The 56,960-nt window shown below is 64.6% G+C and carries 53 protein-coding genes (2 of these 53 running past the window's edge); 14 read left to right on the top strand and 39 right to left on the bottom strand.

The features are described from left to right. The 6 genes from NX780_RS08085 to NX780_RS08060 all read right to left on the bottom strand — a co-directional run. Positions 1–532, bottom strand: the beginning of a protein-coding gene (locus tag NX780_RS08085) for a YgiQ family radical SAM protein (RefSeq protein ID WP_258827353.1). 1,736 nt of this gene lie to the left of the window's left edge; 532 of the gene's 2,268 nt are visible here — the first part of the coding sequence; the start codon lies at positions 530–532; the stop codon falls past the left edge of the window. Positions 533–622: 90 nt separating this feature from the next. Beyond that, complete coding sequence (locus tag NX780_RS08080; protein ID WP_258827352.1) at positions 623–907, bottom strand: DUF4404 family protein; 285 nt, start codon at positions 905–907, stop codon at positions 623–625. A 10-nt stretch (positions 908–917) separates the two neighbouring features. Continuing rightward, positions 918–1,130: a VF530 family protein gene (locus tag NX780_RS08075; RefSeq protein WP_258827351.1), complete on the bottom strand. Its 213-nt coding sequence runs from the start codon at positions 1,128–1,130 to the stop codon at positions 918–920. A gap of 81 nt (positions 1,131–1,211) precedes the next feature. Next, positions 1,212–3,338 carry a M3 family metallopeptidase gene (locus NX780_RS08070; protein WP_258827350.1) on the bottom strand — a complete coding sequence of 709 codons (2,127 nt, stop codon included), beginning with the start codon at positions 3,336–3,338 and terminating at the stop codon, positions 1,212–1,214. Between the two features lie 64 nt (positions 3,339–3,402). Beyond that, positions 3,403–5,523 carry a M3 family metallopeptidase gene (locus NX780_RS08065; protein ID WP_258827349.1) on the bottom strand — a complete coding sequence of 707 codons (2,121 nt, stop codon included), beginning with the start codon at positions 5,521–5,523 and terminating at the stop codon, positions 3,403–3,405. A 106-nt stretch (positions 5,524–5,629) separates the two neighbouring features. Next, a complete protein-coding gene (locus NX780_RS08060; RefSeq protein WP_258827348.1) occupies positions 5,630–7,750 on the bottom strand; it encodes a M3 family metallopeptidase in 2,121 nt (706 codons plus the stop codon). 194 nt (positions 7,751–7,944) lie between these two features. On the opposite strand from NX780_RS08060, the gene NX780_RS08055 reads away from it, so the two are divergent. After that, entirely contained in the window at positions 7,945–9,243 is a 1,299-nt protein-coding gene (locus NX780_RS08055; protein WP_258827347.1) for an FAD-dependent oxidoreductase, read from the top strand. On the opposite strand, the gene NX780_RS08050 is transcribed toward NX780_RS08055, so the two are convergent. From NX780_RS08050 to NX780_RS08040, 3 genes are all read right to left on the bottom strand, one after another. Further along, entirely contained in the window at positions 9,218–9,433 is a 216-nt protein-coding gene (locus NX780_RS08050) for a SlyX family protein (protein ID WP_258827346.1), read from the bottom strand. The genes NX780_RS08055 and NX780_RS08050 overlap by 26 nt on opposite strands. Positions 9,434–9,482: 49 nt before the next feature. Next, positions 9,483–11,633, bottom strand: coding sequence for a DUF4214 domain-containing protein (locus tag NX780_RS08045; RefSeq protein ID WP_258827345.1), 2,151 nt, complete (start codon positions 11,631–11,633; stop codon positions 9,483–9,485). 155 nt (positions 11,634–11,788) lie between these two features. Further along, positions 11,789–13,849, bottom strand: a complete 2,061-nt coding sequence (locus tag NX780_RS08040) for a UvrD-helicase domain-containing protein (RefSeq protein WP_258827344.1) — start codon at positions 13,847–13,849, stop codon at positions 11,789–11,791. Between the two features lie 175 nt (positions 13,850–14,024). On the opposite strand from NX780_RS08040, the gene NX780_RS08035 reads away from it, so the two are divergent. Then, positions 14,025–14,510, top strand: coding sequence for an SRPBCC family protein (locus NX780_RS08035; protein WP_258827343.1), 486 nt, complete (start codon positions 14,025–14,027; stop codon positions 14,508–14,510). 136 nt (positions 14,511–14,646) lie between these two features. Here the strand turns inward: NX780_RS08035 and NX780_RS08030 are convergent, their stop codons facing one another. Next, positions 14,647–16,086: a dihydrolipoyl dehydrogenase gene (locus NX780_RS08030; RefSeq protein WP_258827342.1), complete on the bottom strand. Its 1,440-nt coding sequence runs from the start codon at positions 16,084–16,086 to the stop codon at positions 14,647–14,649. A gap of 125 nt (positions 16,087–16,211) precedes the next feature. On the opposite strand from NX780_RS08030, the gene NX780_RS08025 reads away from it, so the two are divergent. Then, on the top strand, positions 16,212–17,072 hold the full coding sequence (locus NX780_RS08025) for an oxygenase MpaB family protein (protein ID WP_258827341.1): 861 nt from the start codon (positions 16,212–16,214) through the stop codon (positions 17,070–17,072). Between the two features lie 12 nt (positions 17,073–17,084). On the opposite strand, the gene NX780_RS08020 is transcribed toward NX780_RS08025, so the two are convergent. Both NX780_RS08020 and hemE read right to left on the bottom strand, forming a co-directional pair. Beyond that, positions 17,085–19,091: a primosomal protein N' gene (locus tag NX780_RS08020; protein WP_258827340.1), complete on the bottom strand. Its 2,007-nt coding sequence runs from the start codon at positions 19,089–19,091 to the stop codon at positions 17,085–17,087. Positions 19,092–19,656: 565 nt separating this feature from the next. After that, complete coding sequence (hemE, locus tag NX780_RS08015) at positions 19,657–20,739, bottom strand: uroporphyrinogen decarboxylase (RefSeq protein ID WP_258827339.1); 1,083 nt, start codon at positions 20,737–20,739, stop codon at positions 19,657–19,659. 89 nt (positions 20,740–20,828) lie between these two features. Between hemE and NX780_RS08010 the strand changes: the two genes are divergently transcribed. From NX780_RS08010 to rffA, 9 genes are all read left to right on the top strand, one after another. After that, entirely contained in the window at positions 20,829–22,739 is a 1,911-nt protein-coding gene (locus NX780_RS08010) for a S9 family peptidase (RefSeq protein WP_258827338.1), read from the top strand. Beyond that, positions 22,736–26,842 (top strand): DEAD/DEAH box helicase, encoded by a 4,107-nt coding sequence (locus NX780_RS08005; RefSeq protein ID WP_258827337.1) that lies wholly within the window; start codon positions 22,736–22,738, stop codon positions 26,840–26,842. The genes NX780_RS08010 and NX780_RS08005 overlap by 4 nt, the downstream gene beginning before the upstream one ends. 58 nt (positions 26,843–26,900) lie before the next feature. Next, entirely contained in the window at positions 26,901–27,383 is a 483-nt protein-coding gene (locus NX780_RS08000) for a hypothetical protein (RefSeq protein WP_258827336.1), read from the top strand. Positions 27,384–27,524: 141 nt separating this feature from the next. Continuing rightward, the gene (locus NX780_RS07995) at positions 27,525–29,420 is read left to right on the top strand and encodes a DUF885 domain-containing protein (protein ID WP_258827335.1); all 1,896 of its coding nucleotides are present in this window, start codon (positions 27,525–27,527) and stop codon (positions 29,418–29,420) included. Between the two features lie 279 nt (positions 29,421–29,699). Then, positions 29,700–30,713 (top strand): glycosyltransferase family 2 protein, encoded by a 1,014-nt coding sequence (locus NX780_RS07990; protein ID WP_258827334.1) that lies wholly within the window; start codon positions 29,700–29,702, stop codon positions 30,711–30,713. Continuing rightward, the gene (locus NX780_RS07985; protein ID WP_258827333.1) at positions 30,701–31,267 is read left to right on the top strand and encodes a PglD-related sugar-binding protein; all 567 of its coding nucleotides are present in this window, start codon (positions 30,701–30,703) and stop codon (positions 31,265–31,267) included. Before NX780_RS07990 ends, NX780_RS07985 begins: the two co-directional genes overlap by 13 nt. Then, the gene (locus NX780_RS07980) at positions 31,264–31,965 is read left to right on the top strand and encodes a WbqC family protein (protein WP_258827332.1); all 702 of its coding nucleotides are present in this window, start codon (positions 31,264–31,266) and stop codon (positions 31,963–31,965) included. Before NX780_RS07985 ends, NX780_RS07980 begins: the two co-directional genes overlap by 4 nt. Next, positions 31,962–32,372, top strand: a complete 411-nt coding sequence (locus NX780_RS07975) for a GtrA family protein (protein WP_258827331.1) — start codon at positions 31,962–31,964, stop codon at positions 32,370–32,372. Before NX780_RS07980 ends, NX780_RS07975 begins: the two co-directional genes overlap by 4 nt. Further along, positions 32,369–33,505 (top strand): dTDP-4-amino-4,6-dideoxygalactose transaminase, encoded by a 1,137-nt coding sequence (rffA, locus tag NX780_RS07970; protein ID WP_258827330.1) that lies wholly within the window; start codon positions 32,369–32,371, stop codon positions 33,503–33,505. Before NX780_RS07975 ends, rffA begins: the two co-directional genes overlap by 4 nt. Before the next feature lie 9 nt (positions 33,506–33,514). On the opposite strand, the gene NX780_RS07965 is transcribed toward rffA, so the two are convergent. Further along, the gene (locus NX780_RS07965; protein WP_258827329.1) at positions 33,515–35,311 is read right to left on the bottom strand and encodes a hypothetical protein; all 1,797 of its coding nucleotides are present in this window, start codon (positions 35,309–35,311) and stop codon (positions 33,515–33,517) included. Between the two features lie 275 nt (positions 35,312–35,586). Between NX780_RS07965 and rfbB the strand changes: the two genes are divergently transcribed. Together rfbB and rfbA are read left to right on the top strand one after the other, a co-directional pair. Beyond that, complete coding sequence (rfbB, locus tag NX780_RS07960; RefSeq protein WP_258827328.1) at positions 35,587–36,663, top strand: dTDP-glucose 4,6-dehydratase; 1,077 nt, start codon at positions 35,587–35,589, stop codon at positions 36,661–36,663. Beyond that, a complete protein-coding gene (gene rfbA, locus NX780_RS07955; RefSeq protein WP_258827327.1) occupies positions 36,660–37,547 on the top strand; it encodes a glucose-1-phosphate thymidylyltransferase RfbA in 888 nt (295 codons plus the stop codon). Before rfbB ends, rfbA begins: the two co-directional genes overlap by 4 nt. A gap of 37 nt (positions 37,548–37,584) precedes the next feature. Here rfbA and tatC read toward each other — a convergent pair whose 3' ends face one another. From tatC to NX780_RS07825, 26 genes are all read right to left on the bottom strand, one after another. Continuing rightward, positions 37,585–38,340: a twin-arginine translocase subunit TatC gene (tatC, locus tag NX780_RS07950; RefSeq protein WP_258827326.1), complete on the bottom strand. Its 756-nt coding sequence runs from the start codon at positions 38,338–38,340 to the stop codon at positions 37,585–37,587. Beyond that, complete coding sequence (gene tatB / locus NX780_RS07945) at positions 38,341–38,850, bottom strand: Sec-independent protein translocase protein TatB (protein WP_258827325.1); 510 nt, start codon at positions 38,848–38,850, stop codon at positions 38,341–38,343. Positions 38,851–38,859: 9 nt separating this feature from the next. Beyond that, complete coding sequence (gene tatA / locus NX780_RS07940) at positions 38,860–39,102, bottom strand: Sec-independent protein translocase subunit TatA (protein ID WP_258827324.1); 243 nt, start codon at positions 39,100–39,102, stop codon at positions 38,860–38,862. Between the two features lie 94 nt (positions 39,103–39,196). Next, a complete protein-coding gene (locus NX780_RS07935) occupies positions 39,197–39,571 on the bottom strand; it encodes a histidine triad nucleotide-binding protein (RefSeq protein ID WP_258827323.1) in 375 nt (124 codons plus the stop codon). A 145-nt stretch (positions 39,572–39,716) separates the two neighbouring features. Then, the gene (locus tag NX780_RS07930; RefSeq protein WP_258827322.1) at positions 39,717–40,058 is read right to left on the bottom strand and encodes a phosphoribosyl-ATP diphosphatase; all 342 of its coding nucleotides are present in this window, start codon (positions 40,056–40,058) and stop codon (positions 39,717–39,719) included. Beyond that, positions 40,051–40,470, bottom strand: coding sequence for a phosphoribosyl-AMP cyclohydrolase (gene hisI, locus NX780_RS07925; protein ID WP_258827321.1), 420 nt, complete (start codon positions 40,468–40,470; stop codon positions 40,051–40,053). The genes NX780_RS07930 and hisI overlap by 8 nt, the downstream gene beginning before the upstream one ends. Before the next feature lie 2 nt (positions 40,471–40,472). Further along, positions 40,473–41,234, bottom strand: a complete 762-nt coding sequence (hisF, locus tag NX780_RS07920) for an imidazole glycerol phosphate synthase subunit HisF (protein ID WP_258827320.1) — start codon at positions 41,232–41,234, stop codon at positions 40,473–40,475. Between the two features lie 4 nt (positions 41,235–41,238). After that, positions 41,239–42,015, bottom strand: a complete 777-nt coding sequence (gene hisA, locus NX780_RS07915) for a 1-(5-phosphoribosyl)-5-[(5-phosphoribosylamino)methylideneamino]imidazole-4-carboxamide isomerase (RefSeq protein ID WP_258827319.1) — start codon at positions 42,013–42,015, stop codon at positions 41,239–41,241. A gap of 40 nt (positions 42,016–42,055) precedes the next feature. Continuing rightward, on the bottom strand, positions 42,056–42,697 hold the full coding sequence (hisH, locus tag NX780_RS07910; RefSeq protein WP_258827318.1) for an imidazole glycerol phosphate synthase subunit HisH: 642 nt from the start codon (positions 42,695–42,697) through the stop codon (positions 42,056–42,058). A gap of 5 nt (positions 42,698–42,702) precedes the next feature. Continuing rightward, complete coding sequence (hisB, locus tag NX780_RS07905; protein WP_036253395.1) at positions 42,703–43,293, bottom strand: imidazoleglycerol-phosphate dehydratase HisB; 591 nt, start codon at positions 43,291–43,293, stop codon at positions 42,703–42,705. A 43-nt stretch (positions 43,294–43,336) separates the two neighbouring features. After that, positions 43,337–44,440: a histidinol-phosphate transaminase gene (gene hisC, locus NX780_RS07900; protein ID WP_258827317.1), complete on the bottom strand. Its 1,104-nt coding sequence runs from the start codon at positions 44,438–44,440 to the stop codon at positions 43,337–43,339. Continuing rightward, positions 44,437–45,261 (bottom strand): DNA-methyltransferase, encoded by an 825-nt coding sequence (locus NX780_RS07895; protein WP_258827316.1) that lies wholly within the window; start codon positions 45,259–45,261, stop codon positions 44,437–44,439. The genes hisC and NX780_RS07895 overlap by 4 nt, the downstream gene beginning before the upstream one ends. Continuing rightward, a complete protein-coding gene (gene hisD / locus NX780_RS07890) occupies positions 45,258–46,577 on the bottom strand; it encodes a histidinol dehydrogenase (protein ID WP_258827315.1) in 1,320 nt (439 codons plus the stop codon). Before hisD ends, NX780_RS07895 begins: the two co-directional genes overlap by 4 nt. 8 nt (positions 46,578–46,585) lie before the next feature. Beyond that, the gene (gene hisG, locus NX780_RS07885) at positions 46,586–47,251 is read right to left on the bottom strand and encodes an ATP phosphoribosyltransferase (RefSeq protein WP_258827314.1); all 666 of its coding nucleotides are present in this window, start codon (positions 47,249–47,251) and stop codon (positions 46,586–46,588) included. Between the two features lie 9 nt (positions 47,252–47,260). Next, complete coding sequence (gene murA, locus NX780_RS07880) at positions 47,261–48,511, bottom strand: UDP-N-acetylglucosamine 1-carboxyvinyltransferase (RefSeq protein ID WP_258827313.1); 1,251 nt, start codon at positions 48,509–48,511, stop codon at positions 47,261–47,263. A gap of 2 nt (positions 48,512–48,513) precedes the next feature. Further along, positions 48,514–48,750, bottom strand: a complete 237-nt coding sequence (locus tag NX780_RS07875) for a BolA family protein (RefSeq protein WP_258827312.1) — start codon at positions 48,748–48,750, stop codon at positions 48,514–48,516. A gap of 21 nt (positions 48,751–48,771) precedes the next feature. Then, on the bottom strand, positions 48,772–49,539 hold the full coding sequence (locus tag NX780_RS07870) for an ABC transporter permease (RefSeq protein WP_258827311.1): 768 nt from the start codon (positions 49,537–49,539) through the stop codon (positions 48,772–48,774). Next, a complete protein-coding gene (locus NX780_RS07865) occupies positions 49,536–50,468 on the bottom strand; it encodes an ABC transporter ATP-binding protein (RefSeq protein WP_258827310.1) in 933 nt (310 codons plus the stop codon). The genes NX780_RS07870 and NX780_RS07865 overlap by 4 nt, the downstream gene beginning before the upstream one ends. Positions 50,469–50,623: 155 nt before the next feature. Next, positions 50,624–50,881, bottom strand: coding sequence for an STAS domain-containing protein (locus tag NX780_RS07860; RefSeq protein ID WP_258827309.1), 258 nt, complete (start codon positions 50,879–50,881; stop codon positions 50,624–50,626). A 17-nt stretch (positions 50,882–50,898) separates the two neighbouring features. After that, the gene (locus NX780_RS07855) at positions 50,899–51,531 is read right to left on the bottom strand and encodes an MlaC/ttg2D family ABC transporter substrate-binding protein (protein ID WP_258827308.1); all 633 of its coding nucleotides are present in this window, start codon (positions 51,529–51,531) and stop codon (positions 50,899–50,901) included. 108 nt (positions 51,532–51,639) lie between these two features. Beyond that, entirely contained in the window at positions 51,640–52,425 is a 786-nt protein-coding gene (locus NX780_RS07850) for an MlaA family lipoprotein (protein WP_258827307.1), read from the bottom strand. Between the two features lie 5 nt (positions 52,426–52,430). Then, complete coding sequence (gene mlaD / locus NX780_RS07845) at positions 52,431–52,904, bottom strand: outer membrane lipid asymmetry maintenance protein MlaD (RefSeq protein ID WP_258827306.1); 474 nt, start codon at positions 52,902–52,904, stop codon at positions 52,431–52,433. A gap of 71 nt (positions 52,905–52,975) precedes the next feature. Then, positions 52,976–53,755: a lipid asymmetry maintenance ABC transporter permease subunit MlaE gene (mlaE, locus tag NX780_RS07840; RefSeq protein WP_258827305.1), complete on the bottom strand. Its 780-nt coding sequence runs from the start codon at positions 53,753–53,755 to the stop codon at positions 52,976–52,978. Beyond that, entirely contained in the window at positions 53,752–54,555 is an 804-nt protein-coding gene (locus tag NX780_RS07835; RefSeq protein WP_258827304.1) for an ABC transporter ATP-binding protein, read from the bottom strand. The genes mlaE and NX780_RS07835 overlap by 4 nt, the downstream gene beginning before the upstream one ends. Before the next feature lie 424 nt (positions 54,556–54,979). Further along, the gene (locus tag NX780_RS07830; RefSeq protein ID WP_258827303.1) at positions 54,980–56,443 is read right to left on the bottom strand and encodes a glutamate synthase subunit beta; all 1,464 of its coding nucleotides are present in this window, start codon (positions 56,441–56,443) and stop codon (positions 54,980–54,982) included. Between the two features lie 28 nt (positions 56,444–56,471). Further along, positions 56,472–56,960, bottom strand: the 3' end of a protein-coding gene (locus NX780_RS07825; protein WP_258827302.1) for a glutamate synthase-related protein. The gene runs 4,227 nt beyond the window's last position; only the last 489 of its 4,716 coding nucleotides appear in the window; its start codon lies off the right edge, out of view; it ends in the stop codon at positions 56,472–56,474.

The raw sequence follows: 56,960 nt of genomic DNA, 5'->3' as shown, positions 1-56,960 counted from the left end.
GCACCGAGCGGCGCACCTTGTCCGACCAGTAGTCGTAGTGGGCGATGCGGCGCAGCGAGGCCTCGATGCTGCCGGCGATCACCGGCACGCCCGGGAAGGCTTCGCGGGCACGCTGGCAATAGACCGTCACGGCGCGGTCGGGACGCTTGTTCGGCTCGGCGTTCGGGGTGTAGGCGTCGTCGGAACGGATCTTGCGGTCGGCCGTGTAGCGGTTGACCATCGAGTCCATATTGCCGGCGGTAATGCCCCAGTACAGGTTCGGCTTGCCGAGCGCGCGGAAGGGCTCGACCGAGGTCCAGTCCGGCTGGCTGATGATGCCGACGCGGTAGCCCTGCGCTTCCAGCAGGCGGCCGACCAGCGCCATCCCGAAGCTCGGGTGGTCGATGTAGGCGTCGCCGGTGATCAGGATGATGTCGCACGAATCCCACCCGAGCTTGTCCATTTCGGCACGGGACATCGGGAGGAAGGGCGCGGCTGGAGCGCGGCTGGAGCGCTTCGGCACGCTCGCGAAAAGGTTCTGGGGGGCGTTCATTGGCCGGTATTGTACCGGAAAACCGTTTTCCGGTCGTCCTGGCGACCGAAAAATGGCTTAGTTATCAATGACTTGGGGCACTAACGTCGCTTAAATACCCATATTCGACAAGATATTGCCGAGCTCGCGCAGGCCGGTCGAGACGGTCGGGTGGCGCGTATTGAAGCGCGCGGCCAGTTCCTGGGTGCGGGAACCGAGGCCATAGGTGTTGTCGTCGAGCTGCTGCTCGGCGCGGCGCTCGAGCGCCCGGTCGATGTCGCCGTCGAGCTGGCGCAGCAGGGTTTCCAGCTCCGGATCGACGTCGTTGGTTTCCTGCAGCTGGCGGTGCAGGGCTTTCAGGCGCGCTTTCAGGTCGGCATCGTTCTCATTCAGCATGTCGTTCTCGCTAGTTGGTGAAGCGGGTCTCGAGGTACAGCTTCTCGACCTGCTCGCGCGCCCATGGCGTGCGGCGCAAGAATTTCAGGCTCGACTTGATGCTCGGGTCTTTCTGGAAGCAATTGATATCGATCCTGCGGCCGAGTCCCTCCCAGCCGTAGTGCTCGACGAGGCGGGTTAACAGGGATTCTAAGGTAATACCGTGCAAGGATTGAACACTCATCGCTGGGGGGTGGTTGTGATGCTTGGGGGGAGTGTAGCAAACAACGCCGGCCGCATTGCACGGCCGGCGTCTCAGGCCGGCTTACTCGCCGGTCAGGCCACGGCGCTCCAGCAACGGCTCCACCCGCGCATCACGGCCGCTGAAGTTGCGGTACATCTGCATCGCATCCAGCGTGCCGCCGCGCGACAGCAGGGTCTTGCGGAAGTGGTCGCCGTTCTTGCGGGTCAGGCCACCATTCTCCTTGAACCAGTTGACGGTGTCCGCGTCCAGCTTCTCCGCCCACAGGTAGCCGTAGTAGCCGGCCGAGTAGCCGCCCGAGAAGGTGTGCGAGAAGTAAGTGGTGCGGTAGCGCGGCGGGACCAGCTCGAAGTCGACGCCGGCCTTCTTCAAGGCGGCGGCTTCAAACGCCAGCACGTCGGTCGGGATCTGGCTCGGCGACAGCTGGTGCCAGGCCTGGTCCAGCAGCGAAGCGGCCAGGTACTCGGTGGTGCGGAAGCCTTCGTTGAACTGCTGCGAGGCCTGCACCTTGTCGAGCAGCTCCTTCGGCATCGCCGCGCCGGTCTGGTAGTGCTTCGCATAGTTGGCGAGGACTTCCGGCCAGGCCATCCACATCTCGTTCACCTGCGAGGGGAACTCGACGTAGTCGCGCGGCACGCGCGAGCCCGCGAAGCGCGGATATTTCACATCCGAGAACATGCCGTGCAGGGCGTGGCCGAACTCGTGGAAGGTGGTGCGCACTTCGTCGTAGGTAAGCAGGGTTGGCTCGCCCGCGGCCGGCTTGGCGATGTTCAGGTTGTTGGCGATGACCGGCTTGGTACCCATCAGCTTCGATTGCGGGACCCAGGCATTGGCCCAGGCGCCGCCGCGCTTGTTCGGGCGCGCATACGGGTCGAAGGTGAAGATGGCGAGCTGCTTGCCGTCGACGTCGAACACGTCGAACACGCGCACGTCCTCGACATAGGTCGGCAGGTCCTTGCGCTCCTTGAAGGTGATGCCGAATTCCTTGTTGGCGGCGAAGAAGACGCCGTCCTGCAGGACGCGGTTCAGCTCGAAGTAGGGACGCAGCTGGCTGGCGTCAAAAGCGTACTTCGCGGCGCGCACCTTGTCGCTGTAGAAGCCCCAGTCGTGGGCCGCGGCCTTGAAGCCACCGCCTTCGGCATCGATGGCCTTCTGGATTTCAGCAGCTTCCTTGCGCGCGTTGTTCACGGCCGGCTTGGCGAATTCCGCCAGCAGCCCGTTCACGGCGCCGGTGGTCTTGGCGGTCTGGTCTTCCAGGTTGTAGGCCGCATGGTTCGGGTAGCCCAGCAGCACGGCGCGTTCGGCGCGCAGCTTGGCCAGCTTGAGCACGACCTCGCGGTTGTCGAACTGGCCGCCACGCGAACCGCGCGCCAGCGAGGCCGCCAGCAGCTTCTCGCGGGTGGCGCGGTTGGTCAGCACGGACAAGCCGGCCTGCTGGGTGGTGTTCACGACCGGGACCACGAATTTGCCGTCCAGGCCGCGCTTTTTACCTTCCGCGGCGGCGGCGTCGATCTGCTTGTCCGTCATGCCGGCCAGTTCCGCACGGGTGTCGACCACCAGGGCCGAGGCATTGGCTTCGTGCAGCACGTTCTGGGCGAACTGGGTCGACAGCGCGGCCAGCTCGCCGTTCATGGCTTTCAGCTTGGCCTTGTCGGCGTCGGACAGCTTGGCGCCGGCGCGCACGAAGTCGGTGTGGTAGCGCTCGACCAGGTAGAGCGATTCCGGGTCCAGGCCCAGCTTGCTGCGCTTGTCGTAGATCGCCTTGATGCGCGCGTACAGTTTCGGGTTCAGGCGGATGGCATCGTTGTGGGCCGACAGCTTCGGCGCCAGTTCCTTGTCCAGGGCCTGCAGGGTCGGGTTGGTGTAGGAACCTTTCAGGGTGCCGAAGGCTGTGCTGACGCGGTTCATCAGCTGGCCGGAGCGCTCCATCGCGACGACGGTGTTCTCGAAGGTGGCCGGGGCCTTGTTGTTGGCGATCTGCTCGATCTCGAGCGCTTCCTGGCGCATCGCCTCCTCGAACGCCGGCGCGAAGTGCTCGTTGCGGATCTTGTCCCAGGCCGGGTACTGGAACGGCAGGGTGCTCGGCTTGGCGAAGGGGTTCGAGGCTTCCAGCATGGAGGCCGGGGCCGCATGGGCCAGGGTGGAGGCGACGCTGGCGGCGGCGACCAGCAGGATGTGTGGACGGATCATGGTGTCCTCGTTGCGTTTGTCATGAAAAGAGTTCGGGAGCCGCCTGGGCGGCTCCGGGTACCGCTTAGTTCAGGCCGCGGCGTTCCAGCAGCGGCTCGATGACCGGGTCGCGGCCGCGGAAGGTGCGATACATCTGCACCGCGTCCATGGTGCCGCCCTTCGAAAGCACCATCTGGCGGAAGCGCTCGCCGTTCTTGCGCAGCAGGCCGCCGTTCTCCTTGAACCATTCGCCGGCATCGGCGTCCAGGCGCTCGGCCCACAGGTAGCTGTAGTAGCCGGCCGAGTAGCCGCCCGAGAAGGCGTGCGAGAAGTAGGTCGAGCTATAGCGCGGCGGGACCGGTGCGAAGTCGAGGCCCGCATCACGCAGTGCCTGCTCCTCGAAGGATTTCACGTCCGAGGGAATGGCCTTGGAGCCCAGCTGGTGCCAGCGCTGGTCGATCACGGCCGCCGCCAGGTACTCGGTGGTGCGGTAACCCTCGTTGAACTTCTGCGAGGCGCGCAGCTTGTCCAGCAGTTCTTTCGGCATCGCTTCGCCGGTCTGGTAATGCTTCGCGTAGTTGGCCAGCACTTCCGGCCAGGCCATCCACATCTCGTAGACCTGCGAGGGCAGCTCGACGTAGTCGCGCGGCACGCTGGTGCCCGAGAAGCGCGGATATTTCACCTTCGAGAACCAGCCGTGGGTGCCGTGGCCGAACTCGTGGAAGGTGGTGCGCACCTCGTCCCAGGTGAGCAGGGTCGGCTCGCCCGGCGCCGGCTTGGCCAGGTTCAGGTTGTTGGTGATGACCGGCTTGTTGCCCAGCAGGGTGCTCTGGTTGACCAGCGCATTCATCCAGGCGCCGCCGCGCTTGTTCGGACGGGCGTAGGGGTCGAGCACGAAGATCGCCAGGTGCGCGCCGTTCTCTTCGAACACGTCATACACGCGCACGTCGGGGTCGTACACCGGCAGGTCCTTGCGCTGCTTGAAGGTGATGCCCCACAGCTTGTTGGCGGCGAAGAAGGCGCCGTCGTTGAGCACGCGGTCGAGTTCGAAGTAGGGCTTGAGCTGGTTCGCGTCGAACGCGTACTTGGCGGCGCGCACCTTGTCGCTGTAGAAGTTCCAGTCATGGGCGGCGACCTTGAAGCCGCCCTTGCCGGCGTCGATCGCTTCCTGGATCTCCTGCGCTTCCTTCTTTGCATTGCGCACCGCCGGCACGGACAGGTCGGACAGCAGCTTGTTGACCGCGGAGGTCGTCTTGGCGGTCTGGTCTTCCAGCGAATAGGCGGCGTGGCTGGCGTAGCCCAGCAGCTCGGCGCGCTCCGCGCGCAGCCTGGCCAGCTGCAGCACGATGTCGCGGTTGTCGAACTCGCCGCCGCGCGAGCCGCGCACGGTCGAAATCGACAGCAGCTTCTCGCGGGTACCGCGGTTGCTGAGCAGCGACAGCGGGCCCTGCTGGGTGGTGTTCACGACCGGGATCACGAACTTGCCGTCCAGGCCGCGCTTCTTCGCCTCGAGGGCGGCGGCGGCGATGGCCTTCTCCGGCAGGCCGGCCAGTTCCTCGCGGGTGTCGACCACGAAGGCCGAATCGTTCACTTCCTTCAGCACGTTCTGGCTGAACTGGGTCTGCAGCGCGGCCAGCTTGCCGTTGTACTCGCGCAGCTTCTGCTTGTCGGCTTCCGAAAGCTTGGCGCCGGCGCGCACGAAGTCCTTGTGGTAGCGCTCGATCAGGAAGACCGATTCCGCGTCCAGGCCCAGCTTGTCGCGCTTAGCGTACAGGGTCTCGATACGCTTGAACAGCGTCGGGTTCAGGCGGATCGCATCGCCGTGGGCAGCCAGCTTCGGCGCCAGTTCCTTGTCGAGGGCTTGCAGGGTATCGTTGGTGTAGGAGCTCACCAGGGTCGAGAACACCGGGGACACGCGGCTCAGGAGCTGGCCCGAACGCTCCATCGCGACGATGGTGTTCTCGAACGTCGGCGCCGCCTTGTTATTGGCGATGGCGGCGATCTCCTGCGCCTGCTGGCGCATGGCCTCGGCATAGGCCGGGGCGAAATGCTCGTTCCTGATCTTGTCGAAGGCCGGGTAGCCGTATTGCAGGGTGCTCGGTTTGGCGAAGGGATTCGCGGCGTCGAGCTGCGAGGCGGGTGCGGCGTAGGCCAGGTTGGCCATGGCGACGCTGGCGGCGATCAGGAGCATGCGGGGATGATTCATGGTGTCGGATGTTGTCGATGGGAGTTCACGCGCCCGCCCCCGCGCCGCTCGTGGCGGCGCGCGACAGGCGCTCGGAGAGTGCCCTCATGCGGGCACGGTTGCAGGATCAGTTACCGGTAAGTCCACGGCGTTCCAGCAGCGGTTCGATGACGGGGTCACGGCCGCGGAAGTTGCGGAACAGGTCCATCGCATCGGCGCTGCCGCCGCGCGAGAGCAGGGTCTTGCGGAAGTGGTCGCCGTTCTTGCGCGACAGGCCGCCGCTGGTCGTGAACCACTGGACCGTGTCGGCGTCCAGCTTCTCGCTCCACAGGTAGGCGTAGTAGCCGGCCGAATAGCCGCCGTTCATCGAGTGCGAGAAGTAGGTGGTGCGGTAGCGCGGCGGCACCGGCGCGTAGTCCACCCCCGCGTCCTTGAGCGCCCTGGCTTCGAAGGCCAGCACGTCCGTCGGGATCTCGGAGGGTTTCAGCTGGTGCCAGCGCTGGTCGAGCAGCGAAGCGGCCAGGTACTCGGTCGTCATGTAGCCCTGGTTGAATTTTTTCGACGCGACCACCTTGTCCAGCAGCGCTTTCGGCATCGGCGCGCCGGTCTGGTGGTGCTTGGCGTAGTTGGCCAGCACTTCAGGCCAGATCGCCCACATCTCGTTGACCTGCGAGGGGTACTCGACGAAGTCGCGCGGCACATTGGTGCCCGAGAAGTGCGGGTACTTCACGTTCGAGAACATGCCGTGCAGGGCGTGGCCGAACTCGTGGAAGGCGGTGCGCACCTCGTCGTAGGTGAGCAGGGTCGGCTCGCCCTTCGGCGGCTTCGGGATGTTCAGGTGGTTGCCGACCACCGGGCGCTTGCCCAGCAGGGTAGATTGCGACACGTACTCGTTCATCCAGGCGCCGCCCTGCTTGTTGCCGCGCGCGTAGGGGTCGAAGATGAAGATGGCCAGCTGCTTGCCATCGTGGTCGAACACGTCGAAGGTGCGCACGTCCGGGTCATACACCGGCAGGTCCTTGCGCTCCTTGAAGGTGATGCCGTATTCCTTGGTGGCGGCGAAGAAGACGCCGTCCACCAGGACGCGGTTCAGTTCGAAATAGGGGCGCAGCTGGTTCTCGTCGAAGTTGTACTTCGCGGCGCGCACCTTGTCCTGGTAGATCGGCCAGTCATAGCTGGCAACCTGGAAGCCACCCTTCTCTTGATCGATCACTTTCTGGATCTCGGCCGCTTCCTTGCGCGCGTTGTTCACGGCGGGTTTCGCCAGTTCCGCCAGCAGCTTGTTGACGGCGGCCGGGTTCTTGGCGGTTTCGAGTTCCTGCGAATAGGCCGCGTAGTTCGGGTAACCCAGCAGGGCGGCGCGTTCCGCGCGCAGCTTGGCGAGCTTGAGCACCAGGTCGCGCGAATCATACTCGCCGCCGCGGCTGCCGCGATTGAGCGAGGCGGCCATCAGGCGCTCGCGCGTCTTGCGGTTGGTGAGGCTGGACAGCGCCGGCTGGCTGCTGGTGTTGACGATGGCGATCGCGAACTTGCCCTTTTGCCCCCGCTTTTCCGCTTCCGCCGCGGCGGCATTGATTTCGGCGTCCGAGAAGCCGGCCAGTTCCGCGCGGGTGTCGACGATCAGGGCCGAGGCATTGGCCTCCTTCAGCACGCGTTGCGAGAACTCCGACTGCAGCGACGCGATCTCGGCGTTGTACTTCTTGAGCTTGTCCTTGTCGGCGGCGGACAGATTCGCTCCGGCGCGCACGAATTCCTTGTACACGCGTTCGAGCAGGTGATTCGATTCCGCATCCAGCTTCAGGGTGGCGCGCTTGGCGTGCAGGGTCTTGATGCGCTGGAACAGCGCCGGGTTCAGGTAGATCGCATCGTTGTGCGCGGCCAGCTTGGGCGACATCTCGCGGTCGACCGCGTCCAGTGTGTCGTTGGTGTTGGCGGTCTGCAGGTTCGAGAACACGGCCGACACCCGCGACAGCATCTCGCCGGCGCGCTCCATCGCCACGATGGTGTTGTCAAACGTAGGCGCCGCCTTGTTCCCGGCGATCGCGTCGATCTCGCGCAGGTGCTCGGCCATGCCCGCCGCGTATGCGGGCAGGAAGTGTTCGTTCTTGATCTTGTCGAAAGCCGGATAGTTCAGCGGCAGGCTGCTGGGCTTGGCGAAGGGGTTCGAGGCGTCCAGAGCTGGTGCGGCGATCGCGGTGTGCGCGAGCGCGAGGCTGGCGGCAACGATGAGCAGGTGTGGTCGGTTCATGGGATCTTTCACGGACTCTTGGGAGGGAGCTGCCGGGCGTAGAGGGCAGCCGTTGCGCGACGATCATAGCAGGCTGTACGCATGTCGTCACAACAAAAACCGTATGTATGCCGCATAGGCGAGCCAATGTTTCGGCCATGTTTCAGGCATGTAGCGGCATGTATCAAAACCGGCCGTGATAGCATCCGCCTCCAATGGATCCGCTTACCTCCACCCATGACGCCATCGTCGTCGGCACCGGCCCCGGCGGCGCGGCCACGGCGCGCGAACTGGCGCGTTCGGGCAAGCGCGTGCTGGTGCTCGAACAGGGCAGCGCGGCGCCGCTCAAGGGCACCCTGGGCCAGATGGCGACCATGGCCCTGCCTGGCCGCGGCGCCTGGCTGCACCGCGACGCCTCGCTGCTGGTGTCCGGCACCGCGCTGGGCGGCAGCTCGGCGCTGAACTTCGCCACCGCCGCACCGCCGCCCCTGGCGATGTTCGCGGCGCACGGCATCGACCTGGCGCCGTTTCTATCTGCACTGCGCGCCGAACTGCCGCTGGCGCCCCTGCCCGACCGCCTGGTCGGCCCGATGGCGGCGCGCCTGATGGCCGCGGCCCGCGCAGCCGGCTTCGACTGGAAGAAACTGGACAAGATGATCCGCCCGCAGGCTTGCCGCAGCGGCTGCTGGCGCTGTGTCTACGGCTGCCCCTACGGCGCCAAGTGGAGCGCGCGCGACTTCGTCGATGAGGCTTGCCGCCATGGCGCCGTGCTGCTCGATCGCAGCCGGGTGCTGCGGGTGCTGATGGAGGACGGCCGTGCAAAGGGTGTCGAGGTGCTGCGCGACGGCGCCCGGCGCCACGTCAGGGCGCCGCTGGTGGTGCTGGCGGCCGGCGGCATCCAGAGCCCGCGCCTGCTGCACCGAAGCGGCCTGCGGCCGCGCCATGCGTCCTTCTTCAGCGATCCGGTGGTGGCGGTGATGGGGACCGTCGACGATATCGACGGCGGCGCGGAAGTGCCGATGGCGGCCGGCGCCGGCTTCCCGACCGAGGGCATCAGCCTGGCCGACCTGACACTGCCGCGCCCCATGTACCAGGCGTTCGCGCTGCAGGCCGGCCGCGTCGATCGGCTCGGCGCGCATGCACGTACGCTCAGCGTGATGGTGAAGATCCGCGACGATGTCGGCGGCGGCATCGGGCCGCGCTGGGTCGACAAGCGCTTGACGGAGGGCGACCGCGCGCGTTTCACACAAGGCGTCGCGATGGCGCGCCAGATCCTCGAACAGGCCGGCGCGCACCACGTCTTCGCGACCCGCCATTTCGCCGCCCACCCGGGCGGCAGCGTGCCGATCGGCGCTCCACATGGCGTGGACAACGCCTTGCGCGTCGCACCGGGCCTGCATGTCTGCGACGCCTCGGTGATTCCGGGAGCATGGGGATTGCCGCCGACCCTGACCCTGCTCTGCCTGGGCAAGCGGCTGGGAGAATTGCTTAGTAGTGAGGCGGCTTCTCGTTGATCGGACCCTGGCGGCTGGACTGCAGGGTGCGCACGTGGTCGACGAGGGAGGCGACCATGGCTTCGAGCTGGTCGATGCGGCGCCCCTGGCGGTAGATGGTGTCGTTAAGCGTCTCGACCAGGTCTTCCTGGTGCGCGAGCTTGATTTCGATATCGACAAAACGGTCGGTGATGGGGTCTTCCTGGCTCATGGCATCCTCGTGCGCCGCGACGCAAAGCCGGCATTATGCCAGCCTGCGCTCAAGGATTCACATACGGGATGTATTCCATGCCGTTCTGGATGGTGCCAATGACCTGGGCTTTGTTCTCGACGCTTTCGCTGAACTCGACCATGATTTGCTCGCGGCTGCTGTCGTCGATGCGGCCGACCCAATATGCATAGCCGTCGGGATCCGGTTCGCGATCGAGGATGTTCAGGTAGAGCTGGCGCAGGAAGTCCGCGTCGTTGGGATTGCTGCCGTATTTTTCCTTGAACTCCGGCGCCCAGGTAAACTCGTGGGCGATCTCGACCAGCGACGCGCCTTTTTCCATGCGCTGCATCCAGTAGCCCAGTCCCGTCGGTTCCGCCGGACGGCCAAGCGCAGCTTCATACAGGCGGAAGATCTGGCCCGTGAGGCCGTCGACGTCAAGCGCCTTGTAGCCGTCGCTGAACTGGATGCGCTCGACGTTGATGAGAGCGTCCGTGCCCTCGCTGGGCGACTTGGTCGTGACGTTGAAGCCCCATACGCTGCGTTTGATCGTGTAATCGGCCATGCTGCCGGCGTAGACCACGGTATCCCGGCCGGCGCCGCCGTCAATGGCATTGTCGCCCGCGCCGACGATAAAGGTGTCATTGCCATCGCCGCCGGTCTGGTTGTCTGTGCTGGCAATGACGAATTCCATGCGCGTGCTCGCGCTGGTTGCATTGCCGGCCTTGTCGACCGAGGCAGCTGCGGCGACGTAACTGCCGTCAGGCAGCGGCGTGGAGGCAATAGTCCATTTACCATCCGGGCCGACCGAGGTCGCGCTGATCGGGATATTCTCGCCGATGCGAACCAGGAGGATCTCGGTACCCGCCTCACCAATGCCGCTGAAGACCGGCTTGTTGCTGCCTGGCGCCAGGCTGAAAGTATTGGTTGGTACGTGTGGCGCTGTGCCGTCCACGTGAAAGACGTCGGAGGTACTGCGGGCGGAGACGTTGCCGGCAGCATCAGTAGCGGTGGCATGGACGCGGTAATTCATGGCATCCGGCAGGGTCGGGGCCGCACTCCACACTCCCCTGGCATCCGCCTTAACGGTGGCAATCAGGTTTTGGCCGTTATATATGCTCACCGTCGCATTCGCCTCGGCCATGCCGGTAATGAGGGGCGTATTGCCAGTGGTGAAGCCGTTCGCGTTCTTCGTTACTGCGAACACCGGCGCCGCCGGCGCGATCGTGTCGGAGCCCACACTCGCGCGTTCCACGCGAACGTCGGCAAACTGCAGCAGTTCGACGCCGGTCAAGGTGTCTATGCCTTCAAGCCCGCTGGCGACCTGCAGGCTACCGTCGACGTTGTTGGTCAGGGTGTAGTTGCTGCGCACGCCGGTGAAGACCGCAGTGTCGATTCCATTGCCGCCGTTGATCATGTCATTTCCTCCATTGCCTTGCAGAGTATCGTTATGTGCGGTCCCGTTCAGGGTGTCAGCGGCGCTGGTGCCAGTCGTGTAGCGGGCTCCGCTTTCGGAATTGATGCCCAGAGCACCGCCCAGTCCGTCGCCGCCATACAGCCAGTTCAGCGCCGCGATGTCATAGGGGCTGAAGGTCGAATACGGGCCGCCCTTGTCGGTGTACGACATGATGGTGTTGGCGGTGTTGTCCTGCGCCGTCGACAGGTGGATGTGCTGTTCTTCGTCCGCCTCGTGGAAGGGGTGCGACAAACCCAGCGCATGACCCAGCTCGTGCAGCAGGGTCTGGTAGCCGACGCCGCCGGGGGACAGGTCGCGGTTGTAGCCATACCATTCATTATTGTCGAGATAGATATAGGCATTGGCCCCGTAGCTGACCAGGTTGCCGCCGGCGCCCTGGTAGTACGTGCTCGACCAACTGCACAGGCCGGTAGTCGTGCTCCCCGAGATATCGATGTTCGCCAGGTGGAGCTGGGCAGATGTGCCGGAACTCGTCTCGACGAACTTGATGCCTGTGAGCTGCTGCAGGTAGTTGAAGGCATAGCGCGCCGCCGACTGCTGCGACAGCGTGAAGGCCTCCTGGCCAGTCCTGGTGCTTTCGATACCGGAAGAGACCGAGAAGGTGTAATAGATCGTGTTTGCCGTGTTGGACGTCAGGAAATTCCAATCCGGCCCCTTGTCCAGCAGAGCATCGATATGGTTGAGCCCGGACAAAGGAGTGGTATTGATGTCTGAAACGTTTGCCATTATGAAATTGACTAGAAATGTTGCGGATGAACTCGCTTAGCGGAAAGTATTTCCTGCGGCACAGTTGAAGTCAAATAAGAGTTTCAATCGTGCGCAGCTCTTGCCACCTGCTCAAGGCATATCTACAACATATCAATCAATTCCTTATGGCAACATCATGGTTTTGGCAGGGATAGCAAGGCTTTCAGGTTGGCCAGCCGTTCCTTCGGACTGAGGATCTCGGTTTCCTTGGGCGGAGCGTCGCCAACGTCGAGCGCCATTTCTTTAATGAAACGCGACGGCTCGCAGTGCACCAGTTCGCCGGCGCGCTTGCGCTTCTTGCACCACGTCAGGCGCAGGGTGCGCTGGGCGCGCGTGATGCCCACGTACATCAGGCGGCGTTCTTCCTGGATGCGGGCCGCCATGATCTCCACCGGCGCGTCCGGGTCGCCCTTGTGCGGCAGGATCCCCTCTTCCACGCCGACCAGGAAGACGTGTGGGTATTCCAGGCCCTTGGAGGCGTGCAGGGTCGACATGCGCACGGCATCCTGTTCCTCGTCCGAGCCTTCCAGCATCGACATCAGGGCCACCATCTGGGTCAGTTCCAGCAGATTCTTTTCCTCGCCGTCGCGATCGCGCCCGCCTCGTCCCCGCTCCTTGAGCCAGTTGGTGAACTCGAGCACGTTCTGCCACTTGGCCTGGGCCGCGCGGTCGTCGAAGTTCTCGTACAGGTAGTGCTCGTAGTTCATCTCCTTCATCATGTCATCGAGCACCTCGGCGGCGTTGTCGCCGCTGCCCGACGGCCCCGGACGGGTGGCGCGGTCTTCCAGCTCGAGCATGAAGTGGCAGAAGTCGCGCAGCGGCGCCAACTGGCGCTCGGCGAGTTTCGCTTCGATGCCGCCCTTGAGCGCGGCCTCGAACAGCGAGCAGTTCCACTGTTTCGAGAATTCGCCGAGCGCCTCCAGCGTCGCCATGCCGACCCCGCGCTTCGGCGTCGTGACGGCCCGGATGAAAGCCGGGTCGTCGTCCTGGTTCGCGATCAGGCGCAGGTAGGCGATGATGTCCTTGATCTCGGCCTTGTCGAAGAAGCTCTGGCCGCCCGACATGGTGTAGGGGATGCGCTCCTTGCGCAGGGCCTGCTCGATCACGCGCGCCTGGTGGTTGCCGCGATAGAGGATGGCGTAATCGGTCCACTTGTTCTTGCGCTGGAAATGGTCGGCCGAAATCATGATGGCGACCTGCTCGGCCTCCTGCTCGTCGCTCTGCATGCCCAGCACCTCGATCGGCTCGCCCAGGCCGTGCTCGGACCACAGCGACTTCTCGAACAGTTTGGGGTTGTTGCCGATGACGGCGTTGGCCGCCTGCAGGATGCGGGTGGTCGAGCGGTAGTTCTGTTCCAGCTTGATGACGCGCAGGTCGGGGAAGTCGGTCTGCAGGGTCTTGAGGTTTTCCACCGAGGCGCCGCGCCAGGCGTAGATGGCCTGGTCGTCGTCGCCCACGGCGGTGAACATCGGCTTTTTGCCAAGGCCGGTCACCAGCAGCTTCACCAGCTCGTACTGGCAGGTGTTGGTGTCCTGGTACTCGTCCATGAGCAGGTAGCGCAGGCGGCGCTGCCAGCGGTCGCGGATCGATTCGTTGTTACGGAACAGCTCCACCGGCAGGCGGATCAGGTCGTCGAAATCGACCGCCTGGTAGGCCTGCAGGGTGGCGAGGTAACTGCGGTAGACGCGCCCGGACATCGCCTCGTCCTCGTCCTTGGCATTGCGGATCGCGTCTTCCGGGTCGACCAGGCCGTTCTTCCACAGCGAGATGGCGTTCTGGATGCGGCGGATTTCCTGTTTGTCCGTGGTCAGGGCCAGGTCCGAGACCACGGTGTAGCAGTCGTCGCTGTCCATGATGGAAAACTTGTCCTTCAGGCCGACACCGGCCGCTTCCTGGCGCAGGATTTTCACGCCCAGGGAATGGAAGGTGGAGACGGTGAGCTGCTTGGCCTGCTTGGGCTGCTTGAGCAGCTTGCCGATCCGCTCCTGCATCTCGAGGGCCGCCTTGTTGGTGAAGGTGAGCGCCGCGATGGTGCGCGGATCGTAGCCGCAATGCTCGATCATGTAGGCGATCTTCTGCGTGATCACGCGCGTCTTGCCCGAGCCGGCGCCGGCCAGCACCAGGCAAGGGCCGTCGAGATAGAGCACGGCTTCGCTTTGCGGCCCGTTGAGGCCGAATTTGGGTGCGTTGGACATGGGAAAGATTTCTGCAGGATGGCCGGGTATTGTAACGATGAGTTCGACAACGCGCAGGCAAAAGATGGCGTGTGAACGTGTTTGCAACACCGTCCCGGCGCGGCAGGAAGCGCCGCAATCGGGTACCATTTCACCCTTGCGGCGCCACGCGCCGAGGCTTTTTGGACACCCGCACATGAAATTCGAACATCTCATCCAGATCAACGATCCGATGAACCCGCTGATCGACACCATCTCGATTGAACAGCTGTGGCGCGGATTGGTCCTGCGCGCCGAATCGCCGACCCTGTTCGTGCCGCATCTGGACGAGTGCACCATTAGCGAGCGCAGCAGCGGGAGTTTCGCGCGCCGCCTGCGCTACGGCGACCTGGTGATCGACGACGTCGTTTACCTGACGCCGCTGAAGGAAGTGCGCTACGAGGTGCCGGCCCAGGGCGAGATCGCCGCCTCCAGCCTGGTCATGAAGATCGAGGCGCCGACCAGCGCGGTACTGCTGGTGCGCTTCTGCTACGACGACGGCCAGGGCGAGCACACCGACCCGGCCAACGAAATGTACGACGACTTCAAGCGCTCGGCCTATCAGGAAGCCGACATCGACACCGTGCGCATCCTGCGCCAGCTGGCCGGCGAGGGCAAGCTGGATGCCAGCTACCTGAACTGATTCTCGCCGGCTGCTCGACCCGTAGGGTGGGCCTGGGCGGCCCCGCGGTCCTCCGCCCACGCGTCCAACCGGCAAAGGAATGACCGCGCGGGCAGCAGTACCTGTGTTTGAACGCGTGGGCGCGGGAGCGCCCACCCTACGTACCAGGCTCGGTATCGGCCGCGTCGACGTCGCTCTCGCCTTTCGTGAGGCACTGCGCCAGGTCGCGCAGCGCCGTGCGCACGCCCTCCTCGATCACCGGGTGGTAGAAGGGCATCTCCAGCATCTGGTCCACCGTCATGCGCATCTGGCAGGCCCAGGACAGGGTATGGGCCAGGTGCTCGGCGCGCGGCGCGATCATCTCGGCGCCCAGGAAGCGGCGCGAGCCGAATTCGGCGTACACCCGCAGCATCCCCTTGTTCTGCAACATCACCCGGCTGCGGCCCTGGTTCGCAAAAGAAACCGAGCCCACCGCGAACTTGCGCTTGCCGCCTTCGACCAGGCTCTTGTAGCTGGCGCCGAGGGTCGCGATATTCGGCTCGGTGAAGGCCACCGCGATCGGCGTGCGGCGCAGGCCGGGACGCACGTCCGGGTAGCGGCCCGCATTGTCGCCGGCGATCTTGCCGTGGTCGGCCGCGTCGTGCAGCAGCGGACGCTCGTTGTTGGCGTCGCCGGCGATGAAGATGTGGCTGTTCCCGCATTGCATGGTGCGCGCGTCAAACAGGGGGATGCCGTCCTCGCTCCGTTCCAGTCCGGTGTGCTCCAGCCCGATGTCGTGCACGTTCGGCGTGCGCCCCGCCGCCATCAGCACGTACTGGAAGCGCTCGGTCTGCTCCTTGCCAAGGGCGTCGGCAACCGTCAACGCCACCTCCTCCCCTTCCTGCACGGCGCCAATGTCCTTGGACTGGAACTGGATGTCGAGCTCCTCGTTCAGCACACGGCCGGCGGCGCGCAGCACTTCGGGGTCGCTGATGTGGGCGATGCTGCCGCCGCGCGCGAACAGTTTTACCCGCACACCGAGGCGATGCAGGGCCTGGCCCAGCTCCAGCCCGATCACGCCGGTGCCGATCACGGCGACCGACTTCGGCAGGTCGTCCCAATAGAACACGTCGTCGGAGGTAGCGATGCCGGGGCCGACGTTCTCCAGCGCCGGCAGGCGCAGCGGCGTGGAGCCGGTGGCGATCACGATGCGTGCGGCGGTGACTTCGGTATGGTCGTCCACGAGGAGGGTGTGCGGGCTCGTAAAGCGCGCGTGGCCGCGCAGCTTGTCCGCTTCGTCGAAGGACTCGACGCTCTCCAGCACGAAGCCGACAAAACGGTCGCGCTCGCGCCGCACCCGCTCCATCACGGCGGGACCATCGATGCGGACCTCGCCCGCGTGCACGCCGAAGGGCGCCGAATGCTGCATCGCATGCGCGCTTTCCGCGGCCGCGATCAGGAGCTTGCTGGGCATGCAGCCGACCCGCGCGCAGGTGGTGCCATACACCCCGCTCTCGATCACCACGGTGCGCGCACCCTGCGCCTTGGCCGCGCGGTAGGCCGTCATGCCGGCGGTGCCGGTACCGATGATGGCGACGTCAACATCCAGTTTCTTCATGGTCTTCTCCGCATGTTCATGCCGAAACGATACGCCATTTCCGGCCCGGCTGCTGACAGTGCCAGCTTGATCGGCGCACAATCGTCCCGATGTAGCAGGTGGAGCAATCGATCGAAAGGACGCCGATGCTGGAAACGATACGCGAGCTGGTGCGCCCGCCCCCGGGCATGGCATTCGACTTCAGCCAGCCGGCCGGCGAGCCGGCCCTGGCGCCAAGCGATGGCGTCGCCTGGCGCGTGTTCGCCAACCCCGTCTCCCTCTTCATCGGCGGGGTGGCCGCCGTGCTGCTGGAACTCGCCGAACCCTCGGTGCGCTCCGGCGTGTGGGACCACAGTAATTTCAAGCGCGATCCCGGCACCCGCCTGCGGCGCACCGGTTTCACGGCCATGATGACGGTCTACGGGCCGCGCTCGGCGGCGGAAAAGGTGATCGCGCGCGTGGTGCGCATGCATGGCCGGGTCGAGGGCCATACCCCGGACGGCCTGCCTTACCACGCCAACGATCCGCGCCTGCTCGACTGGGTGCAGGCCACCGCCGCCTTCGGCTTCACCGAGGCCTATCACGCCTATGTGCAGCCCCTGTCCGCCCGCGAGAAGGATGCGGCGTTCGCCGAGGGGGAGCTGGCTGCCGGCCTGTATGGCGCGACCGGGGCGCCGCGTTCCTGGGACGAGTGGGAGGCGCTGCTCGGCAGGACCGCACCTGGCCTGGAAGGGTCGGATATCCTCGCCGACTTCATGCGCATCATGCGGGAAGCGCCGATCCTGCCGGCGCCGCTGCGCGGCCTGCAGCGCCTGCTGGTGCGCGCCGCCGTGCAGATCGTGCCCGAGCCGGTGCGCTCGCTCCCTCAGCTGCGTGCAGGCGCCCTGCGTCCGGGGGAAGCCCTGCTGGTGCGGGGGCTCGCACGTGCGAGCAGCCTGCTGCCGCTGGACGAGATGCCGCCGGCGCAGGCCGCGCGGCGCCTGGCGGCGCCCCGCAACCCCGACTGAATCGCCAAGCCCTCAGATATCGATCGGGTCGACCTCGAGCGACCAGCGCACGCGCGACTTCATGGCGCGCAGGCTCTCGACCCACTCGCGCAGGAAATGCTGCAGCGCCGGGCGCGAAGAAGACTCCACCAGCAGCTGGGCGCGGTCGACGTTGTGCACGCGCGTCATCGTCATCGGGATCGGGTCGTTGATCATCACCGTGTCAAGAACGAGGCTATCGCGCGCCGCCTCCAGGAAGGCGATCGCAGTGGCCAGTTCCGGCGCCTCGGCGCGCAGCAGGGCCTGGTACATGAAGGGCGGCAGGCCGGCCTGGCGGCGTTCCTCGAGCAGGCTGCCGGCGAAACGGTCGTAGTCGTGGCGCATCACGGCGCCGTACAGCGGATGGCTGGCATAGCGGGTCTGCACCAGCACTTCGGAAGCGGCCCCCGCCCGCCCGGCGCGGCCCGCCACCTGCATCAGCTGGGCGAACAGGCGCTCGCTGGCGCGGTAGTCCTGCGAGAACAGGGCGGTATCCGGGTTCAGGATGCCGACCAGGGTGAGTTTCTTGAAGTCGTGGCCCTTGGCGACCATCTGCGTGCCCACCAAAATGTCGACCTCGCCCCGGTGCACGGTGTCGAAGGCCGCCTGGGCGCTGCCCTTCAGGCGCGTGGAGTCGGCGTCGATGCGCAGGATGCGCGCTTCCGGGAACATCGCCGCCAGGCCTTCCTCGACGCGCTGGGTGCCGCGCCCCAGAGGCTGCAGGTCGACGTTGCCGCAGGTGGGGCAATGGCGCGGGATGCGCAGCTCCAGGCTGCAGTGGTGGCAGCGCAGGCGGTGTTCCGGCTTGTGCAGCACCATGAAGGCGGTGCAGCGGGTGCAGTTGCTGATCCAGCCGCAGGCGTCGCAGGAGATCACCGGGGCGTAGCCGCGCCGGTTCAGGAACAACAGCGACTGTTCGCCGCGGTCCAGGCGCTGGCGCAGGGCCGCGATCACGGCGCCGGTGAGGCCATCCTTCGGACGGTCGCGCTCGGTGTCGACCAGCTTCACGGTGGGCAGCACGGCGTCGCGCACGGCGCGCTCGCGCAGTTCCAGCCTGCGGTAGCGGCCGCTGTTCGCGTGGTGCCAGGTCTCGAGCGAGGGCGTGGCCGAACCGAGGACGATCGGGATGCCCAGCTGGTGGGCGCGCCACACGGCCAGGTCGCGCGCGGAGTAGCGCAGGCCTTCCTGCTGCTTGTACGAGGGGTCGTGCTCCTCGTCGATGACGATCAGTTTCAGGTTGGGCAGCGAGGCCAGGATCGCCAGGCGGGTGCCCAGCACGATGCGGGCCCGGCCCTCATGGGCGGCCAGCCAGTGCAGCATGCGCTCGCCCTCGGACAGCCCGCTGTGCAAAGTAGCCAGCATCACGCCGGGGAAGCGCGCCTGGATATTCCCTTCCAGCTGGGGTGTCAGGTTGATCTCGGGGACCAGCACCAGGATCTGGGCGCCTGGTTCGCGCGCCAGCACCTGGGCGCAGGCCTGCAGATACACCTCGGTCTTGCCGCTGCCGGTCACGCCGTACAGCAGCATGGGCGCGAAGCCCTCGGCGCTGCCGATGGCGTTGGCGGCTTCCTGCTGCGCCGGGTTCAGCACGGGCATGCCGGAGGGTGTCGCGTCGTGCGCGGCCTCTACCTTTGCCAGTTTTTTCAGCGCGCGGTCCAGGGCCACGGTCTTGGGCACCCGCAGGTTCTTCGGCAGGCCAGGCAAGGCCACCTCGCCCAGCGGACGCTGGTAGTAGTCGGCGGCGAAGCGCGCCAGCGCGATCCAGCGCTCCGGCAGCGGCGACAGCTGGCTGCGCACGGCGATCGCGTCCTTCAGCTTGTCCACAGGGACATCCGTCTCCCCTTTCACCGCCACGATCAGGCCGACCACCTCGCGCCGCGCGAAGGGCACCAGCACCAGCTGGCCGACTTGCGGCTCCTCGCCGGGTAGACAGGGCCAGCGGTAATCGAAACAGCTGTTGAGCGGCGTATCGAGCGCGACTTGTAGGAAGCAGTGTGCCAAATCCGACCTTCTTGGTAAGTGGAAAGCGCTGGAAAGCTGTGGAAAACTTTGTGAATAGCGCGGTACTTGACCGGGTACGAGGTTTACGTTAGATCAACTCGAATCCGGGGATTCGCGGGTGCAACAATAAATTTTCTATAAAAATCAATAGCTTGCGAAACATGAGTTATCCCTGTTAACAAGTCAGGCTGGATTCGGCTTGCTGTGCATAACTGCACATGTGGCGTGGGAAAACTCGCTGCGGCGCACCACGAACTTCATACCTTACTTGAAGAGTTGAGCTAAGTCCGCGTAAACCAAGCACTTTTCCCGACTCAGCAGCCATCCTGTTGATAACTTTGTGAACAAGGAAGGGGAAGTGGGGACATTTTACGGCTAACTAGCGAACTCTACTGTGTAAATCCACAGTTCATCATGAAAAAATCGCTTAAGAATCATTGGTTTGCGTATTTTTCGATGAGGCAGAGATGTCCACAGGAATAATTTTGATGTTTTACGAACTTGTGAACAAGTGTGATTTTGCTGCGGCAACCTCCTGCCGCAGCGAAACCCGTTCGCAAACGCTTCAGGCGGCGCGCTGGCGGCGGCTGAAGTTGTGGACAGCTTCCACCATGGCCGTCACCGATTCCGGCGGCGTGAACTGCGAGATGCCGTGGCCCAGGTTGAACACGTGGCCGTGGCCGGCCGAGGGGGTGCCGTAGGCGGTGAGCGAGCGCTCTACCTCGCGCTGGATTCTCTCCGGCGCGGCGAACAGGATGGCCGGATCGAGGTTGCCCTGCAGGGCGACACGGTCGCCGACCAGCGCGCGTGCCTTGCCCAGGTTGACGGTCCAGTCCAGGCCCAGGGCGTCAGCGCCGATGTCGGCCATCTCGTCCAGCCACAGGCCGCCGCCCTTGGTGAACACGATGGCCGGGATGCGCACGCCGTCCTTCTCACGCTGCAGCTGGCTCACGATCTGCTGCATGTACTTCAGCGAGAACTCCTGGTACGCGCCGTCGGCCAGCGCCCCGCCCCAGGAGTCGAAGATCATCACGGCCTGGGCGCCGGCATCGATCTGGGCGTTCAGGTACTGCGCCACCGCGCGCGCATTGGTGTCCAGGATGTGGTGCATCAGGTCCGGACGCTGGTACATCATCTTCTTGATGGTGTGGAATTCACGCGAGCCGCCGCCTTCGACCATATAGCAGGCCAGTGTCCAGGGGCTGCCCGAGAAGCCGATCAGCGGCACGCGGCCGTTGATGGCGGTGCGGATCTGGGTCACCGCCTTGAAGACGTAGTCGAGCGACGCCATATCCGGCACTTGCAGCGCACGCACCGCCTCTTCCGTGCGCAGCGGGCGCTCGAACTTCGGGCCCTCGCCGTCGGCGAAGTAGAGGCCCAGGCCCATCGCATCCGGCACCGTGAGGATGTCCGAGAACAGGATCGAGGCGTCCAGCGGATAGCGGTCGAGCGGCTGCAGCGTGACTTCGGTGGCGAAATCCGGGTTCTTCGCCAGGCCCAGGAACGAACCGGCGCGTTCGCGCGTGGCGCGGTATTCCGGCAGGTAGCGGCCCGCCTGGCGCATCAGCCACACCGGGGTGTAGTCGGTCGGCTGGCGCAGCAGCGCACGCAGGAAGGTGTCGTTCTGGAGCGGGGCGAATTGTGGCATGGCTGACAATGAAAGCGCAGGGAAAACCTCTATTATCGCATCTCCGGGCACCCACTTATAATGCGTTTCCGTATTTGAAAGAAGCAGCCATGACCAGACAACAAGCCCCCTGCGGCGCATGGGCCTCCCCGATCACCGCCGCCGTCGTCGCGGCCGGCGCCACGCCGCTGGCCTCCCTGGTGCTGGACGGCGCCGCCTTGTATTGGCTCGAGGGCCGCGCCAGCGAGGCGGGGCGCTCGACCCTGGTCGGCACGGCGGGCGAACTGACGCCGGCGCCCTTCAATGTGCGCAGCAAGGTGCATGAGTACGGCGGCGGCGCCTTCACGGTGGCCGATGGGGTTGCGTGGTTCTCGAACCAGCCTGATGGCCGCCTCTACCGCGTGGAAGCGGGTAGCGAACCGAAGCCCGTCACGGCCGAAGACAACAAGCAGCGCTACGCCGACTTCGTCGTCGACGCGCCGCGTCGGCGCCTGCTCACGGTGCGCGAGAACCATTCCAAAGGCAGCCACTACCCGGAGAACACCATCGCCGCCATCGCTTTCGACGGCAGCGAGACCGTGCTCGTGGACGGCAACGACTTCTACGCGGCGCCGCGCCTGTCCCCGGATGGACGCCAGCTGGCCTGGCTGTGCTGGGACCACCCGCGCATGCCCTGGGAAGGCAGCGAGCTGTGGCTGGCCGACGTGCTGGAGGACGGCAGCCTGGTGAATGGCCGCCTCGTGGCCGGCGGGCCGAACGAGTCGATCTGCCAGCCTGAATGGTCGCCCGGCGGCGTGCTGCACTTCGTGTCGGACCGCAGCGGCTGGTGGAACCTCTACCGCTATGACCATGGCGTCGTGCATCCGCTGTGTCCGAAGGAGGCCGAGTTCGGCGGTCCGCAGTGGAATTTCGGCGGTTCGCTGTACGGTTTCCGTTCAGAGGACGACATCATCTGCGCCTATGTCGAGGGCGGTGTCAGCAAGCTGGCGCGCCTGCGCGGCGGTGTGCTCACCGATATTCCGACGCCCTATGAAGAAATCCGCGAGCTGCGCGTGAATGCGCATACGGTCGCGCTGCTGGGCGGGGCGCCGACGCTCGCGCTGGAACTGGCCCGCATCGATCTCGATGGCGGCGCGCACGAGGTGCTGGCGCGCTCGATTTCCCAGTTGCCCCCAGGCGGCTACTTGTCGGTCCCGCAGTCGATCAGCTATCCGAGCGCGAATGGCCGCACCGCCTACGCCTTCCACTATCCGCCGACCAATGCCGATTTCGCCCCGCAGGATGGCGAGCTGCCGCCCCTGATCGTCATCGGCCACGGCGGCCCGACCGGCATGGCGGCCAGCACGCTGAAACTGTCGACCCAGTTCTGGACCAGCCGGGGCTTCGCCGTGCTGGACGTGAACTATGGCGGCAGCACCGGCTTCGGGAGGGCCTACCGCGACCTGCTCAAGGGCCAGTGGGGCGTGGTCGACGTCGAGGATTGCGTGGCGGGCGCGCGTCACCTGGCCGAACAGGGCCTGGTGGACCCCGAACGCCTGCTGGTGCGCGGCAGCAGTGCCGGCGGCCTGACGACCTTGTGCGCCCTCGCCTTCCACGATGTGTTCAAGGCCGGCGCCTGCTACTACGGCGTGTCGGATCTCGCCGGGCTGGATGCGGATTCGCACAAGTTCGAGTCGCACTACAACCAGTACCTGATCGCCCCGCCCGAACGCGCCGAGCAGGTCTACCGCGAGCGCTCGCCGATCCACCACACCGACAAGCTGAAGCGCCCGATGATCTTCTTCCAGGGCCTCGACGACATGGTGGTGCCGCCCTCGCAGTCCGAAGCGATGGTGGAGGCGCTGCGCGGGCGCAAGCTGCCGGTTGCCTACATCACCCTGGAGGGCGAAGGCCATGGCTTCAGGAAGGCCGAGAGCGTGGTGCGCACGCTGGAGGCAGAACTGGTGTTCTACCTGCGCGTGTTCGGCATTCCGGTGCCGGCTGACCTGCCGCAACCAGCGATCGAGAACCTGCCCGCATGACGGTCCGCGATCTCGATAACGGCGAACTGGCGATCGTCGCGCTGCTGGCCATGGCCGGCGAGCCGATGGGCCGCCAGCGCATCCTCGAACACCTGATGGCGGCCGGCCTGCCGCTTCCTGAAGGGCAGTGGGTTGCCGAACTGGAAAGCCTGCGCACCAAGGGCCTGGTGCAGGACGTGGTCGGTCGCGGCTTCGCGGTTGCGCAGGAGGCGAGCTGGCCCGCCCTCGAACGGGCACTGGACGACGGCCTGTTCTTCGCCCTGCAATCCGCCTATGCGCAGGTGACGCCCCTGCGGCGCGACTGGCAGGGCACGCCGGTGCTGCGCAGCTACCGCCAGGGCCTGGCGCTGCTGCGCATCGCCTTGATCACCGGCGAGAGACCGGCCGTCGTCACGCCCCTGCTGGCGGCCTGCCTGCGCTGCCACGAGGCGGCCTACCTGCATCCGCTGGTCGAAGTGTGCGCACGGCCCTTCGATCCGGCGATCCTGACGTACATCTACCCTTCCCTGGTCGACGGCGTGCTGGCGACGCTGGTGCAGCACGCCCAGCGCGAGCCGGCGCTCGCGCCTGGCATCCGGGCGGCGGCCGAGGCCCGGACCGATCCTTCGATCGAATTGCGTATCGCCCTGGCCGAACACCTGATCCTGTGCGGCCGGCTCGACGGCGCCCTCGCCCTGCTGCAGGAAGTGGACGATGCGGCCGGCCTGTTCCTGCGCAGCGTGGTGGCCCTGCTGCGCGAGGACTTCGACGCCGGCCTGCCCGGCGTGGAAGCGGCCCTGAAACAGCTGCGCCGCGAGACCGGCAAGCGCAAGGCCATTTTCGAAGGCATCGGCGCCCACGTCTACCTGACCGCCCTCCTGCGCAGCAACCGGCCGGCGCACCTGAAGCTGTCCGACGCCTGGCTCGACATCGCCACCCGCGCCGTGCAGCGCGCCGAGACGGCCGTGGTGTTCCAGCTCAGCATGCTGCAGGAGATCCGCCGCGGCACTGTCGACGCCGAGGTGCTGGCCTCGCGCAGCTGGGAGATGGCGATCGAGCCCTTCACCTTCCGCGCGCTGATGCACCACTGGCTCGGCCTGCCGCAATTGCCGGGCAAGCGCAAGGACATCGAGGACATGCTGGCGCAGTCCGAACGCGCCGGCTTCGACCTGCTCTCAAGCCAGCTGGCTGGCCTGCTGGGCCACGTCGGCGGGCCCGGCGCCGTCCAGTTCGAAGCGCGCGCGAGCGAGCTTCGCAGCGCCCACCGCTTCGCCGACCTGACGCACTGGTTCGAGCGCGAGGAACCCTGGGAACGCCAGCTCAACGCCCTGATCAACCTGCAGCCGGCCGTGAACGCCGAAGTGGTGCGCGAGTCGCGCCTGGTCTGGATGATCCGCTACGACGACCAGATGGGCGTGCAGGAGCTGGAGCCGCGCGAGCAGAAACGCGACGCCCAGGGCGGCTGGAGCCGTGGCCGGGCCATGGGCCTGAAACGCCTGTCGGAAGAGGCATCGACGCTCGATTTCCTCACCGCCCAGGACGTGCAGGCGGTATCGACCATCGCCGGCCGCCGCTACTACGGCAGCACCGGCATCCGCTTCGAATTCGAGCGCGACAAGGCGCTGGCCTGCCTGGTCGGCCACCCGCTGCTGTTCTGGATGGACTCGCCGGGCACGCGCGTCGAACTGCTGCCGGGCGAGCCCGAACTGCTGGTGAAGGCCCGCGGCGGCAAGGTCACGATCTCGCTGCATCCGCCGCTGAAAGGGGAGGACGGCGACGTCATCATCACGCGCGAGACCCCGACCCGCCTGCGCCTGGTGAACATCAAGGAAGAGCACCGCCGCATCGCCGCCATCGTCGGCGAGGGCCTGGAAGTGCCGGTGGAGGCCGAGCGCCGCGTGCTGCGTGCGATCAGCGCGATTTCCTCGATCGTCACCGTGCAGTCGGACATCGGCGCGAGTCCCGGCGACATCGAGCAGGTGGCGGCCGATCCGCGCCTGCACCTGCACCTGCGCCCCTACCAGCAGGGCCTGCGCATGCAGATCCTGGTGCGCCCGCTTGACGGGGGCGCGTATTATTCACCGGGCACCGGCGCGGAAAGCGTGATCGCCGATGTGAACGGCGTGCGCACCGAAGCGAAGCGCAACCTGAATGCGGAGCGCGAGGCCGAGCGCCAGCTGGTCGGCGCCTGCCATGCCCTCGAACACGGTGAACTGGACCACGGCGAGTGGCTGCTCGGCGCGCCCCTGCAATGCCTGGAACTGGTGGACGAGCTGCGCGGGCTCGACCCAAACAAGGTGGTGGTGGCCTGGCCCGAAGGCGAGAAGTTCCGGGTGTCCAAGCGCGCCAGTTCGAAATCGGTGCGCGTGCAGATCCGGCGCGACAAGGATTGGTTCGCGGCCAGCGGCGACGTGGTCATCGACGAGGACCGCGTGATGAGCCTGCAGTCGCTGCTGGCCAGGCTGCGCGAGGAAAAGAGCCGCTTCGTGGCCCTGGGCGACAACGAATACCTGGCCCTCAGCGACGAGCTGCATCGGCGCCTGATGGAATTGGCCGACTACGGAACCTTCCATGATGAGGAGCTGCGCATGCATCCGCTGGCCAGCTTCTCGCTCGCCGAGCTGGCGCGCGACGCGGGCAGCGTCACGGCCGACGACGCCTGGCGCAAGCATCTGCAGCGCATCGCCGACAGCGAGGCCTTCACGCCAGGCTTGCCTTCTACCCTGCAGGCCGAGCTGCGCGACTACCAGGTCGAGGGCTTCGAGTGGCTGGGCCGCCTGGCCCACTGGGGCGTGGGCGCCTGCCTGGCCGACGACATGGGGCTCGGCAAGACCTTGCAGGCCCTGGCCCTGCTGCTCACCCGGGCGCCCGAAGGTCCGGCGCTGGTGGTGGCGCCGACCTCGGTGTGCCTGAACTGGATCGCCGAGGCCCAGCGCTTCGCGCCTACCTTGAACCTCAAACTGTTCGGCCCGGGCGAGCGCAAGACGCTTGTCGAGGAAGCCGGCCCCTTCGACGTGGTGGTGGCGAGCTACGGCCTGCTGCAGCTGGAAGCGCCGCTGTTCGCGAAAAAACAGTGGCGCAGCATCGTGCTGGACGAGGCCCAGGCCATCAAGAACATGCACACCAAGCGCTCCCAGGCCGTGATGGCCCTGAAGGGCGACTTCCGCATGGCGGCCACCGGCACGCCGCTGGAGAACCACCTGGGCGAGTTGTGGAACCTGTTCAGGTTCATCAACCCGGGCCTGCTGGGCACGGCCGACCAGTTCCAGCTGCGCTTCGCCGGCCCCATCGAGAAAGCTCAGGACAAGCGCGCCGAAGCGGGCGCCCGCATGCGCCTGCGCCGCCTGACACAGCCCTTCATCCTGCGCCGCACCAAGGCGCAGGTGCTGACCGAGCTGCCGCCGCGCACCGAGATCGTGGTGCCGGTCGAACTGACCGCCGATGAGACGGCGCTCTACGAGTCGCTGCGCCGCCAGGCCCTCGACAAGCTGGCCGCGCTCGAGGCGCCGGAAAATCAAAAGTCGATCGAGATCCTGGCCGAGATGATGCGGCTGCGCCGCGCCGTCTGCAATCCGGAACTGGTGGCGCCGGGCTCGGGGCTGGTGAGCAGCAAGCTGGTCGCCTTTGCGCGCCTGGTCGACGGCCTGCTGGAGAACAGGCACAAGGTGCTGGTGTTCAGCCAGTTCGTCGACCACCTGAGCCTGATCCGCAAGTACCTGGACGGCAAGCACATCCCCTACCAGTACCTCGACGGCGCTACGCCCATGCAGGAGCGCAAGCGCCGCGTGGACGCCTTCCAGGCCGGCGAAGGAGAACTCTTCCTCATCAGCCTGAAGGCGGGCGGGGTCGGCATCAACCTCACGGCGGCCGACTACGTGATCCACATGGACCCGTGGTGGAACCCGGCGGTCGAAGACCAGGCCTCGGACCGCGCCCACCGCATGGGCCAGCAGCGCCCGGTGACGATCTACCGCCTGGTGGCGCGTGGCACCATCGAGGAAGGCATCGTCGAACTGCACCACCGCAAGCGCGACCTGGCCGACAGCCTGCTGGAAGGCACGGAAATGGCGGCGCGCATGTCGCCGGGCGAGATGCTGGCGATGCTCCGGCAAGGCCTGTCGTAAACTGGCGCGGCTGCCGATTCCATGTGATCATGCCGCTTTTACGGAAGAGCAGGGACACATGGAACTGGACAAAGCGGCAATGACGGCGCAAGCCCATGTCATCGGCGTCAAATCCTGGCTGGCCTATGCGGGCGTGCTCGCCTTGGCCGTGGTGCTGTTCTTCGTGGCGCTGCCGCTGGCCTTCCTGTGGAACGAGATCGCCGCGGCCAGCGTGCTGCTCGCCTCGGCGCTGATCGTCGCCTACCGCTTTCTCTCGGTGCGCAGCGTGCAGCTGTACTACGACGACGTGGGCGTGTGGGTGGTATCCGGCGTGCTGCCCTGGAAGAAGGGCGTCGCGGGCGTGAAATGGCGTGACATGGACGACGCCACCTTTGTGAACGGCTTCGTCAGCTGGGTCACGCGTTCCTACACGGTGCGTATCGGCCACCGCTTCACGAAGGGCAGCGAGATCGTGCTGCATCACATCGCGCGTGGCCGCCAGGCCGTCGACACGGTCAATGCCCTGCACCAGCAGAAGATCCGCCAGGGCGAGATTGACTGAATAGCTACCCGGCGCGCGACCGCGTGTCGGAATGTTTCAGCCGCCCGCAAGCGGCCTGAATGGTGCTACTCTTCCGTGGCTCCGCCATGCGCTGGAAGCGCAGGGGAGCGCCGACCTTTTAATCCACAGGGTTCGAACAGGATGATGAAAACGAAGATCGCGCTGGCAGTCCTGCTGGCGAGTTTCGCGCTGGCCCCCGCCAGCGCCAAGACCACCAAGCCCGCCAAGGGCAAGGCGAAAGCCGCCAAGGTGGTCAAAGCAAAAACCGGCAAATCGAAGGCGCCGGTCAGGAAGAAGACCGGAAAGAAGGCAGTCGTCGCCACGGCCGCCGCGGCCACCGCGGTCGCCGCCGCACCGAGGGCAAGCGCGTCGGAGAAGCGCCTCGACCGCCGCTTCGACTCGATGAGCATGCAGTACCTGACCGCACTGTGGCGCGTCGATCCGGAAGGCGGCATCTACGTCGGCAAGTTCGACCAGGCCGCCAACCTGACCATCCCGGATGCCGCCACCCGCGCGAAAAAACTCGCCTTCGCCAACGAGTGGCTCGAGAAGTTCAACAAGCTCGACACGCGCCAGCTGTCGGCGCGCCAGCGTACCGACCTGGCCCTCCTGGTGAACAAGCTGGAGAAGGACCGCTGGAACCTGAGCACCTGGCGCGAATACGAGTGGAACCCCTCGCTCTACAACGTCGCCCAGCCGCTCGACCTGATCCTCAATACCGAATACGCCGCCAAGCCGCAGCGCCTGCGCACCATCCTCAGGCGCCTGGCCGGCGTGCCCGACTTCTACGCGGCGGCCCAGGCCTCGATCACCAGGCCGACCCGCGAGCACACCCAGCTCGCCATCGCCCAGGCCCCGGGCACCATCGCGGTGCTGGCCGACCTGGGCAAGGCGGCGCAGGAGTCGATCCTGACGCCGCAGGAAAAGGCGATCTTCGCGCAGCGCATCGCGAACGCCGGCACCGCGGTGCTGGGCTATGTGGACTTCCTCACCGCGCTGGACAAGAACACGAAGGACTTCCGTCCCTTCCGCGCCGGCAAGGAGCTGTACGAGCAGAAGTTCGCGCTCGAGATCCAGTCTTCCAGCAGCGCCGAGCAGACCTTCCGCAAGGCCCTGGCCACGCGCGAGGAGCTGCTCGCCCGCATGGACACGATCTCGGACGAACTGTGGCCCCGCTACATGGCGGGAGTGGCGAAACCGCGCGACCGCTTCCAGAAGATCGGCATGATGATCAATAAACTGTCGGAGCGCCACGTCTCGCGCGAGAACTTCCTGCCCGAGATCCGCCGCCAGATCCCGGCTTTGCACAAGTTCGTCCTTGAAAAAAATCTCCTCACGCTCGACGCCGACAAACCGCTCGAAGTGCGCGAGACCCCGATGTACCAGCGTGGCGTGGCCGGCGCCAGCATCGACGCGCCGGGTCCGTATCGTCCGAAGGACAAGACTTATTACAACGTCACCCCGCTGGACAACCTCACGGCCGAACAGGCCGAAAGCAGCCTGCGCGAGTACAACGAGTGGATCCTGCAGATCCTGAACATCCACGAAGCGATCCCCGGCCACTACGCCCAGCTGGTGTATGCGAACCGCTCGCCGTCGCTGGTGAAGTCGCTGTTCGGGAACGGCGCCATGGTCGAGGGCTGGGCCGTGTACGGCGAGCGCATGATGCTGGAGAACGGCTACGGCGACAACGCGCCCGAGATGTGGCTGATGTACTCGAAGTGGAACCTGCGCAGCGTCACCAACACCATCCTCGACTACAGCGTGCACGTGCTGGGCATGGGGCAGCAGGAAGCGATTGACCTGCTGGTGCGCCAGGCCTTCCAGACCCGCCAGGAAGCGGACGAGAAGTGGCGCCGCGTGCAGCTCACGTCGGTGCAGCTGACCAGCTACTACAGCGGCTACGAGCAGATCATGGAGTTGCGCGAGCGCCGCAGGCAGCAACTGGGCGAACGCTTCGACCTGAAGGAATTCCACGACCAGTTCCTCAGCTACGGCAATGCGCCGGTGAAGATGATCTCCGAATTGATGCAGTAACAACGACAGCTCGCACTCCCGGCCTGGCGGCGTGGCTCCGAGCCGCCAGGCGTTCTTCTTCCCTGCACCGCCGTCCATCGCACCTCATCCTTCTCGTGCTCCCCGCTGGCGCCTCATATTGTATTTGCCCAACTTTTTATTGCTTAGTCGACAATTTTGGTCGACGTAAACGTTAAAGTGAAGACAATCTGAGTGCCAAATGGTAAATTCCGATTTGCACTTTTGCATCACGCAGGACGCTCGACCCGTAGCGTCGTCATCGCGCAATAAGGATCAAGCATGCATACCCCGTCTGAATCGGTCAGCCCAGCGATTAGCATCGTCTCGACAATGTATCGATCACGCTCTTTTCTGGAGCGCTTCCTCGCCGAATGCCTGGAGGCTGTGAAAGCCATCGGCTGCCATTCATTTGAAATTGTCTTGGTCAACGATGGTTCGCCCGACGATTCCCTCGAGTACGCGGTGAATGCAACAAAGCGGATTCCAGAACTCGTGGTGGTCGATTTGTCGCGCAATTTCGGGCATCACTATGCAATGCAGGCAGGCTTGCAGCAGGCAAGGGGCGAACGGGTGTTCCTGATCGACAGCGATCTGGAAGTCTCGCCGCTGACCTTGATCGAATTCAAGGCCAAGCAAGACGCGACCGGAGCGGACGTCGTCTACGGCTATCAGGAAGCGCGCAAGGGCGGGATGTTCGAGAAGGCCAGTGGAGGCCTGTTTTATACCGCATTCAATCTGCTTAGCGACACCAAGATCCCGCCAAACCTTGCGACCGAGCGCATCATGACGCGACGCTATGTCGATGCCTTGTTACGTCTTGGCGACCGTAACCTGTTCATGGCGGGCATGATGAGCTGGGCCGGTTTCACCCAGATCGGAATGCCGTTGAAAAAGACGCAGCGTGAAGGAGAAAGCACTTATACGCTGCTGCGCCGCGTCAAGCTGATGGTCAATGCGGTGAGTTCATTCTCCGTGCTGCCGCTGACCTGGTTGTTCAACATCGGTGTGTCGATTACCTTGATCAGCTTCCTGTTCCTTGCCTATCTGCTGGGCAGGAAGATCCTGTTCGACGACACAATGATCGGTTATACGTCGCTGATGGGCTTGATGGCGCTCAGCCTCGGAGTCACTACGACCAGCATGGGCCTGATCGGCATTTACCTCGGCAAGGTATTCAGCCAGGTGCAGAATCGGCCTACCTACATCATCAAGGATATCTACGGGCGTATGCCCATGCGGCCGGCCTTTGCCGGGGAAGCGCGCGAAAGCGAGGAAACCGGATGCAGTTACTGATCTACGGCTCGAAGGAGTTTTCGGAAACGGTGATGGAGCTGGCCGAGGACTGCGGCTACCGGGTCGCAGGACTGATTGACGATTTTTCGCAGGCTGACAATGTGCTCGGCACGCTGGATCGGGTCAAGCAGACGCATCCTCCCAGCAATTTTCAAATCGCTATTGCAATCGGTTATGGCAACCTTGCTGCGCGCTGGCAGGTGTGGGAACGGGTCACGTCGGCTGGTTACATCGCACCGCCGCTGGTTCATCCACGCGCCTATGTCGCGAAATCCGCCACGCTGGGCGCAGGCGCAATGGTCATGGCTGGCGCCGTGGTCGACGTGCGCGCGTCTCTCGGGAACATCGCGGTCATCTGGCCGGGCGCCTGCATCAACCATGATGCAACCGTCGGCGAAAACTGCTTCGTTTCGCCCAACGCAACACTGTGCGGCTATGTCGGGCTGGGCGCGCACAGCTTCGTCGGCGCCGGGGCGGCGATCGTCGACCATTGTGTCGTTCCGCCACGGACGCGTATCAAAATGCTGGAACGTTATACCGGAGCAGGTGCATGAAAAAAGTAGTTATTCTCCAGTCGAACTATATTCCATGGAAAGGGTATTTCGACCTGATTCACGATGCGGATACCTTCATTTTCTATGACGATGTCCAGTACACGAACCGCGACTGGCGCAACCGTAACAAGATCATGACCCCGGGCGGCCCACGCTGGCTGTCGATTCCCTGCGGCGCCGACACCAAGCGCCTGATCTGCGAGGTTGCTCTCGACGATCATGCCTGGCAGGCCATCCACTGGGACACCATCCGCCAGAATTACCGCCGTGCGCCCCACTTCGAGCGCTACCGCGCTTTTTTCGAAGATATCTATCTCGGCCGCCAATGGACCAATTTATCGGAGCTGAACCAGCATATGATCAGGCTGATCTCCACCGAGCTGTTGGGGATCCGGACGGTGTTCGAGGATTCGCGCGCCTACCAGCTGTCGGGTAAGCGCCTGGAGCGTATCCTCGATCTGGTCGCACAGTCGGGCGCGACGCACTATATTTCCGGCCCGGCGGCGAAAAGCTATATTAACGAAGCCGACTGTGCAGCCCTCGGCGTCGAGCTGGTCTGGAAGGACTATAGCGGCTATCCCGAGTATCCGCAGGGCCCTCTGCCCTTCGAGCACGGCGTTTCGGTCCTGGACCTGCTGTTCCACACCGGTCCCGCCGCGAGCGATTACATCTGGGGCCAGCGCCAGGCAAGCCAATGAAGACGACGTTTTTCCAGGCGCTCCGCTACGGCATCGTCGGGCTGCTTTCTAATGCTGTAGGCTACGGTCTGTACTTGCTGTTGACCGGCGCCGGGATGGGCCACAAGCTGGCAATGACCTTGCTGTTCATCGTGGGCACCTTGCAGACCTTTGTCTTCAACAAGAAATGGTCTTTCAAGTACCGGCAACAGGACCGTACTGTCCTGCTGCGTTATTTCGCGACCTATGGGCTCGGCTATCTGGTCAACCTCGCGGCGCTGCTCGTGCTGGTCGACGGCGCCCGCCTGCCCCACGCGATCGTGCAGGCCGCGATGATCTTCGTGGTCGCCCTGCTGATGTTCGTGCTTCAAAAATTCTGGGTGTTTCCCGCCCGTGCCAACCCATCGACCTGTCCGGAGTCCGCATGATGAACGTCCCCTTCAATAAACCTTATATGACCGGCAAGGAGCTCTGGTATATCTCGCAGGCGCATGCCAGCGGACACCTGGCCGGCGACGGAACGTTCACGAAGAAGTGCAATGCCTGGCTGGAGCAGAACATCGGCAGCCAGAAAGCGCTGCTGACCCACTCCTGCACCGCCGCGCTCGAAATCTCCGCGATGCTGGCCGACATCCGTCCCGGCGACGAAGTCATCATGCCGTCCTACACCTTCGTCTCGACTGCCAACGCCTTCGTCCTGCGCGGCGCCGTGCCCGTCTTCGTCGACGTGCGCCCGGACACGCAGAACATCGACGAAACCAAGATCGAAGCGGCGATCACCGAACGCACGCGCGCGATCGTTCCGGTGCATTACGCAGGCGTCGCCTGCGAGATGGATACCATCATGGACATCGCGCGCCGCCACAATCTGCTCGTGATCGAAGATGCGGCGCAGGGCATCATGTCGACCTACAAGGGACGGCCGCTGGGCAGCATCGGGCACATGGCGGCGCTCTCGTTTCATGAAACAAAGAACATCATCTCCGGCGAAGGAGGCGCGCTGCTGGTCAACGACCCGCGCTTCGTGGCGCGCGCCGAAATCATTCGCGAAAAAGGGACAAACCGCAGCCAGTTCTTCCGCGGCCAGGTCGACAAGTACACCTGGGTCGACGTGGGATCGTCTTATCTGCCTGGCGAAATCATGGCCGCCTTCCTGTGGGCACAGATGGAGGAGGCCGACATGATCAACCGCCGCCGCCTCGACATCTGGGCCAACTACCACCAATGGTTCGCCAGCCTGGAAAAGGCCGGCAAGGTGCGCCGCCCGACCATTCCGCGCGAATGCACTCACAATGCGCACATGTACTACCTGATGTTCCCTGACATCGAATCGCGCAGCGCGGTGATCGCGCGCCTCAAGGCGCGCGGCATCCAGACGGTCTTCCACTATATTCCCTTGCACTCTTCGCCGGTCGGCAAGGAGATGGGACGCGCCGCGGACGACATGTCGCACACCGATGCGGCCGGCGAACGCCTGTTGCGCCTGCCATTGTGGATTGGCCTGGAAGCCGAGCATGCCGACGTGATCGCCGAAGTCGTTGCGGCGATCAACGAAAACTGAGGGCGATCTTCAGGGCATGCGCGTCGGCATGATGGTGGCGGCAGTTGCTGCGTCCCCGCTTGCCGCAACCGGCTTCCACAATTGTAAGTGAACGGTCGCCGGCTCGCCGGGCGTGGTGGCGGCGACCGGATTGACCACCTCGACAGTTCCGGCCAGCCGGTGCGAACCGGGCCCGATACGGCGCGCCATGATGGCGGGCCAGTCGCGTGCACGCCGTGACTTGTCTGGGGAGATCAGCAGCCAGGCGGCGCGAACGCGTTGCGTATCCACTTTCTGGAGGACGCGCTCGATGGCGGCAGAGCTGCCGGGATAGCCGCCCAGCATCCAGGGCGAACCGAGCGGGCGGGCGCCGAGCGCATAGATGACGCCCGGACTATCCCCGGTCATATCGAGCATGTCCTGGTTAGCAGGCAGGCCCGCATTTCGAGCCATCTGTTGCAATGCCTGCAAGGAGCGGGCTGTTGCCTGATCGACACGCACGACGCTTCCCTCCGTGCCCAGTACCCGCGGCGAATCCTGCTGCGCCAACGGCGCCACTTGCCTGTAGGTATGGTGCACATCCGTCCAGGCCAGCCACTGCGTGAGCAGCGCCGGAGCGCACATCAGGGCCAATGCGAACGCCAGGGCCGGACCGGTAATCGTGCGCGCGGCGCCCAGCCGGTACAGTCGCAGGCAGAGGGCGATAGAGGCGAACAATGAGGCGATGGCGCTATGCGCCAGCAAGGGCATGTTCGTCCCGAAAGAAAACGCCACCGGAGACATCAGGAACAGCACCGTTAAAGCGCACTCACGGCGCTCGTCATATCCGGCGGACCCGCCGCCGCGCGCCAGACGCTCGATGAACCACAGGGCCGCCGCGACGCAGGCCGTGACGATGAGCCAGAGCTGTCTCCAGCCTTCGTAGACATGGCTGAAGGACACCACGGCAAGCAGCGCAACTACCAGGAAAGAGCGGGCGAATGGCGAAGCGAGCGCGATTTTCCGGCGTGCAAAGAAAAGCAATAGCGCGCCACCAAGCAGCCAGGGGGCGGCGCCCGGCAACTGCTTCTGTAGAGCCCAGCGCAGGCCATTCAACACCATCCACATGGAATAGGAGCCGTCGCGCACGTGGGTAAGCGCTATCCCCTCCTGCAGCATCTCCAGCCAGCCCGGAAACGACAAGGTCAACATGACGAAATTCAGGAGGAAACCCGCAGTCACCAGGGTGACGAGCTTCAACAGCCAGCGCCAGTCCCAATCGCGATTCAGGGCGAGGAAGAAAACCGTGTGCAGCAGCGTGACCGATACCGCCGTCGTCGCCTTGGACAGGAAGCAGGCGCCAAGGGCGAGGCCATACAGAAAGGCTGCAGCCCCCATGCTCCGGCCGGCTGCGCGCCGCGCCAGAACACTCAACATGCAGGCCGTCATGAGTGCCATGGCGACAAGGCAAAGGAGATTGTAGGATGGCGCCCGCAAGGTGCTCAAGTAACCGAAGAACAGCATTGCCGTGCCCATCGGCGCGACCATATACCAGAATCGCTGCCGCGTCCCATCGGCGCCCTGCTCCTCCCAATTGAACGACATCACTTGCCGCACAAGTAGCGCAGTGCTGGCGAGCACCAGCACCAGGGAGAGAACCCGCATGGCGGCGATGCTTGCGCCGGAAAGGCGGAATGGCCATTCGAAATAGGCACCAAAAAACGTCACCGTTCCCGTGAATTCTCTCCAATACAGGAAGTTGTGCAGGTAATAGGATTCATCGGTGAATTCGAAACCACGCGGCGCCATCCAGAGGTAGAGGGCAACCTGGACGAACAGCATCAACATGGCAGGCAACACGTAGAGCGGTATCAGCGAATGAGGGCGAGCGGTAGACAAGATTGACATTCTTTCAGGATGGGCAGCGAACGTGACGTCCCTACGTTGGTGTTATTTGTGTTGACACATTACACGTGCAACATGCAGTCTGGTGATGTTTGTGGCAAACCAGCATCCTTGCCAGCGTCAATATTCTAATGTATTGTTTGCAACAGTTGTTTGTTAGCTACTATTCGAGCATGGTTTCTGTTGCTTGATTTTTCTGTTTTGAATAAGGCTGTGCAATGATTCTCGTAACTGGTGGCGCAGGATTTATCGGATCGAACTTCGTCCTCGACTGGCTTGCCACATCCGACGAGACGGTCGTCAATCTCGATCTGCTGACCTATGCCGGGAACCTGGCCAACCTCTGCTCGCTGCAGGAGGACCCGCACCACATCTTCGTGCGCGGCGACGTCTGTGACCAGACTTTCGTCTCCGAACTGCTCGAGCGCTACAAGCCACGCGCAATCGTTCATATGGCGGCCGAGAGCCACGTGGACCGCTCGATCCACGGACCCGGGGCATTCATCCGCACCAATATCAATGGAACCTTCTCGATGCTGGAGGCGGCGCGCGCCTACTGGTCCTCGCTGTCCGGCAATCGGCGCGAGGAGTTCCGCTTCCTGCACATGTCGACCGACGAGGTATACGGCACGCTCGGCAAGGACGATCCGGCTTTCACGGAAGACACCCCCTACCAGCCGAACAGCCCCTATGCCGCGAGCAAGGCCGCGTCCGATCACCTGGTGCGCTCCTACCACCATACCTACGGCCTGCCGACGCTGACCACGAATTGCTCGAACAACTACGGCCCCTACCACTTCCCGGAAAAACTGATTCCGCTCGTGATCGTCAATGCACTGGCCGGCAAGTCGCTCCCGGTGTATGGCGACGGCCAGCAGGTGCGCGACTGGCTCTTCGTGTCCGACCACTGCGCGGCGATCCGTACCGTGCTGGCCAACGGCCGGCCGGGCGAAACCTATAATGTCGGCGGCTGGAACGAACGCACCAATCTCGAGGTCGTGCAGACCTTGTGCGACATCCTCGACCGCCTGAAGCCGCGCGCCCGGGGCAGCTACCGCGAGCAGATCACCTTCGTCACCGACCGTCCGGGACACGACCGCCGCTACGCGATCGATGCACGCAAGATCGAGCGCGAGCTCGGCTGGAAGCCGGACGAGACCTTCGACAGCGGTATCGAGCGCACCGTACGCTGGTACCTCGAGAACGAGCATTGGGTAAAGCAGGTGCAGTCAGGCGCTTACCTGACCTGGCTGGACAAGAACTACACGCAACGCGCCACGGAGAACTGCACATGAACACTTCGGCACCGCAACGCAAGGGCATCCTGCTGGCCGGCGGCTCAGGCACCCGACTGCATCCAGTCACGATCAGCGTATCCAAGCAGCTGCTGCCGGTCTACGACAAGCCGATGATTTATTACCCGCTCAGCACCATGATGCTGGCGGGGCTGCGCGAGCTGATGATCATCTCGACGCCCCACGACCTGCCGCGCTTCCAGGAACTGCTGGGCGACGGCAGCCAATGGGGCATCGACCTGCGCTACGCGGTACAGCCTTCGCCCGACGGGCTGGCGCAGGCTTTTCTCATCGGCCGGGAATTCATCGGCGATTCGCCCTCGGCGCTCATCCTGGGTGACAATATTTTCTATGGCACCGACCTGCAGGCCAAGCTCGAGTCCGCGAACGTGCGCGAAGAAGGCGCCACCGTGTTCGCCTACCACGTCAACGATCCCGGGCGGTATGGCGTGGTCGAATTCGACAAGCAGCGCAATGCCCTCTCCATCGAGGAGAAGCCCGAGCAGCCGCGGTCGAACTACGCGGTGACCGGTCTGTATTTCTACGACAATACGGTCTGCGATATCGCTGCCGACATCCGGCCGTCCCCGCGCGGCGAACTGGAAATTACCGACATCAACCGCGAATACCTGCGCCGCGAGCGCCTGCGGGTCGAACTGATGGGCCGGGGCACCGCCTGGCTGGACACGGGCACCCCCGATTCCCTGCTCGACGCCGGCCAATTCATCGCCACGATCGAAAAGCGCCAGGGTCTGAAAGTCAGCTGCCCGGAAGAGATTGCCTTCCACAAAGGGTATATCGATGCGGAGCACCTGCAGCGCCTGATCCATCCGCTGCGCAAGAGCGACTACGGACGCTACCTGAGCCGTCTGGTCGAAACCTGATCGCCTGGGGCGGCGCCAGTCCCCCTCAGGGCGTATCTTATGCCGTCTCTTCTGGCGCCCGCGTCATGCGCGCGAACATCGGCGCCACCAGCAGGCCCAGCTCGTAGAGCAGGCACATCGGAATGGCCAGCGCCAGCTGGCTGACCACGTCCGGCGGCGTCACGATGGCGGCGATGACGAAGGCGCCGACGATCACGTAGGAGCGGATCGCACGCAGCTTCTCGATGCTGACGATGCCCATGCGGACCAGGATGATCACCACCACCGGCACCTCGAACGTAGCGCCGAAGGCCAGGCACATCGACATGACGAAGTCGAGGTAGTTCTCGATGTCCGGCGTCACCGCGATGGACGTCGGCGCGAACTCGCCGATGAAGTGGAACACGCGCCCGAACACGAAGAAGTAGCAGAAGGCCACGCCGCCGATGAAGAGCAGCGAGGACGAGATCACCAGCGGCAGCACCAGGCGCTTCTCGTGCGCATACAGGCCGGGGGCGACGAAGGCCCACAGCTGGTAGAACACCCAGGGCAGCGAGAGGATGAAGGCGAGCAGCAGGGTCACCTTCATCGGCACCAGGAAGGGCGAGACCACCCCGGTGGCGATCATCTTGGCGCCGGGTGGCAAGGACGCGATCATGGGCGCGGCCAGCAGGTCGTAGACCGTCGATGGCCCCGGCCAGATGAACAGGGCCGCGCAGGCGATGGCGATCCCGATCGACGCCTTGACCAGGCGGTCACGCAGCTCGACGAGGTGGGAGATGAAGGTTTCTTCGCCTGCGGCTTCTTCGGTCATCTAGAAAAAGGAAGTCTTGGATTTGCTGGAACCCGGGCGGAACTTGCGCACGCGGGCGGCGCCGGACAGCACATGGGTCTTGCCGTTCGTGCGGTGCTTGTACCAGCTCGGAACGGCCGAGGTACGCACCAGCTTCTTGCGGCGGAAATCGCGCGCCTTGCGCTCGATGTCGCTGGTACTGACGAAACCATGCGAGGACGACGAGGTGGAAGACGACACGTGTTCCTTGCCGTCCCACAACGCCTCGACCTCGTCGACGTGGCTGGCCATGGATTGCTCGACCTCGTCCTTGAACGACTGCGCGCTCTCGTGCACTTCCTTGTGCAGGTTGCGCAGCTCGTCGAGCTCGATCTCGCGGCTGACCTCGGACTTGACGTCGTGCAGGTAGCGCTGGGCGCGCCCGTACAGGGTGCCCGCCATGCGCGCCACCTTCGGCAGCTTTTCAGGGCCGATCACGATCAGCGCGACAACGCCGATGATCGCCAGCTTCGACAGTCCGAGATCGATCATGCCCGGATCTTAATGGCGGCTCTTGTCGCGTGCTTCGACGTCGATGGTCGTCTTGTCGGCGACCTGCTGCGGCGGATGGCTGGTCGACTGGCCGGCAGCGGCGTTCTTTTCTTCCTCGCCCTTCACGCCATCCTTGAAGCCTTTCACGGCCTTGCCCAGGTCGCCACCGATATTGCTGATCTTCTTGGTGCCGAAAATCAGCATCACGACCACCAGCACAATGACCCAGTGCCAAATACTCATCGAACCCATGTTTGTCTCCTAGCAAGGCGCCTTGCGCCTGTGAATCGGGAAAGTCTCAGTTTCAGTATACGCCAAGCGGGAGCGTCCTGCCCCCATTAAAAGCTCAGGTCCCCAGCCCGCGCCAGGGGCGCTTGCCGCCATACATGTGCAGGTGCAGGTGATAGACTTCCTGCCCGCCGTCCGGCCCGCTATTGATCAGGGTCTTGAAGCCACCAGTGCGTGCGCCGTTGCCGTCAACCTTGACCGCAACGCCGTGCTCTTCCGCAAGCTTCGGCGCCAGCGCCAGCATCTTGCCCAGCACCGTGGCGTGCTCGCCGGTGCAATCCGAGAGCGTGGCCACGTGCTGCTTCGGGATCACCAGCAGGTGTACCGGAGCGGCCGGGTTGATGTCCTTGAAGGCCAGCAGTTCATCGTCTTCGTAGACGACGCTGGCCGGAATCTGCTTGGCAACGATCTTGCAGAAAATGCAGTTGTCCATCTTGTCTCCAGATTGTTGACAGCATTCCCCCAGGAGGGAAGCCCGTGCATCCTACCGGCGCCGCATGACAACGGTGTGACGCGGGAAGAACGATTATGACACCGGATACGGGGAAGGCAAGCGTAAGTAGGTGCTTACCAGCAGCTTATTTTTCTTGGCGGGAAGCTTTCTCTTCGATGCCCGATACGCCTTCGCGGCGCCCCAGCTCGTCGATCACCTGCTGCGGCGTCAAGCCGAACTGGGCCAGCAACACCATCGAGTGGAACCACAGGTCGGCGGTCTCGTACAGGACCTTGGAAGCGTCGCCCGAGACACGCGCGTCCTTGGCGGCCATGACGGTCTCGGTGGCTTCTTCGCCGATCTTCTTCAGGATGGCGTCGTCGCCCTTCGAAAACAGCTTGGCGACGTAGGAGGTCGCCGGGTCGCCGCCAGCGTCTGGCTTGCGCGACTCGATCACGGCCGCAACGCGGGCCAGGATGTCACTCATGGGATTTCTTTTGTGCGGAGTAGATGGTGTCGGGGTCCTGCAGCACGGGGTCGACCGCCTGCCAGTCCTCACCCTCAGGGTTAAAGCGTTGATAGAAGCAGGAATGGCGCCCGGTGTGGCAGGCGATGCCGCCCTTCTGCTCGATCTTGAGCAGGACGACGTCTTCGTCGCAGTCCAGGCGCATCTCTACTACCCGCTGGGTATGGCCGGATTCCTCGCCCTTGTGCCACAGCTTCTTGCGCGAACGGCTCCAGTAGACGGCCTCGCCCAGCTCCGCCGTCCTGGCGAGCGCCTCGCGGTTCATCCAGGCGAACATCAGGATGTCGCCGCTCGCCGCTTCCTGGGCGATCACCGGCACCAGGCCGTGTTCGTCCCAGCGCACCTTGTTCAGCCACTTGGCGTTGGTCGGCATGATTACTCCAGCCTCATCGGGATGCCCTGCTGCGCCATGAAGCGCTTGGCTTCACCGACCGTGTGCTGGCCGTAGTGAAAGATGCTGGCGGCCAGCACCGCGTCGGCGTGGCCTTCGAGGATGCCGTCGGCCAGGTCCTGCAAACCGCCGACGCCGCCCGAGGCGATCACGGGGATGCCGACCGCATCCGACACGGCGCGGGTCAGGCCCAGGTCGAAACCGATCTTGGTGCCGTCGCGGTCCATCGAAGTGAGCAATAACTCACCGGCGCCGAGGCTTTCCATCTTGCGCGCCCACTCGACGGCATCGAGGCCCGTCGGGTTGCGTCCGCCGTGCGTGAAGACTTCCCATTTGCCGGGGGCGACCTGCTTGGCGTCGATCGCCACCACGATGCACTGGGAGCCGTGCTTCTGCGAAGCGTCGAAGACCAGCTGCGGATTGGTGACGGCAGAGGTGTTCATCGACACCTTGTCGGCGCCGGCATTGAGCAGGCGCCGCACGTCTTCGACCTTGCGCACGCCGCCACCGACGGTGAGCGGAATGAACACGGTGGAGGCCACGGCTTCGATGATCGGCAGGATCAGGTCGCGGCCGTCGCTCGAGGCGGTGATGTCGAGGAAGGTGATTTCGTCCGCGCCCTGTCCGTCGTAGCGGCGCGCGATCTCGACCGGGTCGCCGGCGTCGCGCAGCTCGGTGAAGTTGACGCCCTTGACCACACGGCCGCCGGTCACGTCGAGGCAGGGAATGATGCGTTTTGCGAGCATGTGCTTAGGCTTGCGCGCCCTCGGTCAGTTCGTCCGCGCGTTCCTGGGCGGAGGCCAGGTCGAGCGTGCCTTCGTAGATCGAACGGCCGCAGATCACGCCTTCGATGCCCTCGTCCTGCACCGCGCACAGCGCTTCGACGTCGGCCAGGTTGTGCACGCCGCCCGAAGCGATGATGGGGATCTTGACGGCTTGCGCCAGCTTGACGGTGGCTTCGATGTTCACGCCGGCCATCATGCCGTCGCGGCCGATGTCGGTGTAGACGATCGATTCGACGCCGTAGCCTTCGAATTTCTTGGCCAGGTCGATGACTTCGTGGCCGGACATCTTGCTCCAGCCGTCGGTGGCGACCTTGCCGTCCTTGGCGTCCAGGCCGACGATGATCGAACCCGGGAAGGCGCCACAGGCGTCGTGCAGGAAGCCGGGGTTCTTCACGGCGGCGGTGCCGACGATGATGTAGGTGATGCCGTCGTCCAGGTAGCGCTCGATGGTGTCGAGGTCGCGGATGCCGCCGCCCAGCTGGACCGGGATCTCGTCGATGCCCATCTCTTCGGCGTAGTCCTGCACGGTCTGCAGGATGGACTTGATCGCCGCCTCGTTCTTCGGCTTGCCGGCGAAGGCGCCGTTCAGGTCCACCAGGTGCAGGCGGCGCGCGCCCTTCTTCAGCCAGTGCAGCGCCATTTCGGCGGGGTCTTCGGAGAATACGGTGGCGAGGTCCATGTCACCCTGTTTCAGGCGGACGCAGTGACCGTCTTTGAGGTCGATGGCGGGGATCAGCAGCATGGTCGTTGTCGGTTGGTTGACGAGGAAATGAGCGTAAAAATTACGGCTTCCAGTTGATGAAATTGCGGTACAGGCGCAGGCCGGCGGCTGCGCTCTTCTCGGGGTGGAACTGGGTGGCGACCAGGTTGTCGCGGGCCACGGCGCAGGTGTACATGCCGCCGTAGTCGGCCTCGCCGATGGTGTCGCTGGCCTGTTCGGGCGCCGCGTAGTAGCTGTGCACGAAGTAGAAATAGCTGCCGTCCTCGACGCCTTCCCACAGCGGGTGGGCGCGGGTCTGGCGCACGCGGTTCCAGCCCATTTGCGGCACCTTGAAGCGGGAACCGTCGCTTTGCAGCTTGCCGTCCAGCTGGAAGCGCACAACGCGTCCCGGGAGCAGGCCCAGGCCCGGCGTGCCTTCGTTCTCTTCGCTCTCGTCGAACAGCATCTGCTCGCCCACGCACACGCCCATCACCGGGCGGTTTTTTACCGCGCGCAGCAGCGCCTCCTCGGCGCCGGATTCGCGCAGGCTGCGCATGCAGTCGCGCATGGCGCCCTGCCCCGGCAGCACGATGCGGTCGGCGGCATCGATGTCTTCAAGCTTGTTCGACACCAGGATGTCGGCCTCGGGCGCGGCGGCGCGCAGCGCCTGCGCGACCGAGCGCAGGTTACCCAGGCCATCGACCACCACAATCTTGTTCGTCATGGCTCTTACAGACTGCCTTTGGTCGAAGGGATGATGCCGGCGGCGCGTTCGTCCAGCGCGGTGGCCATGCGCAGCGCGCGGCCGAAGGCCTTGAACACGGTCTCGCACTGGTGGTGCGCGTTCACGCCGCGCAGGTTGTCGATGTGCAGGGTCACGCCGGCGTGGTTCACGAAGCCGCGGAAGAATTCGCCCGTCAGGTCGACGTCATAGGTGCCGATCATGGCGCGGGTCCAGGGGATGTGCATTTCCAGGCCCGGACGGCCCGAGAAGTCGATCACCACGCGCGACAGCGCCTCGTCCAGCGGCACGTAGGAGTGGCCGTAGCGGACCATGCCCTTCTTGTCGCCCACGGCCTTGGCCACCGCCATGCCGAGGGTGATGCCGGTGTCCTCGACGGTATGGTGGGCATCGATGTGCAGGTCGCCGACGGCCTCGACTTCGAGGTCGATCATCCCGTGGCGCGCGATCTGGTCGAGCATGTGGTCCAGGAAGGGGACGCCAGTGTTCAGTTTCTGGCGGCCGGTGCCGTCCAGGTTGATCGCGACGCGGATCTGCGTCTCGTTGGTGTTGCGCGTGATTTCGGCGGTGCGGGTCATTGCAGGGTGCTCGTGTGGCGTCTCTTTAAGGAAAGAAACGCTGCTATAGGGAAGCTTTCAGGGCTGTCAGGAATGCGGTGTTTTCTTCTGGTGTGCTGACCGTGACGCGAATGCAATTGGCCAACACCTTGTCCATTTTACTCAAATTTTTGATCAGCACCTTTTCGCTGCGAAGTTGCGCGCAGACTTTGTCGGCATCCGGCACGCGCAGCGAGATGAAATTCGCAGCCGACGGAAACACTTCGACTCCCGGCAGCGCCGCCAGTTCGGCGGCAAGGCGCGCGCGCTCGGCGTTCAGCATCTCGGCCTGGCTGTCGAGCACCTCGAGGTGGTCGAGCGCGAACTCGGCGGCCACCTGGGTCAGCACGTTGACGTTGTAGGGCGGGCGCACCTTCTCGAATTGTTCCAGCAGCTTCGCGTCGCCGGACAGGTAGCCGAGGCGGATGCCGGCCAGGCCCAGCTTGGACAGGGTGCGCATCACGACCAGGTTCGGGAACTCCGGCAGGCGGCCCATGAAGCTCTTCTTCGCGAAAGGCTGGTAGGCCTCGTCGACCACGGCGATGCCGGTCTCGCCCAGGGCGCGGATGATGGCGACCATGTCGTCGGCATCGAACAGGTTGCCGGTCGGGTTGTTCGGGTAGGCCAGGAAGACCAGCGCGGGCTTGTGCTGTTCGATAGCGGCCAGCATGGCGGGCAGGTCGAGCGAGAAGTCGGCTTTCACCGGCACGCCGACGAAGTCCGCGCCCGCGAACTGGGCGGAGCGCGAGAACATCACGAAGGCCGGGGTCGGCGCCATGATGACGGCGCGTCGCATCTCGGCACCAAGCTGCTGCCGCGCGACGGCGGTGGCCATGATCGAGATGAGTTCGTCCGAGCCGTTGCCGAGCAGGACGTCGTAGCCGGCGGGGACGCCCAGGCCGGCGCAGATCTTCTGCTTCAGGGTGGCATAGGAGGCCACCGGATAGCGGTTCAGCGCGGCGTCGGCCAGGCGCTGGCCCAGTTCGGCGCGCAGCGCGTCCGGCAGCTGATACGGGTTTTCCATCGCGTCGAGCTTGATGTAGCCGCTCGCGTCCGGCACGTGGTAGCTGGCGATGTTGCGGACGTCTTCGCGGATGGTATTGGCGATCAGGTTCTCGATGGCGCTCATGCAGGTTCCTCGTTCAGCGGCGCGCTCTTCGCGGCGCTCTTGCGTTTCTTTGCCCCCGCGACAGGCACCTCGGGCGCGGCCAGGCGCTCCCGGATGATGTCGCAGTAGGCGGGGTTGAGTTCGAAGCCGGTGAAGTGGCGCCCGGTCTGGCGCGCGGCGATCGCCGTGGTGCCGCTGCCCATGAAGGGGTCGAGCACGATGCCGCCCGCAGGGCAGGAGGCCTTCACCATGCGCTCGATGATCTCGAGCGGCTTCTGGGTCGGATGGTCGGCGCGTTCCGGATGCTCGCGGTGCAGGCGCGACACGCTCCACACGTCCTTCGGGTTGTAGCCGACCTCGAGCCACTTGGCGCCGATGAAGATCGAGCGCGAGCGCGCCTTCTTGGTCTCGGCGTCATACGGAATGCGCACGGCGTCCAGGTCGAAGTAGTAGTCCTTGCGGTTGACAAAAAAGCCGATGGTGTCATGCACCGAGCTGAAGCTGCGCACGCTGCCGCCCATCGAGGGCACGCGGCGGTCCCAGATGATCTCGTTCATCATCGTCATGCGCTTTTTCAGCATCACGAAGATCTCCGGCGCGAAGCGCCAGGTGAGGAAGATGTACAGGCTGCCGTTCGCTTTCAGCTTCGGCAGGACGGCATCGATCCACTGCTCGGTCCAGGCGAGGTAGGCCTCGACGCTCTGCTGGTCCGAGGCGTTGCCGTAGTCCTTGCCGAGGTTGTAGGGCGGGTCGGTCAGGATCAGGTCGATGGACGCGTCCGGGATGCGTCCCAAGCCGGTGAGCGCATCCTCGCAGAAGACCTGGTCGACCCAGGTGCTCATGATTTGATACGGAGCTCGGCGCTGCGGGCGTGCGCCTGCAGGCCTTCGCCATAGGCCAGTTCGGCCGCAACCTTGCCCAGGGTCTGGGCGCCCTGCTCGCTCACCTGGATCACGGACGAGCGCTTCTGGAAGTCGTAGACGCCCAGCGGCGAGGAGAAGCGCGCGGTGCGCGAAGTCGGCAGCACGTGGTTCGGGCCGCAGCAGTAGTCGCCCAGCGATTCGGACGAGAAGCGGCCGAGGAACATGGCGCCGGCGTGGCGGATCCGGTCGGCCCACTTCAATGGGTCTTCAGCGGAGACCTCGAGGTGTTCGGCGGCGATGTCGTTGGCGATCGCGCACGCCTCTTCCATGTCGCGCACCTTCACGAGCGCGCCGCGGTCGGTCAGCGAGGTCGTGATGGTTTCATGCCGCGGCATGGTCGGCAGCAGCTTGTGGATGCTCGCTTCCACGCGTGCGATGTAGTCCGCGTCCGGGCACAGCAGGATGGCCTGGGCCAGCTCGTCGTGCTCGGCCTGGGAGAACAGGTCCATCGCGATCCAGTCCGGGTCGGTCGTGCCGTCGCACAGCACCAGGATCTCCGAGGGGCCGGCGATCATGTCGATGCCCACCACGCCGAACACGCGGCGCTTGGCGGCCGCCACATAGGCATTGCCCGGGCCGACGATCTTGTCCACGGCCGGAATGGTCTCGGTGCCATAGGCGAGGGCGCCGACGGCCTGGGCGCCGCCGATGGTGATCACGCGGGTCACACCGGCGATCGCGGCGGCCCCCAAGACCATCTGGTTCTTCACGCCATCCGGGGTCGGCACCACCATCACGATTTCCTGCACGCCGGCGACCTTGGCGGGAATCGCGTTCATCAGGACCGACGAGGGGTAGGCTGCCTTGCCGCCCGGGACATAGATGCCGACACGGTCGAGCGGGGTCACGCGCTGGCCCAGCACGGTGCCGTCAGGCTCGGTGAAGGTAAAACCGTTGAGTTCCTGCTTCTGGCGCTCGTGGAAGACGCGGATGCGTTCGGCCGCCGTGCGCAGCGCATTGCGCTGGGCCTCGGGGATGGCTGCGAGGGCCGCGTCCAGTTCGTCCTGCCGGATGTCGAAGGCGGCCATGGAGCTGGCGCCGCCGTTCGGGATGCGGTCGAATTTGTTGGTGTACTCCAGCACGGCAGCGTCACCGCGATGCTTCACGTCCGCCAGGATCTTCGCGACGCTTGACTCGATGGCGTCGTCGGTTTCGGCTTCGAATGCCAGCAGGCTTGACAGCGTCTGCTTGAAGTCGGGGGCGGTGGAGTCGAGCTTGCGGATCTGTACTGCCATGATGTGCTTCAGCCTTGTGCTTGCGACGCTTTCTGGAAGGCGTCGAGAATGGGTTGCAGGCGCTCGCGCTTGAGCTTGAGCGCGGCCTGGTTGACCACCAGGCGCGAGGAGATGTCCATGATCTTTTCGACTTCGACCAGGTTGTTGGCGCGCAGGGTGCCGCCGGTCGAGACGACGTCGACGATGGCGTCCGACAGGCCGACCAGCGGCGCCAGTTCCATCGAACCGTACAGCTTGATCAGGTCGACGTGCACGCCCTTGGCGGCGAAGTGCTCGCGCGCGGTGTTCACGAACTTGGTCGCCACGCGCAGGCGCGCGCCCTGGCGCACCGCCGTCTCGTAGTCGAAGCCGGCGTTCACCGCCACCGACATGCGGCAGCAGGCGATGCGCAGGTCGATCGGCTGGTACAGGCCTTCGCCGCCATGCTCGAGCAGCACGTCCTTGCCGGCCACGCCGAAATCGGCGGCGCCGTGCTGGACATAGGTCGGCACGTCGCTGGCGCGCACGATCAGCACGCGCACGCCCGGGTCATTGGTCGGCAGGATCAGCTTGCGCGAGGTTTCCGGATTTTCAAGGACGGTAATGCCCGCTGCTTCGAGCAGCGGCAGGGTGTCCTCGAAGATCCGGCCCTTGGAGAGGGCCAGGATCAGGCCCGGTTCCCCGTGTCGATTCATAGTGCTCATTTACTTGATGCGGACGATGTCGGCGCCGACGGCGGACAGCTTCACTTCCATGCGGTCGTAGCCGCGGTCCAGGTGGTAGATGCGGTCGACGATGGTGGTGCCTTCCGCGGCCATGCCGGCGATCACGAGCGAAGCCGAGGCGCGCAGGTCGGTGGCCATCACGGGCGCGCCGACCAGGCGATCGACGCCCTTGATGAAGGCGGTATTGCCCTCGGTGGAGATCTGGGCGCCGAGGCGGTTCATCTCCTGCACGTGCATGAAGCGGTTTTCAAAAATGGTCTCGGTGACGCGGCTCGACCCGTCGGCCAGGATGTTCACGGCCATGAACTGGGCCTGCATATCGGTCGGGAAGCCCGGGTATTCCGTGGTGCGGAAGGAGACCGGATGCGGACGGCCGTCCATGCGGGCGCGGATGGTGTCCGTGCCGACGTCCAGTTGCAGGCCGATCTCGCGCAGCTTGTCGAGCGCCACGTCGAAGATATCGGTGCGGGTGTTGCGCAGCACGATGTCGCCGCCGGTGGCCGCCACGGCGCACAGGAAAGTAGCGGCTTCGATACGGTCCGAGATCACGGCGTGCTTCGCGCCATGCAGGCTCTCCACGCCCTGGATCACCAGGCGATCGGTGCCGATGCCTTCGATCTTCGCGCCCATGGACACCAGGAGGTTGGCCAGGTCGGTCACTTCCGGTTCGCGCGCGGCGTTTTCCAGCACGGTCTCACCTTCGGCCAGCGTTGCCGCCATCAGCAGGTTCTCGGTGCCGGTCACGGTGATCATGTCGGTGAGGATGCGCGCGCCCTTGAGCTTCGCGCACTTGGCGTAAATGTAGCCGCCTTCGATCGTGATCTCGGCGCCCATCTGGCGCAGGCCCTTGATGTGCTGGTCCACGGGGCGCGAACCGATGGCGCAGCCGCCCGGCAGCGAGACCTTGGCTTCGCCGAAGCGCGCCAGCAGGGGGCCCAGCACCAGGATCGAGGCGCGCATGGTCTTCACCAGCTCGTACGGTGCTTCGAGCGAGGTGATGTTGGCGCCGTTCAGGGTGACGCGCTCGTCGTCCTGGGTGACCTTCAGGCCGGTCTGCTCGAGCAGCTTGAGGATGGTGCGCACGTCGTGCAGGCGCGGCACGTTCGACAGTTCGAGGTCGCCTCCGGTGAGCAGGCCCGCGCACAGGATGGGCAGCGCCGCGTTCTTGGCGCCGGAAACCGGGATGTCACCGTTCAGGCGCTTGCCGCCATTGATTTGCAGCTTGTCCATGATTAGCCTTGGTACTCGTCAGGGGTCAGGGTTTTCATCGACAGCGCGTGGATTTCCTCGCGCATGCGATCGCCGAGTGCAGCGTACACCAGCTGGTGGCGCTGGATCGGACGCTTGCCGGCAAAGGCAGGCGAGACGATCACGGCCGTGAAATGCTGGCCGTCGCCCTCCACGTGCAAATGGGTGCATTCGAGGCCAGCGCTGATGTAGCTGTGGATCAGTTCGGGTGTGGTCGACACGAGGTAACTCCAGTGAATTCTTTAATGGCGAAGCTTGTAGCCGCGCTTGAGCATATTGATCGCAATGGCCGCCAGCACCACCAGGAACACCGACACGATGGCCAGGCTGGTCCAGGGCGAGACGTCGGATTTGCCGAAGAATCCATAGCGGAACCCGTCAATCATATAAAAGAACGGGTTGAAATGCGAGACCGCCAGCCAGAACGGCGGCAGTTTTTGGATGGAATAGAACACCCCGGCCAGGAAGGTGGCCGGCATGATCAGGAAGTTCTGGAAAGCCGCCAGCTGGTCGAATTTTTCCGCCCAGATGCCGGCGATGACGCCCATGGTGCCGAGGATGGCCGCGCCCAGGAAGGCGAACACGATGATCCACAGCGGCGCCACGAAGGAGAGGTGCGCGAACCAGGCGGTGATCACGAATACGCCGAAGCCGACCGCGAGCCCGCGCAGGATGGAGGCGGCGATATAGGCCGACAGGATCTCGGCATGCGACAGCGGCGGCAGCAGGATGAACACCAGGTTGCCGGTGATCTTGGACTGGATCAGGGACGAGGACGAGTTGGCGAAGGCGTTCTGCAGCACGCTCATCATCACCAGGCCCGGAATCAGGAAGGAGGTATAGCTGACGCCTTCCAGCATCTCGACGCGCCCGTCGAGCACGTGGCCGAAGATCAGCAGGTAGAGCATGGCCGTGACGACGGGCGCGGCGATGGTCTGGGTCGCCACTTTCCAGAAGCGCAGCGACTCCTTGTAGAACAGGGTGCGGAAACCCACCGAGAACAGATTCATTGCGGGCCTCCAGGCTGCTTGTCGCCGACGACCTGCAGGAAGATGTCCTCGAGGTCGGCCTGCTCGAGCGCCATCTCGTCGATCACGGCGCCGCTCTCGCGCAGGCGCGCCAGGATCGGCTCGACTTCCTGGACGTCGTTCACGCGCAGGGTGTACTTGTTGCCGCCGTTGTTTTCATTGTGCTCGTCGTGGGAGACCAGGTGGCGCAGGCCCTCCGGCAAGTCACCGCTCTTGAGCTTGACCACCAGTTGCGAGCCCGACACCCGGCGCAGCAGCGCCGACATGGTGTCCAGCGCCACCACCTCGCCGAGTTTCAACATGGCGACGCGCTGGCACATGGCCTGCGCCTCTTCCAGGTAGTGGGTGGTGAGCACCACGGTATGGCCTTCGCGGTTCAGGCGCGAGATGAACTTCCACAGCGTCTGGCGCAGTTCGACGTCGACGCCCGCGGTCGGCTCGTCCAGCACGATCACGGGCGGCTTGTGCACCAGGGCCTGGGCCACCAGCACGCGGCGTTTCATGCCGCCGGACAGGGCGCGCATGTTCACGTCGGCCTTGTTGGTGAGATCCAGGTTGTGCATGACCTCGTCGATCCAGGCGTCGTTGTTCCTGATGCCGAAGTAGCCCGACTGCAGGCGCAAGGTCTCGCGCACCGTGAAGAAGGGATCGAACACCAGTTCCTGCGGCACCACGCCCAGGCGCTTCCGCGCTTCGCGGAAGTCCGTCACCACGTCATGGCCGTGGATCTTGACGCTGCCGACGTCCGGGCGGATCAGGCCCGCGATGGTGGAGATCAGGGTGGTCTTGCCGGCGCCGTTGGGGCCGAGGAGGCCGAAGAATTCGCCTTCCTCGATGTTCATGGAGACGCCCTTGAGGGCCTTGAAGCCCTTGTAGCTTTTCTCGACGCTGCTAATCTGGATCGCTGTCATTCTTGTTCGGGAGGATGGTGCGGACGCACCGGGACCGTGCGGGGAAACGGCCCATTATAGGTGAAATCAGAAATACAAGAGGCCGGCGGGGGAATTTGCGGCGGGAGGGGTTTGCCGGGCGCCTGGCGAAGAGCCGCCACCCGGCAGGAACAGCGTTACGACTGAGGCAACAGCTGGTCCACGCCATACAGCGTGGCCAGTTTCTGCACGTTCTCGGGAACGTTGATGAAGGTGAGGCGCTGGTTCGCGGCGCGCGCGCGGCGCTGCCAGGCCAGCAGCACGGCCACGGCCGAGGAGTCGGCGGCGCCGACGCCGCCCAGGTCGAACACGGTCTCGCCGGCGGCGATCGCGGCACAGCCCTGTTCCAGGGCGGCGCGGCCGCTCTGGAAGGTCAAGGCGTCTAACGAGAGCATGGGATTGGCTTCGGCCATTACTTCGGCGCCTTCAGCGGCTTGGAGGCCAGCTGCTGGTTACGCTCGGCCAGCTTCTTGATCAGGCCGTCGATGCCGGTCTTGCCGATCTCGCTCGCGAAGGTGCTGGTGTAGGTCTGGACCAGCCAGGCGCCCAGCACGTTGATGTCGTAGATCTTCCAGCCTTGCGGGCCGTTCGACAGGCGGTAGTTCAGGGTGATCGGCTCGCCGCGGGCGACGTTGACCTGCGAACGCACTTCGACGTCGCTGGCGCCGGCTTCGGCACGGAAAGGCTTGAACTCGACGGTTTCGTTCTTGATCTGCGACAGCGCGCCTGCGTAGGTGTAGACCAGCAGGTTGGTGAATTCCTTGATCAGCTGCTTCTGCTGTTCCGGGGTAGCCTGGCGCCAGTAGCGGCCGGCTGCCTGCTGGGTCATCTTCTCGGCATCCACGTGCGGCAGGATCTTGCTGTTCACGAGGTCCATGATCTTGGCGCGGTTGCCGGCCTGGATGTCCTTGTCGGCCTTCACGGTCTCGATGACGTCGGCGCTGATGCGCTTGACCAGCGCGTCCGGTGCTTCGGCGGCGATGGCGGAGGTGGCGAAAGCGACGGTGGCGGCTGCGGTAGCGATCAGTTGGATGATGGGTTTCATGTGTCGGTTTCCTTGTTGGTAGACGCCGCACCGAGCCTTGCGGCCGGCGGGGCATGCCATGTTAACTCTTGTTGAGGCTGGCGGATGACACCGTTGTGTAAGGACTTGTTACTGTGCCGGCTTGACCGCCGGCTCAGCCACGGCCTTGCCGGCCGGGTCGGCCGCCGGTTCCGCGTTGCTCGTCGCTTCGTCGGCCTGGGTCTCGCGCGGCACGTTGCCGTCATAGACCTGGCTCTGGCGGCGCTGCATATAGCCGTCGCGGATGAACTCGTAACGGTCGAGGGCGGCGTCTTCCAGCAGGTTGCCCGCGTCCAGCAGGGTGGCGCGCTTGTCGACCACGCGCACGGCGGCGCCGATATTGCGCCAGTTGGCCGGTTCCTTGTACTTCCAGATGTCGCCACCGATGTCGGCCGGCAAGGCCGCGGTGTCACGCACCGTGGACGGACCCAGCAGCGGCAGCATCACGAAGGGTCCGCTCGGCACGCCCCAGACGCCCAGGGTCTGGCCGAAATCCTCGTTGTGCTTGGGGATGCCGGCTTCCGAGGCGATGTCGAGCAGGCCGAAGATGCCGAAGGTCGAGTTGACGGCGACGCGGGTCACATCGCCCATGCCGGCCTGGCCCTTGCCCTGCAGCAGGTTATTCACCGCGCTCCAGGCATCGGACAAGTTACCGAAGAAATTGTTCACACCGGTCTGCACGAAGCCCGGGGTGACGTTCTTGTAGGCGGTCGCGGTCGGCTTCAGCACGGTGCGGTCGACCGCATCGTTGAAGCGGAACACGGTGCGGTTATAGCCTTCCAGCGGGTCTTGCAGATTCGTGGTGGCGCAACCGCTCAGCAATGCGACGACAGCGGCGGCGGCAAGCGCGCGCAGGGGGCCTGCGGAAACTGGCATGTGCTTCATTCGCTACCTTCCTTTCCTTCAGCGGCCTTGCTGTAGATAAACTGGTTGATCAGGTCCTCGAGCACCGTGGCCGACTGAGTACGGTTGATGCGGTCGCCGTCCACCAGGTTCTTGGTGTCGCCGCCCGGTTCGATGCCGATGTACTGCTCGCCCAGCAGGCCAGCGGTCAGGATCTTCAGCGAACTATCTTTCGGGAACTGATAATTCTGGTCCAGGTCCAGGCGCACCTGCGCCTGGAAGGTCTTGTCATCGAAGCTGATCTCGCCCACCCGGCCGACCACCACACCCGCGCTCTTCACGGGCGACTGCGGCTTCAGGCCGCCGATATTGTCGAACTTGCCGGTCACGGCATAGGTCTTGGTGAACGACAAGGTGCTCATATTCCCGGCCTGCAGGGCCAGGAACAGGAGGGCGGCGGCGCCCAGCAGGACAAACAGGCCGACCCAGACATCGATGATTTTACGGTGCATAGTATTTCCTAGTATTCAGGCCGTCTGTGCGCGGCCAAACAAACGTTGATTCTGTATTATTGCTTTTCTGATTACTGCCCGAACATCAGGGCGGTCATCACGAAATCCAGCCCCAGCACCAGCAGCGAGGCGATGACGACGGTGCGCGTGGTGGCGCGCGCGACGTCCGCCGGGGTCGGCTTGACGTGATAACCCTGGAACAGGGCGGTAAAAGTCACGGCGATGCCGAACACGAAACTCTTGATGACGCTGCTGACGATGTCGCGCTGGACGTCGACACCGGCCTGCATCTGCGACCAGAAGGCGCCCTCGTCCAGGCCCAGCAGTTTCACGCCGACCAGGTAGCTGCCGACGATGCCGACCGCCGAGAACACGGCCGCCAGCACCGGCATGGCGATGACGCCGCCCCAGAAGCGCGGCGCGAGCACGCGCTGCACCGGGTTAACCGCCATCATTTCCATCGCGGTGAGCTGCTCGCCGGCCTTCATCAGGCCGATCTCGGCCGTGAGCGAGGTGCCGGCACGGCCTGCGAATAGCAGCGCCGTGACCACCGGACCGAGTTCGCGCACGAGCGACAGCGCGGTCAGGGGACCGAGTTTCTCCTCGGCGCCGAACTGGATCAGGTTGACATAGAACTGCAGGCCCAGCACGAGGCCGACGAACAGGCCCGAGACGATCGTGATCACCAGCGAGTAATTGCCGATGAAATGGACCTGTTCCGTGATCAGGGTCGGGCGGCGAAATGCCCCCGGGGAGAAACGCAGCAGGTTGAAGAAGGCGCGGGTCGCGAAACCCAGGCTCTCGACGCCCTCGCGCACCCAGCGGCCGATCGATTCCAGCGCGCGCATCATCGCTTGCCTCCCAGGCCCAGGTCGTCGCTGAGCGACTTGCCCGGATAATGGAAGGGCACCGGGCCGTCCGGCTCGGCGTTCACGAACTGCTTCACGTACGGGTCCTGGGACACGCGCAGCTCAGCCGGCGTGCCTTCGGCCACGATCTTGCCTGCCGACATGAAGTACACGTAGTCGGCGATGGCGAAGGTCTCGTTGACGTCGTGCGAGACCAGGATCGAGGTCGAGCCGAGGGCATCGTTCAGGTTGCGGATCAGGTTGGCGGTCACGCCCATCGAGATCGGATCCAGGCCGGCGAAAGGCTCGTCGTACATGATCAGTTCGGGATCGAGGGCGATGGCGCGGGCGACCGCGACGCGGCGCGCCATGCCGCCGGAAATCTCGCCCGGTTTCAGGCGGTGCGCATTGCGCAGGCCGACGGCATTGAGTTTCATGAGCACCAGGTCGCGGATCAGTTCTTCCGGCAGGTCGGTGTGCTCGCGCAGGGGAAAGGCGACGTTGTCGAAGATCGACAGGTCGGTGAACAGGGCGCCGAACTGGAACAGCATGCCCATGCGGCGGCGCAGGCGGTACAGTCCTTCGGTATTCAGTTCGTGCACCACTTCGCCGTTCACGCGCACCTGGCCGCGCTGGGGACGGATCTGGCCGCCGATCAGGCGCAGGACCGTGGTCTTGCCGCAGCCCGAACCACCCATGACGGCGATGAGCTTACCGCGTGGGAAGTCCATGCGGAGGTTCGACAGGATGGAACGCTCTCCGTACGAAAAGTGCAGATCGCGGATTTCGACTAGGTTCGACACAGCGTATTTGTTATTGAGGTAATCCGTTATTGTAGTGCAGAAAGCTTAAGCCTCGCTTGAGGTGGCCCATTTTCGGCCGGTCGGTCGACGTACAATTACAACAAAACTAACCAAAGAGTCAGATATTTTCGCTTGTAAGTGATTGTTTTTGAAGAGATATGTATGTCTGCCAATATTGCGATTTGTTGAATTGTATCAACAAATTCCATAGAGCAACTAACTCTGGCAGGATGACAATGACCCTTTGTCACAGCCTCAGCTGACGCACTGCAATACGGCCCCAGCGTAAGGACATTCCCTCCCCTGTGGTCGTGCGCGCACGCACATAAGCGTGCCGGTAAGCGTCTTTCTGTTGGGCTGTGCCCACAGGAGCGATGGACGAAAAAAAGGCGGCCGAAGCCGCCTTGCTGTTCTCGTCCCGGCCTCAGCGCGGGAGAACCGAACTGCCCATCAGGAATTCGTCGACCGCACGCGCACATTGCCGTCCTTCGCGGATCGCCCACACGACGAGCGACTGGCCGCGGCGCATGTCGCCCGCTGCGAACACCTTCGCCTTCGAGGTCTGGTAGGAACGCTCGCCGTCGGTCGTGGCGCGCGCATTGCCTCTGGCATCCTTCTGCACGCCGAAAGCGTCCAGCACGTTCTGCACCGGCGAGACGAAGCCCATGGCCAGGAAGACCAGGTCGGCCTTCATCTCGAATTCCGAATCCGGCACCTCGCTCATCTTGCCGTCCTTCCATTCGACGCGGCAGGCGACCAGCTTCTCGACCTTGCCGCCCTTGCCTTCCAGGCGCTTGGTCGCGACCGCCCAGTCGCGCTGGCAGCCTTCCTCGTGCGAGGACGAGGTGCGCAGGCGGGTCGGCCAGTAGGGCCAGACCAGGGGCTTGTTCTCCTGCTCGGGCGGCATCGGCATCAGTTCGAACTGGGTGACCGAGGCAGCGCCGTGGCGGTTCGAGGTGCCGACGCAGTCGGAACCGGTGTCGCCGCCGCCGATCACGACCACGTGCTTGCCCGTCGCCTTGATCTGGTCCTTCAGCTTGTCGCCGGCGTTGACCCGGTTCTGCTGCGGCAGGAAGTCCATGGCGAAGTGCACGCCCTTCAGTTCGCGGCCCGGCACAGGCAGGTCGCGCGGCTGCTCGGCGCCGCCGGCCAGGACCACGGCGTCGAACTCCTTTTCCAGGTCTTCCGGGAAGATGGTGTCGCGTGCCATGTTCGACACGGTGGCCGGGAAGTCCTTGCCGATCAGGACGCTGGTGCGGAAGGTCACGCCCTCCGCCTTCATCTGTTCGACGCGACGGTCGATCAGGTCCTTCTCCATCTTGAAGTCGGGGATCCCGTAGCGCAGCAGGCCGCCGATGCGGTCGCTCTTCTCGAACACCGTGACCTCATGGCCGACGCGCGCCAGCTGCTGGGCCGCGGCCAGGCCGGCGGGGCCGGAGCCGACCACGGCGACCTTCTTCCCGGTTTTCACGGCAGCCGGCTGCGGCACGATCCAGCCGTGCTCCCAGCCGCTGTCGGCGATCTTGCGCTCGATCGACTTGATGCCGACCGGCTCGTCGTTGATGCCGAGCGTGCAGGCCGACTCGCAGGGCGCCGGGCAGATGCGTCCCGTGAATTCGGGGAAGTTGTTGGTCGAGTGGAGGTTCTCGACGGCCGCGCGGTAGTTGCCGTGATAGACCAGGTCGTTCCAGTCGGGGATCTGGTTGTTCACCGGGCAGCCCGTGTTACAGAAGGGGATGCCGCAATCCATGCAGCGCGCGCCCTGCACCTTGGCCTGGCCGTCGGTGAGGGTCAGCACGAATTCCTTGTAGTTCTTGACGCGATCGCCAGGCTCGAGGTGGCCCTCTTCCTGTCGTGCGAATTCCATGAAGCCGGTAATTTTGCCCACGTTGTTTTCCTTTTGTCGCAGCGTGCTGTTACGCCGCCAGTTCGATCTTGTCGTTCGCCTCTTCCATGCTCGAGTTGTGCATCTCCTCGAGTGCGCGCTTGTAGTCGGTCGGGAAGACCTTCACGAACTTGCCGCGGCTGTTGGCCCAGTCGTCCAGCAGGTTGCGCGCGCGGGTCGAACCCGTGTGCTTGAAGTGGCGTTCGATCAGGCGGCGCAGGATGGTTTCATCCGATTCGCGTTCGCCATCGCGGGTCTGGCTGTGCCAGCCGGCTTTATCAAGCTGCTGCTTGGTCGCCAGCACCGGCTCCAGGTTGACCATGGAGGTGTTGCACTTGCCGGCGAATTCACCGTTCGGGTCGTAGACGAAGGCGACGCCGCCCGACATGCCCGCCGCGAAGTTGCGGCCGGTCTCGCCCAGCACTACCACCGTCCCGCCGGTCATGTATTCGCAACCGTGGTCGCCGCAGCCCTCGACCACCGCCACGGCGCCCGAGTTACGCACCGCGAAGCGTTCGCC

The organism is Massilia agri, from assembly GCF_024753255.1.
Lineage (GTDB): Bacteria > Pseudomonadota > Gammaproteobacteria > Burkholderiales > Burkholderiaceae_D > Telluria > Telluria agri.
The sequence above is the reverse complement of the archived record's forward strand: the minus strand, read 5'-3'. Positions and strand labels throughout refer to the sequence as shown.

Excerpts from the sequence above, each read along its gene's own strand:
- NX780_RS07850 (WP_258827307.1), bottom strand. The coding sequence starts at position 52,425 with ATGCCAGTTTCCGCAGGCCCCCTGCGCGCGCTTGCCGCCGCCGCTGTC.
- NX780_RS07895 (WP_258827316.1), bottom strand. The coding sequence starts at position 45,261 with ATGAGCACCTGGGTCGACCAGGTCTTCTGCGAGGATGCGCTCACCGGC.
- NX780_RS08040 (WP_258827344.1), bottom strand. The coding sequence starts at position 13,849 with ATGTCCAACGCACCCAAATTCGGCCTCAACGGGCCGCAAAGCGAAGCC.
- NX780_RS08030 (WP_258827342.1), bottom strand. The coding sequence starts at position 16,086 with ATGAAGAAACTGGATGTTGACGTCGCCATCATCGGTACCGGCACCGCC.
- rfbA (WP_258827327.1), top strand. The coding sequence starts at position 36,660 with ATGAACACTTCGGCACCGCAACGCAAGGGCATCCTGCTGGCCGGCGGC.
- NX780_RS07995 (WP_258827335.1), top strand. The coding sequence starts at position 27,525 with ATGATGAAAACGAAGATCGCGCTGGCAGTCCTGCTGGCGAGTTTCGCG.
- hisG (WP_258827314.1), bottom strand. The coding sequence starts at position 47,251 with ATGAATCGACACGGGGAACCGGGCCTGATCCTGGCCCTCTCCAAGGGC.
- NX780_RS07855 (WP_258827308.1), bottom strand. The coding sequence starts at position 51,531 with ATGAAACCCATCATCCAACTGATCGCTACCGCAGCCGCCACCGTCGCT.
- NX780_RS08065 (WP_258827349.1), bottom strand. The coding sequence starts at position 5,523 with ATGAATCATCCCCGCATGCTCCTGATCGCCGCCAGCGTCGCCATGGCC.
- hisC (WP_258827317.1), bottom strand. The coding sequence starts at position 44,440 with ATGAGCGCCATCGAGAACCTGATCGCCAATACCATCCGCGAAGACGTC.
- hemE (WP_258827339.1), bottom strand. The coding sequence starts at position 20,739 with ATGCCACAATTCGCCCCGCTCCAGAACGACACCTTCCTGCGTGCGCTG.
- rfbB (WP_258827328.1), top strand. The coding sequence starts at position 35,587 with ATGATTCTCGTAACTGGTGGCGCAGGATTTATCGGATCGAACTTCGTC.
- mlaD (WP_258827306.1), bottom strand. The coding sequence starts at position 52,904 with ATGCACCGTAAAATCATCGATGTCTGGGTCGGCCTGTTTGTCCTGCTG.
- NX780_RS07980 (WP_258827332.1), top strand. The coding sequence starts at position 31,264 with ATGAAAAAAGTAGTTATTCTCCAGTCGAACTATATTCCATGGAAAGGG.
- NX780_RS07860 (WP_258827309.1), bottom strand. The coding sequence starts at position 50,881 with ATGCTCTCGTTAGACGCCTTGACCTTCCAGAGCGGCCGCGCCGCCCTG.
- tatA (WP_258827324.1), bottom strand. The coding sequence starts at position 39,102 with ATGGGTTCGATGAGTATTTGGCACTGGGTCATTGTGCTGGTGGTCGTG.
- NX780_RS08055 (WP_258827347.1), top strand. The coding sequence starts at position 7,945 with ATGGATCCGCTTACCTCCACCCATGACGCCATCGTCGTCGGCACCGGC.
- NX780_RS08060 (WP_258827348.1), bottom strand. The coding sequence starts at position 7,750 with ATGAACCGACCACACCTGCTCATCGTTGCCGCCAGCCTCGCGCTCGCG.
- NX780_RS07870 (WP_258827311.1), bottom strand. The coding sequence starts at position 49,539 with ATGAATCTGTTCTCGGTGGGTTTCCGCACCCTGTTCTACAAGGAGTCG.
- hisF (WP_258827320.1), bottom strand. The coding sequence starts at position 41,234 with ATGCTCGCAAAACGCATCATTCCCTGCCTCGACGTGACCGGCGGCCGT.
- hisB (WP_036253395.1), bottom strand. The coding sequence starts at position 43,293 with ATGACCCGCACCGCCGAAATCACGCGCAACACCAACGAGACGCAGATC.
- rffA (WP_258827330.1), top strand. The coding sequence starts at position 32,369 with ATGATGAACGTCCCCTTCAATAAACCTTATATGACCGGCAAGGAGCTC.
- NX780_RS07975 (WP_258827331.1), top strand. The coding sequence starts at position 31,962 with ATGAAGACGACGTTTTTCCAGGCGCTCCGCTACGGCATCGTCGGGCTG.
- tatB (WP_258827325.1), bottom strand. The coding sequence starts at position 38,850 with ATGATCGATCTCGGACTGTCGAAGCTGGCGATCATCGGCGTTGTCGCG.
- murA (WP_258827313.1), bottom strand. The coding sequence starts at position 48,511 with ATGGACAAGCTGCAAATCAATGGCGGCAAGCGCCTGAACGGTGACATC.
- hisI (WP_258827321.1), bottom strand. The coding sequence starts at position 40,470 with ATGCCGACCAACGCCAAGTGGCTGAACAAGGTGCGCTGGGACGAACAC.
- NX780_RS08035 (WP_258827343.1), top strand. The coding sequence starts at position 14,025 with ATGAAATTCGAACATCTCATCCAGATCAACGATCCGATGAACCCGCTG.
- NX780_RS08070 (WP_258827350.1), bottom strand. The coding sequence starts at position 3,338 with ATGATCCGTCCACACATCCTGCTGGTCGCCGCCGCCAGCGTCGCCTCC.
- NX780_RS07965 (WP_258827329.1), bottom strand. The coding sequence starts at position 35,311 with ATGTTGATGCTGTTCGTCCAGGTTGCCCTCTACCTCTGGATGGCGCCG.
- NX780_RS07935 (WP_258827323.1), bottom strand. The coding sequence starts at position 39,571 with ATGGACAACTGCATTTTCTGCAAGATCGTTGCCAAGCAGATTCCGGCC.
- mlaE (WP_258827305.1), bottom strand. The coding sequence starts at position 53,755 with ATGATGCGCGCGCTGGAATCGATCGGCCGCTGGGTGCGCGAGGGCGTC.
- NX780_RS08010 (WP_258827338.1), top strand. The coding sequence starts at position 20,829 with ATGACCAGACAACAAGCCCCCTGCGGCGCATGGGCCTCCCCGATCACC.
- NX780_RS07985 (WP_258827333.1), top strand. The coding sequence starts at position 30,701 with ATGCAGTTACTGATCTACGGCTCGAAGGAGTTTTCGGAAACGGTGATG.
- NX780_RS08080 (WP_258827352.1), bottom strand. The coding sequence starts at position 907 with ATGCTGAATGAGAACGATGCCGACCTGAAAGCGCGCCTGAAAGCCCTG.
- NX780_RS08075 (WP_258827351.1), bottom strand. The coding sequence starts at position 1,130 with ATGAGTGTTCAATCCTTGCACGGTATTACCTTAGAATCCCTGTTAACC.
- NX780_RS08005 (WP_258827337.1), top strand. The coding sequence starts at position 22,736 with ATGACGGTCCGCGATCTCGATAACGGCGAACTGGCGATCGTCGCGCTG.
- hisD (WP_258827315.1), bottom strand. The coding sequence starts at position 46,577 with ATGGCAGTACAGATCCGCAAGCTCGACTCCACCGCCCCCGACTTCAAG.
- NX780_RS07865 (WP_258827310.1), bottom strand. The coding sequence starts at position 50,468 with ATGACAGCGATCCAGATTAGCAGCGTCGAGAAAAGCTACAAGGGCTTC.
- NX780_RS07990 (WP_258827334.1), top strand. The coding sequence starts at position 29,700 with ATGCATACCCCGTCTGAATCGGTCAGCCCAGCGATTAGCATCGTCTCG.
- tatC (WP_258827326.1), bottom strand. The coding sequence starts at position 38,340 with ATGACCGAAGAAGCCGCAGGCGAAGAAACCTTCATCTCCCACCTCGTC.
- NX780_RS07930 (WP_258827322.1), bottom strand. The coding sequence starts at position 40,058 with ATGAGTGACATCCTGGCCCGCGTTGCGGCCGTGATCGAGTCGCGCAAG.
- NX780_RS08025 (WP_258827341.1), top strand. The coding sequence starts at position 16,212 with ATGCTGGAAACGATACGCGAGCTGGTGCGCCCGCCCCCGGGCATGGCA.
- NX780_RS08045 (WP_258827345.1), bottom strand. The coding sequence starts at position 11,633 with ATGGCAAACGTTTCAGACATCAATACCACTCCTTTGTCCGGGCTCAAC.
- NX780_RS08000 (WP_258827336.1), top strand. The coding sequence starts at position 26,901 with ATGGAACTGGACAAAGCGGCAATGACGGCGCAAGCCCATGTCATCGGC.
- hisA (WP_258827319.1), bottom strand. The coding sequence starts at position 42,015 with ATGCTGCTGATCCCCGCCATCGACCTCAAAGACGGTCACTGCGTCCGC.
- hisH (WP_258827318.1), bottom strand. The coding sequence starts at position 42,697 with ATGACGAACAAGATTGTGGTGGTCGATGGCCTGGGTAACCTGCGCTCG.
- NX780_RS08050 (WP_258827346.1), bottom strand. The coding sequence starts at position 9,433 with ATGAGCCAGGAAGACCCCATCACCGACCGTTTTGTCGATATCGAAATC.